Raw genomic sequence first — 56,606 nt, forward strand, 5'->3', positions numbered from 1 at the left:
GCGCTCGGGTCGCTGGAGGGCACCCAGATCGCGCTGCTCGGGATGACGTTCAAGCCGGGTACGGACGACATGCGGGAGTCGCCGAGCACGGTGCTCGCGGCGCGGCTGCTGGCGGAGGGCGCGAAGGTGCGGTGCTGGGACCCGCTGGCCGCGCAGGACCTGGCCGAGCCGTGGGCGTCCACGACGCGGCACGACAGCCCGCTGGAGGCGGTGACGGGCGCGGACGCGGTGATCCTGGCCACGGCCTGGCCGGAGCTGCGTGAGGTTTCGTGGGAGCAGGCGCACGGGCTGATGCGGCGGCCCGTCGTCTTTGACGGACGCAACCTCCTCGACCCGCCCGCCATGCGCACCCTCGGCTTCACCTACATGAGCGTCGGCCGCGCCTGACCCATCCTGCTGGGGGTTCTAGGTGTTCTTCTGCTGGGTGGGGAAGATGCCGTAGAGGGCCCAGCCGGCGCCGAGCACGACGGCGCCGACCGCCGCGATCACCCCGAGGTTGCCGGTGCCCACCAGGGCGAGGATGGCGATGAGCGCGCCGTAGAGGATCGACAGCGCCAGCATGATGGACCGGTACAGGTTCTTGTTCATGCCCACCACGATCCGCCATGATCAAAGCCGGGAGTATCCACCGATCGGCGGACATATGTCGGAAGATGTCTGGGCGCGGTCGTACCCGTTCTGGGACGCCTACTTTGGAATCGTCCTGGTCGTCACCATCGCCCTGGTGAGCGCCGACGGCGAGCAGCCCGGCCACGTGCGAGCCGTGGCCATAACCCTGCTGGTCTTGCTGTCCGTCGCCTACGCCCTGGCCGGGCGCAGGGCGGTGCGCGGCGCCAGGACGAGCAGGCACGGCTACTGGTACGGCGCCGCCATGCTCGTGCTGTTCATCCCCGCCGCCCTCATGGTGCCCGCCACCGCCGTCGCGCTGTCCGCGCTCGCGCCGCAGGCGTTCATGTCCTTCCGCCCGCCCCTGGCCACCTCGCTCGTGGTCACGCTGTTCGCCGGGCCCGCCATCCTGTTCGCGGTGTCCGCCGACGTCAGCCCCGTGCTCGTCGCGTGCGTCAGCGTGGTGATCCTCTCGTCCAGCGCGCTGCTCGGTGTCTTCATCGACCGCCTCGGGGCGCAGAACACCGAGCGGGCCAGGCTGATCGCCGAGCTGGAGCGCACCCGCGCCGAGCTGGCCGAGGTGAGCAGGGAGGCGGGCGTGCTGGCCGAGCGCGAACGGCTGGCCGGGGACATCCACGACACCCTCGCCCAGGGGTTCACCGGCATCACGCTGCTGGTCCAGGCGGCCGAGGCGGAGCTGGGCGAGAGCAGGCACCTGACGCTCGCCGTACGGACCGCTCAGGAGAACCTGGCAGAGACGCGCGCGCTCATCGCGGCGCTCGCGCCGCCGAGCCTGGCCGACGCGTCGCTGGAGGAGGCGCTGCATCGCCTCGCCAAGAACTTCGAGACCCCGGCCAAGGTGCTGGTGGAGGGTACGGCCAGGCCGCTGGCGCCGGCGACGGAGCTGGCCCTGCTGCGCGTCGCCCAGGAGGGCCTGGCCAACGTGCGCAAGCACGCCCGCGCGAGCGCGGCCGAGCTCGCCCTGGTCTACACCCCGCAGTCCGTACGGCTGACGCTGACCGACGACGGGTGCGGCTTCGACCCCGAGGCGGCCAGGGACGGCTTCGGGCTCAGGGGGATGCGCGGCCGCGTGACCAGGGCGGGCGGCACGCTGAGCGTCGCGAGCGAGCCGGGCGCCGGGACCGCGCTGACCGTGGAGCTCCCGTGCTCAGCGTCCTGATCGTGGACGACCACCCCGTGGTCCGCGCTGGGCTGCGCGGCATGCTGGAGGCGGAACCCGGCCTGGAGGTGGCGGGGGAGGCGGGCTCCGGCGACGAGGCGGTGGCCGTCGCCCCCCGGCTGCGCCCCGACGTGATCCTCATGGACCTGCGCATGCCGGGCGGCGACGGGGTGAGCGCGATCAGAAGGCTGCCCGGCCACGCCGTACTCGTGCTGACCACGTTCGAAGGGGACGTGGACGCGGCGGTCGAGGCGGGCGCTGCCGGGTTCGTGCTGAAGAACGCCTCGCGCGAGGACCTGGTGGCGGCGATCCGCGCGGTGGCGTCCGGCTCGCGGATCGGGGTGCGCCCCAGGCGGGCGGGCCCGGTGCTGTCGGCCAGGGAGCTGGAGGTGATCGAGCTGGTGGCGCGCGGGCTGACCAATCCCGAGATCGCCAGGCGGCTGTTCATCGGCGAGGCGACCGTCAAGACGCACCTGCTGCGGATCTTCGCCAAGCTCGGCGTGTCCGACCGGACCTCGGCCGCGATCACCGCGATGGAACTCGGCCTCGTTCACTCCGCGTGATTATCCATTTACTGGGACAAGACCCGTGTTCGGCGGTGAAAATGTGATTTGCCGCGCCGGGCCTGGATGACTCCTGCGTGGCGAGCCGCGGACATCCACCCGGCGGTGAGGAAAGGGCGCCGCACCAGGACCGTGTCACCGACCCGGAATCGGCGACGCGCTCCGCAAGGCAGGAATGTGCTGGTTACTGCGTGCGTACCTGGATCAGGTCCCTGCGTCCCTTCGACGGTCTCGCCGTGAACTCCGAGATCGCCGTGCACTCGCTCATCGACAAGACGATCGACCTTCGTGAGGCCGAGCGGTTCATCAGGCTCTTCCACGCGGAGAACCCGGAGGCTGGAAACCTGCACGACCGGCTGCATCAGGTGGTCAGAGACGTGTCCAGATCGGGCACCTACACCCACACGGCGGCCGAGCTGGAGTTCGGCGCGCGGGTCGCCTGGCGCAACAGCAACAGGTGCATCGGCAGGCTCTACTGGCGGTCGCTGCGGGTGCGCGACCGCAGGAAGGTCTCCAGCGCGGAAGGCGTGGCGCTGGAGTGCGTGACCCATCTGCGGGAGGCGACGGGGGAGGGGAAGATCAGGCCGACGATCACCGTGTTCGCGCCGGACACGCCCAGGCGGATGGGGCCGCGGATCCTGAACGAGCAGCTGATCCGCTACGCCGGGCACCGCAGGGGCGACGGCAGCGTGGTCGGCGACCGGCGCAACGTCGCGCTCACCGACCTGGCGCGGTCGCTGGGCTGGCGCGGCGGCTCAGGCCGGTTCGACGTGCTGCCGCTGGTCATCCAGGCGGGGTCGCGGGTGCCGCTGCTGTGCAACCTGCCGGGGGACGCGGTGCTGGAGGTGCCGATCGTCCATCCGGAGTACCCGTGGTTCGCCAGCTTGGGACTGCGCTGGCATGCCGTACCGGCTATTTCGGATATGTGTTTGGAGATCGGCGGGATCTGCTACCCGTGCGCGCCGTTCAACGGGTGGTACATGGGCACCGAGATCGGCGCGCGCAACCTGGCCGACGCCGACCGCTACGACCAGATCCCGGTGATCGCCGGACGGCTGGGCCTGGACACCAGCAAGGAGCGCACGCTCTGGCGCGACCACGCGCTGGTGGAGCTGAACGTGGCCGTGCTGCACTCCTTCGAGGCGGCGGGGGTGACGATGACCGACCACCACACCGAGGCGCGCCGGTTCATGACCCACCTGGAGCGGGAGGAGAAGGCGGGGCGGACCTGCCCGGCCGACTGGTCGTGGATCGTGCCGCCCATCTCCGGCTCGGCGACGCCGGTCTACCACCGTTACTACGACGAGAGCTCCCTGTCCCCGGCCTATGTACATCATCGCCCGATGGTGTAGAACTTTGTTCTATGTCTGATCTGGTGTTGTCGTCGCTCGACCAGGGCGTGCTGACGCTGACGTTCAACCGGCCCGACCGGCTCAACGCGTGGACCGACGCGATGGGCCGGCGCTACTTCGACCTGCTGGAGGAGGCGGGGGCCGACCCGGACGTGCGGGCCATCGTGGTGACCGGCGCGGGCAAGGGGTTCTGCGCCGGGGCCGACTTCCAGACGTTGAGCGCCATCCAGACGGGTGACTACGACGAGAAGCCAGACCCGCGGCCCAACACCTTCCCGACCACGATCGCCAAGCCCGTCGTGGCCGCGGTCAACGGCGCCTGCGCCGGGCTGGGCGTCGTCCACGCCCTGGTGTGCGACCTGGTGTTCACCGCGCCCGACGCCAAGTGGACGACGGCGTTCTCGCGGCGCGGCCTGGTGGCGGAGTACGGGCTGTCGTGGGTGCTGCCCCGGCTGATGGGCCAGCAGCGCGCCATGGACATCCTGCTGTCGGGCCGCGTCTTCACCGGCGCTGAGGCGCTGGAGATGGGCCTGGTCAACAGGGCAGTGGCCGATCCCGTTGCCGAGGCGCAGGAGTACGCCAGGGAGCTGGCGGCCTACAGCTCCCCGGCGTCGATGGCGGTCATCAAGCGGCAGGTGTGGAACGACTGGGACGTCTCGCTGGAGCAGTCGGTGAAGACCGCCGTCCACGAGATGGCGGCCTCCTTCGGCCGCCCCGACTTCGCCGAAGGGGTGGCGAGCTTCCTGGAGCGGCGGCCGCCTAGCTTCCCTGCGCTGTGACCTTGTGCGCGCCGTCGACGGGCGTCGCGTTGAAGAAGCGCGGCTCCAGCCAGCCGCGCTCGGCGTAGGCATTCCGCACGGACAGTTCCACGTCTGACACGCGGTCCTCGGCCACCAGGGCGATCGCCGAGCCGCCGAAGCCGCCGCCGGTCATGCGGGCGCCGCGCGCGCCGCCGCGCAGCGACGCCTCGACGGCCACGTCGAGCTCGGGGGAGGAGACCTCGTACTGGTCGCGCAGCGACAGGTGCGAGGCGTTCAGCAGCGCGCCGATCTCGGTGATCGCGCCGGCCCGCAGCAGGCCGATCAGCGCCTCCACCCGGTGGTTCTCCGTCACCACGTGCTGCACGCGCTTGCGCTCGTCGCCCTGCAGCTGCGACAGCGCGCCCGCCAGGTCCTCCACGTCGCGCAGAGCGTCGACGCCCAGCTTGCGCGCGGCCGACTCGCAGTCGGCCCTGCGCTTGGCGTACTGGCCGTCGGCCAGCTCGTGGTGCACGCGGGTGTCCACGATGAGGATGCGCAGGCCGTGCGCGGCCAGGTCGAGCGGCACGTTGCGCGACCCCAGCGAGCGGCAGTCGAGGAACAGCGCGTGGCCCTCCTTCGACAGGGCCGAGGCTGCCTGGTCCATGATGCCGCACGGCATGCCGACGAAGTCGTTCTCCGCCTTCTGGCCGAGGAGGGCGATCTCCATGGGCGTCAGGCCCAGGCCGTACAGCTCGTTGAGCGCCGAGCCGACGACGACCTCCAGGGCCGCGCTGGAGCTCAGCCCGGCGCCGCGCGGGACGTCGCCGTCGATGACGAGGTCGGCGCCCCTGGTGTCGCCGAGCATGGCGAAGACGCCGACGACGTAGCGGGTCCAGCCCTGGGCCTGCTCGTGCGCCTCGATGGTGACGGGCGGGCCGTCGGACTGCAGCGAGTGCAGCCTGATGACGCCGTCGGTGCGCGGGGAGACCGCGGCGGACACGCCCCACGGGACGGCGAAGGGCAGCACGAAGCCGTCGTTGTAGTCGGTGTGCTCGCCGATGAGGTTCACCCGGCCGGGCGCACGCCACACCGTCTGTGGTTCGGCCTGAAAGGTGACACGGAAAGCATCAGCAACACTCATAATCCAACACTCCTCAACAACGATTCGTCCGTAGACTAGCGCGGTGCGGGTGATCCTGGTGCATGACGACAACAAGGCGCGCAAGCTCAAGTACAACCTGACCTCGGAGCGGATCCTCACCTTCGGCGGCGCCTACTCCAACCACCTGCGCGCCGTCGCCCGCGCCGGGCGGGAGCGCGGCATCGAGACCATCGGGGTGGTGCGCGGCGAGGAGCACCTGCCGCTGAACCCGTCGCTGGCCTACGCGGCCGCCTGCGGGATGCGGCTGACCTACCTCGACCGCGCCAGCTACCGGCTCAAGCACACCCCCGCCGTGCTCGACCGGCTGCGCGCGGAGTTCGGCGACGTGGCGATCCTCCCGGAGGGAGGTAGCAACGCGGCGGCCGTGCGCGGGTGCGCTGAGCTGCCGGGGGCGCTGGAGTTCGACTACGACGTCATCTGCTGCCCGGTCGGCACCGGGGGCACGCTGGCGGGCATCTCGGCCGGGCTCGCTCCCGGGCGCAGGGCGATCGGCTTCGCCGTACTCAAGGGTGGGGAGTTCTTGCGTGAGGAGGTCACCAGGCTCCAGACGGAGGCGTACGGCAGGGCCTGGTCCAACTGGTCGCTGGAGCTCGACTACCATTTCGGCGGCTACGCCCGGACATCCCCCGCTTTGCAAGCCTTCAACGCGAAATTTCAGGTCGAAGAGGTGTACGTCGCGAAGATGCTCTACGGCGTCTTCGACCTGGTGCGTCGAGGGGCGTTCGCGCCGGGCAGCAGGATCGCCGCCGTCGTCACCGGCGTACCCTTTGCCGGATGAACCGCTCTGACACCCCCGCCACCTGGGACGAACGCGCCACGCTCACCACCTTCCACCAGTACGCCCGCGCCACGGCCGCGTACAAGTGCGAGGGTCTGTCCGACGAGGACGCCAGGAGGGCGCCGCTTCCCACCTCGCCCCTGATGACCGCCATTGGGCTGGTCAACCACCTGCGGTGGAACGAGCACTACTGGTTCGAGGTGTTCTTCCTCGGCGGTCAGGACCGCGCGCCCTGGACGGAGGACGACCCGGACGCCGAGTGGACGGCCGAGCTCCAGGCGCCTGTGGGTCAGGTGCTCGCGGAGTATTTCGACCAGTGCGCCCGGTCGGACCGCGCGGTGGCGGGCATCTCGCTGGACGCCCTTTCCCAGGGCAAGATCAGCACGGGCGAGCAGGTGACGCTGCGCTGGGTGATCGGCCACATGACCGAGGAGACCTCGCGGCACAACGGCCACCTCGACCTCATCAGGGAACTCCTCGACGGCACGAAGGGCGCCTGACGAGAAGGCCCAGGCGCTGAGGGCCTCTCAGGAGTCGAGCTGGTCGAGGATCGGGGTGACGACCGCGTTCAGCTCCCTGACCAGCACGACCATGGCCCGGTGCGCGCTGTCCTCCACCCGGTCGTGCGGCCCCTCGGGCTCCGGCGGCAGGTCGTCGAGCGGGATCGGCACCTGCACCAGCAGCGTGGCCCTGGCGAACGGGCTCCTGGCGAGGTCCTGCTGGGTGGGCTCGACGTACTGCCCGAAGGTCTCCTGCCACCCCTGCCAGCCACGATCCCGCCACCAGGCACGCGACCTGGTGAGCTGTTCCGGCAGCGGGGAGACGAGCTTGACGTGCGCGGTGAGCGTGCCGTCCCAGGTGTTGCGCACACAGATCGCCTCCAGCACCCGGCGATCCCAGCGCACGAACCCGGGCGACAGGGACGGCGGCATGGCCAGCCCCCAGGCGGTGCAGGCGAACCTGACAGGGGCGATGTCCCCCCACTCGATCTCTTCCAGGTGCTTCCTGACATGTACGGCGTAGCGGCTCGAACCATCGCTCGCCCGTTCCCTGTCGAAGTCCTGATCGAGCCAGAACGCTTCCCGCCTGCCCATAGGCCCCCCTCTTCACCGCCGCACCCACGCTACGCCTCACCGCCGACACGCGAGCGGCTGATCCGCTGACTAAGCGGGCGCTTAGAATGATGGGTATGGGTGACCTGTGGGCGGGTGTGGAGGCTGAGGCGGCGCGGCGCCTGCTGCGGGGGGCGGTGGGGTTGTTCGCGGCCAAGGGGTACGGCGGGGCGTCCACGAGGGAGATCGCCGAGAGTGCGGGGATGAGCCCGGCGGCGATGTATGTGCATTTCGCGACCAAGGCGGAATTGCTGTATCGGATCGTGGGCACCGTGCACGAGGCGGCGCACGCGGCTGTCGCTGAGGTCGGCAACACGACCGTGGTTGAGCGGGTCAGGGCCATGGTGTTCGCGCTTGCCGCCTTCCACGCCGCCCATCAGCAGGCCGCGCGGGTTACGCAGAATGAGCTGGCCGCGCTCGACTCCGAGCGCTGGGGTGTCATCCGGGATCTGCGTGATGCCACCGAGGGGCTCTTTCTCCGTCAGGTGGAGCTGGGGGTCAGGGCGGGGGTTTTCGACGTGGCCGACGTGCCGGGGACCACGCGGGCGATCGTGTCCATGTGCGTGGACGTCGCCAGGTGGTACTCGCCCGCCGGGCCGCGCACGCCGGACGAGATCGGGGCGCTGTACGCGCACCTGGCCATGCGCATGCTTGCCGTACACTAAGCGCACGCTTAGTGCAGGAGGTCACCACATGCGCCGCACCCTCTACGGCGAGGACCACGACGCCTTCCGCGCGTCCGTGCGCGAGTTCGTCGGCCGTACCGTCGTCCCGCGACAGGAGGAGTTCGCCGAGCGGCGGCTCATCGGGCGCGAGGTCTGGCTGGAGGCGGGCCGCCAGGGCCTGCTCGGCCTGGAGGTGCCCGAGGAGTACGGCGGCGGCGCGGCCGGAGACTACCGGTTCAACGCCGTCCTCATCGAGGAGCTCGCCGCGCACAGCATGGCGCTGGCCTCCAGCCTCGCGATCCACTTCGACATCTGCGCGCCGTACCTCGTGGAGCTGACCACCGACGAGCAGAAGAAGCGCTGGCTGCCGCGCTTCTGCTCGGGCGAGCTGATCACCGCGATCGGCATGACCGAGCCGAGCGGCGGCTCCGACCTGGCCGCGCTGCGCACCACGGCGGTCAGGGACGGCGACGACTGGATCGTCAACGGCTCCAAGACCTTCATCACCAACGGCTTCCAGGCCGACCTCGTCATCGTGGCCGCGCGGACGGGCCAGGGGAAGAAGGGCATCACGCTGTTCGCGGTCGAGGCGGGCATGCCGGGCTTCCAGCGCGGGCGCAAGCTGGACAAGGTGGGGCAGCCCGAGGCGGACACCTCGGAGCTGTTCTTCGAGAACGTGCGCGTGCCGTCCGCGAACGTCATCGGTGAGATCGACGGCGGGTTCGTCGCGATGATGGAACGGCTCCCGCAGGAACGGCTCGGCTCGGCGGTCACCAACGTCTTCCACGCGGCCGCCGTCCTGGAGGAGACGCTGGCCTACGTCAAGGAGCGCAGGGCGTTCGGGCAGCAGATCGGGTCCTTCCAGTACAACAAGTTCACCCTCGCCGACCTGGTGACGAAGATCGACGTATCCACCGCGTTCGTCGACCAGTGCGTGGCCGCGCACGCGGACGGCGAGCTCACGGCCGTGGACGCGGCGAAGGCGAAGATGTGGACGGCCGAGGTGCAGAACGCCGTCATCGACGCCTGCGTGCAGCTCTACGGCGGGTACGGATACATGCGTGAGTACCGGGTCGCGCGGGCGTGGATGGACGCCAGGGTCACCCGCATCTGGGCGGGTTCCAATGAGATCATGCGCGAGATCGTCGGCCGGGACCTGGGGCTCTGACATGTACTGGCGCAGCGTTCCCACCCGATGGAACGACAACGACACCTACGGGCACGTCAACAACGTCGTGCACTACGCGATGATCGACTCGGTGATCAACACCTGGCTGGTGGAGGAGGCGGGGCTCGACATCCACGGCGGCCCGGTGATCGGGATGTGCGTGGAGTCGCGCTGCTCGTACAAGGCGGAGGCGTCCTTTCCCGACGTCATCAGGATCGGGATGCGCGTCGGCCACCTCGGGCGCTCCAGCGTGCGTTACGACCTGTCGCTGTTCCGCGAGCGCGACGACACGCTGATCGCCGAGGCCCAGTTCACGCACGTGTTCGTCGACCGGTCTTCCCGTCGCCCCTCACCGATCGAGGGCCGCATGCGCACCGCCATGGAGGGGCTTCTCCCATGATCACTCGCGCCGCCGTCCTTGTGGAGTCCGGCCGTCCCGTCCCCTATGCGGACTCCCGCCCCCTGGAGGTGCGCGAGCTCGCCCTCGACCCGCCCGGTCCCGGCGAGCTGCTGGTGAAGGTCGGTGCGGCCGGGCTCTGCCACTCCGACCTCTCGGTGGTGAACGGCTCGCGCCCCAGGCCGCTGCCGATGGCGCTCGGGCACGAGGCGGCCGGTGAGGTCGTGGAGGTGGGGCCCGGGGCGTCCTTCGCGGTGGGCGATCACGTGGTGCTGACGTTCGTGCCCGCCTGCGGCGAATGCCCGCGTTGCCTGGGCGGAAGGCCCGCCCTGTGCGGGCCGGGTGGTGCGGCCAACCGCGAGGGAACCCTGCTCGGCGGTGCGCGGAGGCTCTCAGGCGGGGTGAGTCACCACCTGGGCGTGTCGGGGTTCGCGGACTACGCCGTGGTCTCCGAGCGGTCGGCCGTGCGGGTCGACCCCGGCCTGCCGTACGAGATCGCGGCCCTGTTCGGGTGCGCCGTCCTGACCGGCGCCGGCGCGGTGATGTACGGCGCCGCCGTGGCGGAACGCGACTCCGTGGCGGTGTTCGGCCTCGGCGGCGTCGGCCTGTCCGCCCTGCTGGCGGCCAAGGCGGCCGGGGTGTCGACGCTCGTCGCCGTGGACGTGGTCGAGCACAAGCTGGAGCTGGCCAGGTCGCTCGGCGCCACCCACACGGTCAGGGGCGGCCCGGACGCGCTGGAGGAGGTGCGCGAGCTGACCGGCGGGGGAGCGGACAAGGTCATCGACACCACCGGCGTCGTGCAGGTGCTCCTCCAGGCCTACCAGGCGACGGCGCCCGGCGGCGTCACCGTGACCGTCGGCCTGCCCGACCCTGGGCGCGACCTCGCGCTGCCCGCGCTCAGCCTGGTGGCCGAGGAGAAGACGCTGAAGGGCAGCTACCTGGGTTCGTGCGTCCCCCGCCGCGATGTACCGAAATTTATCGACATGTATGCGAACGGCGAGCTGCCCGTGGACCGGCTGGTCTCCGGCCGCCTCACCCTTGACCAGGTCAACGAGGGCTTCGACCGGCTGCACACCGGCGAGGCCGTACGCCAGGTCATCGTCTTCTGAGGACCCGCGCGAGCGTGCCAGGCAGCAGGAGTGTGTGCGGCGGGTCGAGCAGGTTGGCCACCCGCAGGAAAGCGCGCCCGAGCGCTGGGTCCTCCCTGGCCGCCGCGTGGAACCGCTTCAGGTAGGCGTTGACCAGCCGGATCTTCGGCGTGCGCCGCCCGTCCGTGCCGGGCAGCCGCAGGTCGCCGCCGACCACGATGTCCCACGGGCCGTCGATCAGCCGGGCGATCGTGCGGAAGTAGCCGCGCGCGTCGCCGTCCCAGCCGCGCAGGGCCAGGGCCTCCGTCGCCGCGACCGTCATGCCCTGGCCGTAGATCGGGTTGAACGCGCACACCGCGTCGCCCACGGCCACCAGCCCGACGGGGAAGCGGGCGAGCCGCTCGTAACGGCGGCGGACGCTGGCGGGCACCCGGTAGGTGCGCGCGTCGCCGATCGGCTCCGCCCCGGCGACCAGCTCGTGCACGTCGGGCGCGGGCAACGACCCGGCATAGGCGACGAACCCCTCCAGGTCGGCGGGTGCCGCGTCGCCGTGGTAGCCGCCCAGCGTGACGATCCACCGGTCGCCCTCCATGGCCAGCGCGACCCCGCCGCGCGGCCGGTCCTCGGTGGGCGCGAGGATGACGAACAGGTCGCCGCCGAGGTCGTCGGCGGTGCGCCGGAACTCGCGGGTGGTGTAGCGGAAGTCGATGGCCACCCGCTCCTCGGCGGGCGGCTCGTAGCCACCCGTTTCGAGCCACTCGGGCAGCCGGGAGCCGCGGCCGGTCGCGTCCACGACCAGGTCCGCCCGGACTTTGGCGCCGTCGACCAGCACACCGCCGGGGAACAGCCCGGTCGCGACGGTCTCCGGCCGGAGCGTGACGTTGCCGAGGGCCGCGACGCGCCGCCGTACCTGCCCCTCCAGCAACGGCCTGCTGAGCAGCAGCCCGCCCAGCCCGCTCGGGCCGCGCGCCAGCGGCTGCCCCTCGTTGATCCACCGCGCCCGCTCCTGGATGTCGACCGGCGTGGCGCCCCTGCCGACGAGCTCGTCCGTGAGGCCGGGGAGCAGTTCCTCCATGGCCTCCCTGCCGCGCGCCAGCAGCCCGTGCGCGTGCCGCCCCTGCCCCGCGCCCTTACGGTGACCGTCCTGCTCGGGCAGGGGATCGCGGTCGAGTACGGTCACCCGCTCGAACCGCTCGCGCAGCGCGGCCGCGGCCAGCAGCCCCGCGATGCTCGCTCCTACCACCACGGCATGGCTCATGCGAACATGCTATCGAATTGCTGCCGGAATGGGCTGCCCCCTATGATCCGCTTTCATGCGCTCCGCGATCATCGGTGGCTTTGTCGCCATCCTCCTGGCGGGCTCCGCTGCCCCCGCCATGGCCGCCGTCCCTCTGGATGACACCCTGCTCACCCCGCAGGATCTGGGCTCCGAATACCAGCTCAGCGAGAAGCCCCTCCGGTTCGCGATCGGCGACGGGTCCGTCGGCGACAGGAAGTGTGACCGCGCGATCAAGGCGCTTCGGCCCCTGCTGAAGAGCAAGGCGGCCGTGTTCATCGAGGAGACAGAGGCGCCCACGTCCCGCCTCAGGCAGTTCTCCCTCAGCGGCAAGGTCGCCCCCTGGCAGGCCGTGGGCAAGGCCATGGTCCGCGACTGCGCGGGCGTGAACACCAAGAAGAAGAACGAGAAGACCAGGATCGTCAAGCTGTCGGTCGGCAAGCTCGGCGACTGGTCCTACGGGATCCGCTACAGCCAGACGATCCCCAGCCTGAACGCCAAGCCGCTCATCGTCGCCGACGTCGCGCTCATCAGGGTGGGTGACGCCGTCACGCTGGTCGTGAGCGACGGGGTCCTCTCCACCTTCAACCCCGCCCTCAGCCGCAGGGCGGCGCGCCTGGCCGCCGAGAAGCTGGCGGCCGTCTAGGCGTCGTGGACGAGGAGGGCGAGCTGCACCCGGTTGTCCAGGCCCGCCTTGGTGAGCACCCGCGACAGGTAGCCCTTCACCGTCCCCACGCTCATGTGCAGGTCGGCCGCGATCTCCGCGTTCGTCTTCCCCTGCGCCACGCCCCGCGCGACCTCGCGCTCCCGCTCGCTCAGCCGGGCCAGCAACTGCCGCCCCTCGGCCGCCCGCGCGGTCTCGGCCGCCGGCTCCAGGTGCGCGATCAGGCGGCGGGTCACGCTGGGGGACAGGACCGGCTCGCCGAGCACGACCCGGCGGATCGCGTCGACGATCCCGGCGGGCGGGGTCTCCTTCAGCAGGAACCCGCTGGCCCCTGCGCGCAGCGCGCGGAAGACGTGGTCGTCGGCGTCGAAGGTGGTCAGCACGATGACCTCGGGCGGGTTCCGCAGCCTGCGGAGCGACTGGGTGGCGGTGATGCCGTCCAGCCCCGCCATCCTGATGTCCATCAGCACCACGTCCGGCGCCCACGACCGGACCGCGCCGGGCACCTCGGCGCCGTCCGCGACCGCGCCGACCACCTCCAGGTCGGGCGCGCCCTTGAGCATGAGCGTCAGCCCGGTACGCACCAGAGCGTCGTCGTCGACGATCAGAACCCGGATCACCTCGGCCATGGTAGCCACGCCTCCAGCACGAACCTGCCGCCGACCGGCCCGTGCTCCAGCCGCCCGCCCATCAGCGCCACCCGTTCCCCGAGCCCGACCAGCCCGACACCTTTCTCCGACGCGCTCCCGGAGAGCGGGTTGGAGATCCGCACGGTCAGCCCGTCGCCCGCCGCGCCGTCCAGGTCGACGGCGACCGCCGCGCCTGGCGCGTGTTTGCGCGCATTCGTCAGCCCTTCCTGGACGACCCGGTAGGCGGTCCTGCCCACGTCCGCAGGAATCCCGGCCGGGTCTCCACGCAAGGTCACCTCGCCGAACGCCCGCGCCTCGGCCAGCAGCGCGTCGAGGTCGCCCAGCACCGGAGCCTGCTCCTCGCGCAGAACGGAGATGACTTCCCGCAATTCCTTCATCGCCAGTTGCGCGTTGCTGCGCACCACACCGGCCGCCTCGGCCAGTTCCGAGGGAGGACCTTGGGGGTTGAATTCCAGCGCCCCCGCCTGCAGCGCCAGCATCGACAGCCGGTGCGCCAGCACGTCGTGCATCTCCCTGGCGATCCGCACCCGCTCGGCCTGCCTGGCCTCCTCCGCGCGCTGCCGCTGGGCCGCCTCGGCGCGTACGGCACGCTCCTCCAGGGAGGCCAGGAGCTCGCGCCTGGTGCGGGCGAGCATGCCCCACCCGGTGAGCACGCCGGTGAACAGCACCGCGACCAGCGCCCAGACGCCGTAGGAGGCCAGGCCAGGCGGGCGCCAGGCGAAGCGGACCAGCGTGGCGGCCAGGCTCGCCGTACCGACGAGGACGGCCTGGCGCGGGCGCAGGTAGAGGGCGGCGAAGACGGTCGCGATGCCCGCTGCCGCCGACGCGGCGGCCGACCCGGCGGACAGCGCGACGATCGCCAGACCCACCCAGAACGGCCGGCGGCGGCAGAACCACACCAGCGCGCACGCCAGCAGCCCGCCCGCGACGTCGGCCGCGAGGATCCACCCATGAACGTGCGCGGACAGGTCGCCCGCGACCACCGCGACCGCGGCGGCCAGCGCGAGCAGGGAACTGCTCGCTGCCACCACGCGGGCACGGCGCGAGTCCATGCCCCGATGGTATGGCAACCAAAGTTGTCACGACCCGGACGGATGGCAGGAGAGACGGCCCGTGGCCGCGCGCGAGGCTGGCCGTATGAACAGACTCCCCGCGCTGGTCCTGGCGCTGATCACCCCCGTCGTCGCGGAGCTGATGCTCGGCAACCCGCCGCTCGGCCAGATCTGGCTGATGGTGTTCTGGGTGCCCATCTATGGCGCGGGCACCGTCCTGATCCGCGAGCTGGTCCGCCGCTCGGGCCGGGGGTGGGGCGCGATCCTGCTGCTCGGCGTCGCCTACGGCATCGTGGAGGAGGGACTGGCGCTGCAGGCGCTCAGCAGCCCCACCTTGTACGGCGTGGCCGGATGGGCGCCGCGGGTCCTCGGGCTGAACTCCGCCTACACCGAGCTCAACCTCGTTTACCACGCCGTGTTCAGCGTCGCGCTGCCGATCCTGCTCGTCGAGCTGCTCTTCCCGCGGCAGGGGACGCGTCCGTACCTGGGAAAGGTCGGCCTGGCCTGCGCGGGCGTGGTGTTCGTGCTCGGCGCCGGGGTGTTGCGCGCGATGACGGCGCTGTTCATGGACCCTGGCTACACGATGCCGCTGCCGGTCCTGCTCGGCTGCCTTCTGGCGATCGTTCTGCTCGCCGTGGCAGCCTTCACCGCTAAGGCCGGAAATATCCTGACAAAGCCGTCACCGTCGCCCTGGGTGGTGGGCGTGGTCGCCTTCGTGGCGGCCTTCGGGTACATGGCGCTGCTCTTCCCGTTCGGCGGGGCCGAGCACCCGGCCTTCACCAGCGGCGCCTGGGTGTGGCTGCCCATGGGAGCGGCCGCCGTCCTGGCCGTGGCGGCGGGCCTGCTGGTGCGCCGGTGGGCGGGCGCGCACGGCCTGGCCCTGGTGATCGGCGCGCTGATCGCGCACTCGCTGTTCGGCGTCGTCGCCAACGCCGCCACGCTCCTGGACCGGATCTGGCTGGTGGCGCTCTGCGCGGTCACAGTGGGCGCGACAACCATGCGTCGGAGGGCACTGAACCGCGGGGCAGCCGCGACATCAGCGCCGACCCCAGCCCGGCCATCCTGATCGTGTCGTCGATGAACCCGTCCAGGTCCTCCGGCCACGGCAGCCCCGGATGGGTGATGAGCAGGGAGACGCACCCGTGTACGGCCGACCAGAGCGACAGCGCCAGCGGCACCGGATCCCCGCGCAGCATTCCCGCCTCCACGCACCGGGTGACGGCGTCCACCATGTAGCCGAAGCAGGCGGCGGCAGCGGGCGGCGTGCCCTGGGAGGGTCTCAGCATGAGCACCCGATACTGCGTGGGATGCCCCAGCGCGAACCTGGCGTAGGCGCGGCCGCAGTTGCCCATAGCGCGGAACGGGTCGTCGCCCGTGGTCTCGCGCATGAGCCTGGCCAGCTCGTCCCAGACCCGCAGGCAGACCGCCTCGACCAGGGCCTCCTTGTCGGCGAAGTGCAGGTAGACCGACGGGGTGGACACCCCCGCCCGGCTCGCGACGGCGCGCAGCGTCAGCGCATCCTCGCTGCCCGTCTCCTCCAGCAGGGCCTCGGCGGCGCACAGGATCTCCTCGCGCAGCCGTACCCCCTGGCCTGGATTGGCGCGAACGCGCCGGGTAGTCGCCACGGGCACCAGGTTGACGCCGTCAGCTTAACGATGTCAACCTGGGGCGATGCAGACCTTCAGGGAAGCGACGGCCGTGAGCCCGCTGGGCGAGGCCGTCCTGGACGGGCAGTGGAGCGTCGGCGGCAAGCTGCACGGCGGCTACCTGCTCGCGATCCTCGCCAGGGCGGCCGTGCAGCGCGCCGAGCACCCGCACCTGTCGGCGATCAGCGGGTCCTTCCTGGAGGCGCCGGAGCCGGGCCCTGCCCAGGTCGACGTGGTGATCATGCGGCGCGGCCGTACGGTCACCCAGGCCAGGGCCACCCTGTCCCAGCAGGGCGCGGTCAAGACCGAAGCACTGGTCACGCTCGGCGAGCTGGACGACGGCGACCCCTGGTGGACCTCCTCCGAGCCGGTCGACCTGCCCGAGGAGGAGGCGTGCTTCCTCACTCCGCCGGACGCGCCTGGCGGCTTCCGCGTGCCGCTCATGGAGGTCGTCGAGCAGCGGCTCGACCCGGCGCAGATCGGCTTCGCCTTCGGCCAGCCGTCCAGGAAGGGCGTGTTGTCCGGCTGGCAGCGGCTGGCCGACGGCTCGGACTGGGACCCGCTGTCGCTCCTGGTGGCGCTCGACCCGGTGCCGCCGGTCTCCTACGACCTCGGCCTGCCCGGCTGGGTGCCGACGATCTCGCTGACCGCCTACATCCGCCGCCTGCCCGTGCCCGGCTCGGTGCGGGTCAGCATGAGCGCGGCCGACGTCACCGCCGGGCGGATGGACGAGACCACCTCTATCTGGGACGCCAAGGGGCGTCTGGTCGCCCAGGCGACCCAGCTTGCCGCGGTGCGTCTTCCTCAGCCAACGCCCTGAGCTCCTCGTCGCTGGCGCCCCGGTCCAGCGCGAGCTTCGCGCGTCTGAACCGGGCGCACCGCTCTTCCAGCGCGCGTTCGTCCCACAGCTCCGTCATCCCGCCATCGTGACCAGAGCGGTTGATCACTCGCAGCGGTTTTACCCAGCCAGAACCTCCACCGTGCCGCGCTCGCCGTCCACCCTGACGCGGTCGCCGTCCTTCAGCCGCATGGTCGCGTTGCCCGTGCCGACCACGGCGGGGATGCCGAGCTCGCGCGCCACGATCGAGGCGTGCGACAGCGGCGCGCCCATGTCGGTCACCACGGCCGCAGCCCTGGGGAACATCGGCGTCCACCCGACGTTGGTCAGCGTGGTCACCAGGATCTCGCCCGCCTTGAGCCGGTCGCCGTCCTCAGGCCCGGCGATCACCCTGGCCACGCCCTCCACGATGCCCGGCGCGCCGGGGAAGCCGGTCACGGTGTCGCTGACCGGCGTGCTGACGCCGCGCGCGTCGAAGATGTCGCCGCGCCGGTTCGGGTCGGCCGCCCAGCGCACCGGGTCGAACGCCCCGACGATCAGCGTCGGATACACCGGCAGCGCCGCGTAACGCTCGTAGGTGGCCCGCTTGACCGCGACGTCGGGCATCGGCGCGCCCCTGAGCACGGCCAGGAGGCCGTCGATCGGCAGGAAGAACACCTCGTCGCCGTGCCCGGTCAGCTCACCGGCCCTGACGAGGAAGGCACGCAGCGCCCAGACCGCCCGGATCACCTCGGAACGGGTGGTCTCGCGGCTGCGCACGACGGCGTTCCACTTCTTGACGCGCTCGCGCATCTTGGCTTCCTTGCCGGGATAGCGCTCGGCGAAGCGTTTCCACGCCTGCTCCCGCGCCTCCTCCTGGCGGGCCAGCAACTGCTGGGTGTCGGTCTTGTGCAGCCCTTCGAGCTGGGCGTCGAACCACGCGGGGTCCTCGCCGGGCCGGGGGATGGACACCTCGAACTCGTGGGGGCCGCGATGCCCGTAGAGCTCGGCGAACTCGGCGCGGGTGATCTCGCCGCGCTCCAGCCTGCCGAGCCCGACGATCGGGCCCATGCTGGCCAGCTCGCCGTCGGCGTTGGCGCCGGTCAGCATGGCCTCGGCGTCGACCTCGCCCATCATCTTGTGCAGCTTGTCGCGGGTGAACACCAGGGAGGAGCCGCCCTGCCGTCCAGCCGCCTCCAGAACGCGGCAGGACTCCACGAAGTAGGGGAGCACCTCGTCATCCCACAACGCGGCGAGCGCTTCCGGGTCCGTTGTTTCTTCGATTTTTCGTCTGATGTCCTTGTTTCGCGCCATGGCTGTTTCGAGGAACCCCGGCATCAGCGCGAGGCCGTCGCTGACCCGCTTGCGTATGCCGAAGAAGAGCGGCAGCACCAGCCTGATGATCTCCCAGCGCGATGCCTTGAGCGGCGGGATGTCGAGGTCGGGCGGGATCTTGCCGAAGACCTGTTCGACCGCGCTGAGCCTGCCGCCCATGCCGACCGCCTTGGCGATGGAGATGGTGATGCTCAGGTTCATGTAGAAACGGCCGCCGATGTTGCCGACCAGGTCGAAGCCGGGCAGCGCCGAGGCGGACATCGCCTCGTGGATGAAGATCTGCACGAGCGACCAGGTGGCCGGGGTCATCACGTCGGGGATCGCCTCGCCGAGGTTGCCCGCGGTCCAGAGGTAGTCGCCCTTGAGGCTGTCGTTCCACTCCTCCAGGTGCAGGTTCATGCCGGTGATCGGGCGGGCCTGGAGGATGTAGAAGGCGCCGTCCCTCATGGCCCACTCGATGTCCATCGGCGTGCCGTACAGGTCCTCGATCCGGTCGCCCAGGCCTTTGAGCTGTACGGCTCGCGCCTGGGTGAGCACCGGCTGGGTACGCATCGCCTCGGGCACCGGCTCTTCCTCCGTGCCGTCCGGGGTGCGGACCGTCATCACCGCCTTGTCCGAAATTTCGTATGACGTGACGGTGCTGTCTTTCATGGTGATCGTGTCAGGGGTGACCAGGCCGCCGACCACGGCCTCGCCCAGGCCCCACGAGGCGTTGACCACCGTCTCGTCGCGGGCGCCGTTGATCGGGTTGGCGGTGAACATGATCCCGGCCGCGTCGGCGGCGACCAGCTCCTGGACCACGACCGCCATCGCCACGTCCTCGTCGGCGATGCCGTTCTGCGCCCGGTAGGAGACGGCTCTCTCGTTCCAGAGCGAGGCCCAGCAGCGCCTGACGGCGTCCAGCAGGCCGTCGCCCCTGACGTTGAGATAGGTGTCCTGCTGCCCGGCGAACGACATGCCGGGCAGGTCCTCCGCGGTCGCCGACGAGCGGACCGCGACCGGCACGTCGTCGCCCAGCGCGGCGTAGGCTGCCATGATCTCCTTGGCCAGAGCGTCCGAGATCTCTCCCTCGCGGTAGGCCTCGGTGGTGATGTGGAACCCCGCGGGGACCGGCAGCCCGGCCCTGCTCAGGCGGGCCAGCGAGGACCCCTTGCCCCCGGCCGTCGCCAGGTCGGCGGCTTCGTCGTCGAGTGGGAGAACCCTCACTGCACACGCTCCTTGGTTTTGAGCGACTCGTCGAGCTTGCGTTCTGCGGCGGCTACGGCGTGATCGAGATATTCCAGGCTTGCCTGGAGGACGGCGGGCGTGGCTTTCGTGGCCTCTGTGGCGGTTTCCGCGGTCAGCTCGGCCAGCCGTTCGTCGCTCAGGGCGAGCGGTGGTGGGAGGAGCTGGGGGACGCACAGGAATCCGTAGACCACCGAGATGATCACGGTCAGGTGTTCGGCGGGGGTCAGGTCCTCACGCAGCGCGCCGTTTTGCATCAGGGCGCTGAAGTAGCGGTCGAACCCGGCCTTGAGCTCGGCGCTCGCGTCCTGCGTGCGTTTGACCTTGGCCATCTTGCCCAGGACGTCGGTGTCGCGCAGCAGGCTGGCCTTCATCAGGGGGCGGGCGAGGAGCTCGGCGACCATGCGCTGGATGAGGTCCCGCAGGGTCCCGCCGTTGGGGAGGCTTTGCCGTACGGCACGCAGGAGGTCCAGCCGCTCCCTGCGGAGCAGGGCGGCGAACAGGTCCTCGCGGGTGCGCCAGTGGAGGTAGATGGTGCCTTTGGCCACGTCGGAGGCGCGGGCTACGTCGTCGATGGTCGTCTTGTCGTAGCCCCAGCGGAGGATGAGCTCGCCTGCGGCGTCGAGGATGCGGTGGGCACGCTCACGTTGCCGCGCCTCGTCGAGGGGCGGCCTGCCTTTTCTTTGACTGGATATGTTTATACAGTCATTTAACACCCAATGACCGGACACTTCCACCCCACCCCCCTTAGCCCAGCCCCCACGCCCCGCGCCCCACCCCCACGCGCCGTGCCTCCTTGCCCGGCGCCTCCCCGCCCCGCGCCCCCGCGCTCCGGTGCCCCGCGCTCCCGCGCCTCCCTGCCCGGCGCCTCCCTGTCTGGCGCCCGAAACCCCCTGCCCCGCACCCGGCGCGCCTTGCGCCGCGCGCCCACCTCCATGCCCCACGCCCCATGCCTTGCGCGCGTGCCACGTGTGGGCTCGGGCTGCCCGGTGGCCGCGCAAGACCTCAACGCGGACTCAACATCGGGGCGGTTAGATTCGAGCCATGGTCAACCTAGGCATCATGGAAATCCTCATCATCCTGGTCCTGTTAGCCCTGCTGGCCGGGGCCGTGATCTTCGCCATCGTCTTCGCCACCAGAGCCGCCAACCGCCGACGCCGCTAGCTCCGTGTCCAGCGGCAGTCCAGCGGGGTCGTCGTACCGTCGAAGGCATGACGACCCCAGCCGTCGGCTCCCGCCGCTGGAGCGCGCTCGTCTTCATCGCGCTGGCCCAGCTCATGGTCGCCCTCGACGCCACCATCGTGAACATCGCGCTGCCGTCCGCCCAGGCCGACCTCGGCATCTCCGACGCCGACCGGCAGTGGGTGGTCACCGCCTACACGCTCGCCTTCGGCGGCCTGCTGCTGCTCGGCGGGCGCGTCGCCGACCTGGCCGGGCGCTACAACGTCTTCCTCGTCGGCCTGGTCGGCTTCGCCGTGGCGTCCGCGCTGGGCGGGGCGGCGGGCAGCCTCTGGATGCTCGTCGCCGCCCGCGCCCTGCAGGGGGCGTTCGCCGCCGTGCTGGCTCCTACCGCGTTGTCGCTGCTGGCCGTCACGTTCACCGACGCCCGCGAGCGAGCCAGGGCGTTCTCCGTGTACGGGGCGATCGCGGGCAGCGGGGCTGCGGTGGGTCTCATCCTCGGCGGGCTGCTGGCGCAGAACCTGAGCTGGCGCTGGTGCCTGTACGTCAACGTCCCGATCGCGGTCGTCGCCGTGGTGGGGGCGGCGCTGCTCCTGACCCCTTCCCCGCCGATCAGGGCTTCCCTTGACGTGGTCGGCGCTTTGCTGGCCACCGGGGGACTGGTCGCTCTCGTGTACGCCTGCACGCTGGTGGTCGGCCGCGGAGTGGCCTCGCCCGCCGTACTGGGCTGGGGTTTGGCAGGTCTGGTATTGCTGGGCCTCTTCGTCTGGCGCCAGGCAAGGGCCTCCTCCCCGTTGCTACCGCTGCACATCCTGCGCGACCGCAGCCGAGCCGGGGCATATCTGGCGGTCGCCCTGACCGTGGCCGGGATGTTCGGCGTGTTCCTCTTCCTGACGTACTACTTCCAGGTCGTGCTGCACTACTCGCCCGTGGTGGCCGGGCTGGCGTTCCTCCCCATGTCGGCCGCCGTCATGCTCAGCGCCACCCTGATCGCCGGGCGCCTCCTGCCCAAGGTCCCCCCACGCCTGCTGATGGCCCCAGGGCTGCTGGTGGCCGCCGGGGCGATGGCATGGCTGACCCAGCTGGGCCCGGGCAGCGGGTACGCCTCCCTGGTGTTGCCCGCCGAGATCCTGCTGGGCCTGGGCATGGGCGTGGTCTTCACCCCCGCCTTCAGCCTGGCCACCCAGCACGTTTCCCCACGCGACGCCGGAGTGGCGTCCGCAGTGGTCAACGCCGCGAACCAGGTCGGCGGGTCACTGGGATTGGCGCTCCTCAACACCGTCGCAGCCGACGCCACAGCCAGCCACCCGGGCCCGAACTCCCTGGTGTACGGCTTCGCCGTGGCGTCAGGCTGGGGCGCAACCTTACTCGCAGCGGCAGCCTTGATCGCCACCCTAATGATCTCCGAACCCCCACCAGCCCCCCACCCACAACCCCCAACCCGCTCAACCCCCGACTCACCCACAACCCCGACCCCACCCGCGCACCCTCAACCCGTTCGGGTCCGAGCCCGCCTGCGACCCCGACCCCGAGATCACCCACAACCCCAAGCCCGCTCAGCCCCGAGCCCGCCCACGGCGCCAGCGCCGCTCAGGCCCTGACCTGCCCACGGTCCCTAACTCTCGCGGTCCCTAACCCCACCCGGGACCCCCAACCACCGGGACCCCCAACCACCCGCGAGTGTGGATCAGCCGCGAGCGCGGACCACCCGCGAGCGTGGACCACTCACGAGCGTGGACCACTCACGAGCGTGGACCACTCACGAGCACGGATCACCCACGAGCACGGATCACCCACGAGGGCGGACTACCCGCGAGCCTCGACCCCGCTCAGCCCCTACCGGCCGTCCGGCGACCACGAACTCTCACTCCACCGTGTACATCCAGCCGGGGTGCCACTCGAAAGGCGCGTCCACGAGGTTCTCCAGCGGAACTCCCAGGAGTAAATGCTGCAAAGCCCACCGATTGGCCGAGTGCGCCACCACCAGCACCGTTCGCCCCTGCCACAACCCCCGAAGGTCGTCCAGGAAGGAGGCAGTCTGCGAGACGACATCCCGATAGCTCTGCCCGCCAGGCCATGGATCGTCGATGTGCCTTCGGCGCAAAGGGGCCAGCTCGTCCACCGGGCGCCCGTTGTAGACCCCGTAATCACATTCACGCAGCCGAGGATCCGTACGAATCTCCCTGCCCCCACCGAACGCGATCTCCGCAGTCTCCACCGCCCGCCGCAGGTCAGATGCGTACACCTCGTCAACCCCAGCCCGCCGAGGCCCCATCTCCGCAGCCAGCGCCCGCCCACGCTCGGACAGCTCCCCAGGCAGCCACCCCGTGGCGATGCCCTGCTCGTTGTCGACGGTGATGGAGTGGGTTTCGTAGATCAGCGCGACAGCCATGCCACAAAACTAACGCCCGCCTCCCAGAGGGAGACGGGCGTTCAGCTTTCGGAGTAGCGGGGGCGGGATTTGAACCCGCGACCTTCGGGTTATGAGCCCGACGAGCTACCGACCTGCTCTACCCCGCGTCGCATTGAGAACACTACCGGATCTTTGGAGTGCCTCTCACCGAGATGGCGCTGTTCGCGGTGAGCGTGATCAGCTTGCACTCCAAGGAGGGTGGCGAACATGGAATGATGTCGGGGACACTGCACCATGCGGTAGGACAACTGAATCCAGGGGCGGTAGCTCAGCCGGTCAGAGCATCGGACTCATAATCCGTGGGTCGTGGGTTCAAGTCCCACCCGCCCTACTCTCACGCACCATGTTTGACCTGGGGTTGCTCGCCCTCGGCGTGCCCCGGTCGCTTGTGGTTGGTCGCTTGGTGGTTGCTCTCGCGCCGGAACTCCTGTCGGGACGGCTACATCGGCGGCAACCCGACGATCAACCAAGACGCCTCAGGCAGCGCTGCAGACACACTCTGTTTGCAGATGAGGAAGCCCGACCACGCCTGCGGCAGGTCGCGCGGCCATCTCTGTTTCGACCTCGGGGCCTGGCGCGGCGAACAGGCGTACACGTAGTCGAAACGCTTGAACGGGTCGCGCGCCTCTCGCGGACCCCCTTACGAACCCCATTGGGCCAGTCCTGACGCTCAGGTCAGGCCTGGCGTGCGCTACCGGCTCGGCGGACGGGACGCGCCGGTGCGGTCTGATCTGACCCAGGTCTTCGGCGGGGCCGAGCGACACGGCGACACCCTCCCACTCCACGGACGGTGAAGAACGATGTTCCCCGGCATGGAACGGGATGGAACGCATCGGAGGTGAGGGAGTCGCGTCGAAGAGATGGCGATGCCCGGGATCGGCTCAGGAATGAAGCCGTGAGGGGAGCACGTCAATGCGCGCGATGTTGTCGGGGAAGGTCAGCATCAAGTTCCTGGCCGCCTTAACCGGCCTGCTCATGGTTGTGGCGATGGCGGGGCCGACGGGATCCGTGACGCCCGTGGCCCTGGACATGGCGTCGACGGCGCTGGACAGCTGTGGCACGGCGTCGGCGAGCGCACCGGCCACGAGGACGGCGGCCACCAGCCCGCCGGATCATGAAGAGCTGGTGAGCCCCAGCGCGACGCAGTCGCACACCGTGGCCTGGGACGGAGCACAGGTCGCGATCAAGCCGGGCGCCCTGGACAAACCGGTGAGCATCGGCATCACCGATCTGACGAGTCCCGAGCTGGCCGCGCTGGACTCCGGCATGACCAACGTCACCGGCAAGGCGCGTTCCGGGTTCCGGTTCACCCCGCACCCGCTGCAGTTCCTGACCGATGTCCAGGTGACGCTGCCCTACGACCCGGCTCTGGTGCCCGGCGACTTCGCCGCGTCGGATCTGTTCACCTACTTCTACGACGACGTGGCCCAGTGCTGGCAGGTGCTGCAGCGGGTATCGGTCGACGAGGTCAACCACACCGTGACGTCGCTGACGAACCATTTCACCGACATGGTCAACGCCGCCGTCACGGTGCCGGAGCACCCGGACAACGTGTCGTTCAACCCGACCCAGATCAAGGGCCTGCAGGCCGCCGACCCGGCCTCCAAGGTGAACCTGATCGGCGCGCCGGGCGCCGACAGCACCGGTGACAACCGGCTCAGCTACCCGATCGAGGTGCCGCCGGGCCGTCACGGGGTTCAGCCTCAGCTCAGCGTCGTCTACAGCTCCGAGGGCGGCGACGGCTGGCTGGGTGTGGGCTGGGATCTGCCGGCCTCGGCTCTCACGGTCGACACCCGCTGGGGGGTGCCCCGGTATGACGGCGCGACCGAGACGGAGACGTACCTGCTGAACGGCCAGCAGCTGACGCCCACGGCGCATCGCGGCGAGCCGGTCGCGCGGACGGCGGAGAAGGTCTTCCACAGCCGGGTCGAGGGCGGGTTCGCGCGGATCGTGCGCCATGGCGACGATCCGAAGTCCTACAGCTGGGAGGTGACCGACAAGGCAGGCATGCGGTCGCTGTACGGCGGAGCCGGTGCGACCCTGGCCGACGAGGACGGTCACATCTTCCAGTGGGGGCTGCGCGAGGTCCGTGACCCGCACGGCAACGTGATGCGCTTCAGCTACGCGCGGGTCGACGACACCGGCCTCGACAACGGTGTGGAGAAGGGGCGCAACCTGTACCTGAAGAAGATCACCTACACCGGATTCGGGGACACCGACGGCCGGTACGCGGTGACGTTCACGCGTGACCGGGAGCTGCACGAGCAGCCGCGGGTGGACAAGACCATCGACGCGCGGGGCGGCTTCAAACGGGTGACCGCCGACCTGCTCCGGCGCATCGACGTGACCCTCGACGACGAACTCATCCGCCGGTACGAGCTGGCCTACACCACCGGCGCGTTCCACAAGACGATGCTGCAGTCGATCACCCAGCAGGACGGCACCGGCACGGTGTTCAACAAGCACGAGTTCGGCTATTTCGACGACATCCGTGACGGGCAGGGCAACTATCAGGCCTTCAGCACCGAGCAGTGGACCGTGCCGGGCGACGGACTCAAGTCCAGCGCGGTGAACATCACCCCCGACAACGCCGGCGACGCCAGCGCGCTGAACGCCAACACGAGCACGACCGGCGGCGGGCACCTGTACGTGGGTGTGGGCAGCTCGGAGAGCAAGGCGAACTCGATCGGGCTGAAGGCCGGGTTCAGCCACAGTTCGGACTCCGGGGTGCTGGCACTTGTCGACGTCGACGGCGACGACCTGCCCGACAAGGTGTTCCGCGGCGATGACGGCCAGGTCCGCTACCGCAAGAACCTGTCCGGCCCGAAGGGGCAGCCGCGCTTCGCCGACCAGGCCACGACACTGGACCTGCCCGGGATCATGAGGCAGAGCAGCGACAGCCTGACGCTGGGCGTCGAGGCGTATCCGGGATCGGCCGCGTTGCAGCTGGACTACGTCAACTCCTTCGTCACCACCCGGACCTACTTCAGCGATGTCAACGGTGACCGGATCATGGACCTGGTCGACGGGTCCAAGGTGCTGTTCGGACGCCTGGGCAGCGACGGCAAGCCGCTGTACGGCATCAGCGCCGACACCCCGGTGCCGGTGATCCCGGGGCAGGTGGACACCGGCGGGCTGCTGGGCGACCTCGGCCCGGACCGGGAGCGGCTCATCGACTCCTTCCCGCTGCTGGACACCGTTCGCCGCTGGGTGGCGCCCTACGCGGGCGTGATCCGGGTCGAGGGCCCGGTGAAGCTGCTGCAACCGACCGCGGCGGCGCCCGCCGACGGCGTACGCGTGGCGATCCAGCACGAGGGCGCCGAGCTGTGGTCGGACACCATCGAGCCGCCGGACGGCAACGACCACGTGCCGTCGCAGGTGGACTCCATCACCGTGGCGCGCGGCGACCGGCTGTACTTCCGGGTGCAGTCGCGCTTCGACGGCAGCAAGGACGAAGTGTCCTGGAACCCGGTGATCAGCTATCTGAACGTGCCCGCGACGCAGGACGTGAACCAGCTGCCTGCCTATCGCTACCAGGCGTCGGACGACTTCACCCTGGGCGGCCGGATCGTGACGGTGAAGGCGCCGCTGACCGGCACCCTGCATCTGTCCGGCGACCTGACCAAGAGCGGCGCCACCACCGACGACGTCACCGCCCTGATCACCCGCGACGGCACGCCGGTGTTGCAGCACACGCTGGACTCCGCCTCGGCGGGCACGGCGCCCGTGTCCCTCGACATCGCCGTCCAGAAGGGGCAGACGCTCCAGTGGCGGGTGCGGACGGACTCGCCGATCGACGCCGGGAAGATCTCGTGGCAGCCGCGCGCCGTCTACACAGCCGCCGACGGCGTCACCCAGTTGACCGACGCCCAGGGCAAGCCGCTGATCGAGGTGTTCCCGCCGTACAACCTCGATCTCTACCCGGTGGACGGGCTGTCGGCGCCGCAGGAGCCCTTCACCGTGTCGCAGGACGGCGACCTGTCGGTGACTCCGTCCCTGACGTTCGACTTCGGCGACGAGAAGCCGTCCGGCCGGGTGGCGTTCACCGTGAAGCGGCGTGGCGAGCTGGTCGCCAAGAGCTTCTTCACCCTCGACAAGGGTGTGCTGAGCTCGCCAGGCCCGCTGAGCGTCCATACCGCGCAACAGGTTCCGGACGAGCTGTTCTTCGACTTCAGCACGCTGAACCCGAAGCTGCGCTCCTTCCTGACCGCCCGGTCGGTGCAGGTCAGCCAGAACGGCGGCCAGGCCGTCGACGCGCCCAGCGCGTTCCACGACACCGTCCAGGAAGGCGCCTTCGCGCAGCCGTACCGTGGCTGGGGCGCGGTCGGCTACAACGGCAACCGCGAACGGGCCGGGCAGCCCATCGCGCAGGGCGACCTGGTCATCGACGACGACTACGCCGGGCAGCTGCCCACCAGCGTGGACCCGCAGGGCCAGAAGGACGACTTCGGCAAGGACCCGAAGGTGGATCCGCCGAAGGCGGTGCCGTTCTTCCCCTCGCCGCAGGAGGACCGCTGGGGCGTCGGCGACCACTCCTTCGTCACGCGCACCAGCTCCAGCAGCTCCCGGCTGGGCACCGAATCGATCAACCTGCCGAGCGCGTCGGACTTCGCCGGCGTCGCCGTTCCGCGGCTGTCCCGCTCGCAGCAGCTGTCGCTCACCGGCGGCGTCGGCGGGACAGTCGGCTCGGTCGGTGGCAGCGTGGCCGACGGCACGAGCGAGGGCAAGGTCGACTTCTTCGACATGAACGGCGACCAGTTCCCGGACGTGGTCAGCGGCAACGGCATCCAGTACACCGACCCGACCGGCGGGCTGGGGACCAAGCGCGGTGTTCTGCCCGGCGGCGCGGTACGCAGCAGCGTCAACGAGTCCGGCAACGCCGGTGTCGGCAGCGCCGCGCGCACCATCCCGACGGGATTCGGCCGCAGCGCCTCCAACGGCGACACGCCGGGAAACACGGCCAAGTCAGGCAACGACATGCCGCCGTTCGGCATCGGCGCGAACCTGGGCGGCAGCAGCTCCGACGGGGACTTCGACCTGATCGACATCAACGGCGACGGGCTGCCCGACCGGGTCCACAAGGACGGCATGGTGGAGCTGAACCTCGGCTACCGGTTCGGCGCCGCCGAGCAGTGGCGCGACCCGGCCGGGTTCAACGCCTCCAGCGGCGACAACGAGGGGGTGAACCTGGGGTTCAACACCGACTTCTACGGCTTCGCCGGCGGCGCCGCGTTCGAACGCGACGTCACCAGGACGTCCAGCACGCTGCAGGACGTCAACGGCGACGGCCTCGCGGACCGCGTGTTCGCCGGCAACCCGATCAAGGTGGGGCTCAACACCGGTAACGGCTTCGAGCCGCCGGTGCCGTTCCTCGGCAGCCTGCCCGGCGTCACGCGGGACCAGAACGCGAGCGCCAGCCTCGGCGCGTACTTCGAGTTCGGCGTCTGCTTCGTGTTCGTCTGCGTGGTCATCAACCCGGGCGCCAGCGCCTCCACCGGCGCCAGCCGTACCGAGCAGATGTTGAGAGACGTCAACGGCGACGGATTCGCCGACCAGCTGTCGTCGGTCAAGGACGACCAGCTGGTCGTCGCAGGCAACCGCACCGGCCGGACCAACCTGCTCAAGACCGTGACCCGCCCGCTGGGCGGCCGGATGGACTTCGACTACACCCGTGACGGCAACACCTTCGGCCAGCCGCAGTCGAGGTTCGTGCTGTCGCGCGTCGCCGTGGACGACGGGCTCCCCGGCGACGGCCAGGACGTCCAGCTGATCACCTACGAGTACTCCGGCGGCGTCTACGACCGCCTGGAGCGCGAGTTCGACGGGTACGCCACGGTCGTCGAACGCCACCGCGACGCCGGTGCCGACGACGCGGTGTTCCGCAGCATCACCCACGCCTTCCGCACCGACGGCCCGTACACCCGCGGGCTGCCGACGCGCACGCTGACCACCGACGCCGGCGGCAGGAAGTTCCTGGAGACCGAGAGCGTCTACGTGCTCAAGGACATCGACCACCCGGGCGCGGCGGCCGATCCGCACAGCACCACCGCGACGATCTTCCCGCAGCTCGTACGCACCGACAGCCGCTACTTCGAGGGCCAGGCCAACCCCGCCAAGTCGACCTTCACCACGATGGAATACGACCAGCTGGGCAACGTCACTCGCACCTTCGACGCGGGTGAGGCCGGGGCGGCCGACGACCTCGACTCCCGGGTCGCCTACACCGACTGTCCCGCCACCGGGATCGTGGGCGTGGCCACCGCGATCGACGTGTCCGGCGGCGGCACCCTCCTGCGCCACCGCGAATCCACGGTGGACTGCGCCACCGGCGACGTGACCCGGGTCAGGGCCGAGCTCGCCGGCGGCGAGGCCGCCGTGACCGACATGGGGTACTTCGCCAACGGCAACCTCCGCTCGGTGACCGGTCCCGCGAACAAGAACAACCAGCGCTTCCGCACCGACTACGGCTACGACGCGACCGTCGACACCTTCGTGGAGTCGACCACCGACAGTTTCGGCTACCACTCGAGCACGACCCACGACCTCCGGTTCGGATCCGTGGCCACCAGCACCGACATCAACCACCAGTCCATCGCCAACACCTACGACTCGGTCGGGCGGCTGGTCAGCGTGGCCGGGCCGTACGAACTGCCGGAGCACCGGGTCACCGCGTCGTTCGAGTACCACCCCGGCGCGGCGGTGCCGTACGCCGTCACCCGCCACATCGACCGGCAGGCCGACGGGGTGCACGGCGACACCATCGACACGATCGCGTTCGTCGACGGGCTCGGCCGTACCATCCAGACGAAGATGGACGCGGCCGTCAGTGCCGCGCCGGGCACGGCGCCGGCCAACGTCATGGTGGTCTCCGGCCGGGCGGTGTACGACTTCCTCGGCCGGGCGGTCAAGCAGTTCTTCCCGGTGACCGAGCCGAAGGGCGCGGCCAACACCACGTTCAACCCGGCGTTCGACACCGTCTCGCCGGTCACCACGACCTTCGACGTCCTGGACCGGGTCACCAGGACCGTGCTCCCCGACGGCACCGCCTCCACCCAGGCGTACGGCTTCGGCGCCGACCGCTCGGGCGTCACGCAGTTCGAAACCGTCGCCGCCGACGCCAACGGCAAGTCGATGCGCACCTACTCCGACGTACGGCGGCAGACCACCTCGGTCAAGGAGTTCAACCCGGCCGGCGGCCAGCCGGTGATCCAGACCAGCTACGGCTACGACGCGCTCGGCCAGCACACGTCGATCGTGGACGATCACAACAACACCACCAGGATGACCTACGACAACTTCGGCCGCCAGACGAGCTTGATCAGCCCGGACACGGGGCGCACCGACACCGTCTACGACCTTGCGGGCAACGTGACCAAGAAGATCACTGCGAAGCTGGCGGCGGCGTCGAAGGCGGTCGAGTACGACTACGACTTCAACCGCGTCAGCGCCATCCGCTACCCGATCTTCACCGCCAACAACGTCACCTACACCTACGGGGCGCCCGGCGCTGCCAACAACGCAGCCGACCGGATCACCTCCATCGTGGACGGCGCGGGCACCGTCACACGGGAGTACGGGCCGCTGGGAGAGGTGACCAAGGAGACCAGGACGGTTTCCGAGCAGGGCAGCCACACGGCGAGCTTCACCACCGAGTACCGCTTCGACACGTGGAACCGGGCGCTGTCGATGACCTATCCGGACGGCGAGGTGCTGACCTACCGCTACAACTCCGGCGGGCAGGTCGACTCGGCGACCGGTGTCAAGGCCGGAACCACCTACCCGTACCTGACCCGCCTGGACTACGACAAGTTCGGCGAGCGGGTCCTGCTGGACACCGGTAACGGCACGCGTACCCGCTACACGTTCAACCCCGCCACCCGGCGGCTCGACAACATGAAGGCGAACCTGGGCCAGGGGTACGTCTTCGAGAACCTCAACTACACCTACGACAGCGTCGGCAACGTCACCACCATCCAGAACGACACCGTCGCGCCCAGCAGTCCCGACGTCGGTACGCAGGTGGGCGGGCCGAGCACCGAGACCTACCGGTACGACGACCTGTACCGGCTGGTGCACGCGGAAGGTTCCTACCAGCCGCGGGCGCCGCAGAAGACCGACACCTACCGCGTGGACTTCGCCTACGACAGCACGAGCAACCTGACGAGCAAGAACCAGGTCCACGAACTGGTCGGGAACGGCACCAAGCAGACCGAAGGCAAGCTCACCTACAACTACACCTACGCCTACGCCGCGGCCCAGCCGCACGCGCCCACCACGATCGGGATCTACACGCTCGCCTACGACGCCAACGGCAACCAGATCAGCCGTGCGCAGCAGCCCAAGCCGCGGCGGCAGAACATCTGGGACGAGGAGAACCGGCTGGCGTGCAGCCATGAGAACGTCCAGAGCACGACGCTGCCGCAGACACCGGCCTCCTGCGACAACGCCGGCGGGACGCCCAACGCCGCGCGGTACTTCTACGACGACCAGGGCAACCGGATCATCAAGGACGGCTCCACGTTCCACGTCTATCCCAACCAGAACTACTCCACCGACGGCAACCACGAGTTCAAGCACATCTACGTCGGCGCGACCAAGCTGCTGACCAAGGCGGTGGAGAAGAACGGCAACAAGCCCGAGAACCGCCAGTTCTACTCCCACGACGACCATCTGGGCTCCACCGGATTCGTCACCGACGCCTCTGGCGGCCTGGCAGAGCACCTGATGTACGTCGCGGGCGGCGAGACGTGGGTCGACGAGCACCCGTCCCAGCCGGTGCCGCAGCAGTACAACGGCAAGGAACTGGACCCGGAGACCGGGCTGTACTACTACGGCGCGCGCTACTACGACCCGCGTACCGCCGTGTGGCAGAGCGCCGACCCCGCGCTGCCCGACGTGGCACCCGGATCGAAGGACCTGTCGGCCTACCTGTACGCCCGGGGCAACCCGATCAAGTACACCGACCCGGACGGACGCAGCCCCACCATTCCGGCCCACTTCCACCCCACGCCCGTACACGATCACCAGCCCAGCGGCCAGTGGGAGAGCGTCGTCCAGCAGGATCTCAAGAGCCGGTCCGGCTTCTACGAGAACTTCTGCCGCGACCGCTCGGTGGAGCGGGTGGCGAGTCTGGCGCTGGCCCATGCCCAGGACGAGCCGCTGGCCGCCGAGCACCTGGACCACTACCTGAAGGGCTCAGGCACGACCATCGACGAGGACGCGAACCTGGCCAGGATGCTCGACTCCGACCACTCGGTGGCGTTCTTCGTCTACCGCTCGGTCACCAAGGGGATCGAGGCCAGCGTCGCCAAGGGCGTCGACACCGGCTTGGTCACCGGGCACCTCGGTCTGGCACAGGGCGACATCAGCGTGCCGGAGTACAAGAACGCCTTCGGCGCCATCGACAGGGTGGACTGGGAGTACAACTTCGGCACCCGCAAGGTCCAGGTCTGGTTCCAGGATCGTTACGAGTGGCATCCGGTCTATCAGGACGCGGCCAAGAAGGACATCTATTCGAGGTTCGACGACGACGGGCGACGGCCGACCAACTGCATCCATGCGGCGATGGTGGAGATGAAGGCGCACGGCGCGCATGACTTCACGATGATGGGCGATACCTTCATCAACCTCAGCGATCTCCAGCGAAGTGCGAGCAAGTTCAACATCAACAGCAGGGGCTCCACCCCATGAGGGGTTCGGCGACCATCCAGGTTTTAGCGATCTGCAAGCGAGATCCAGAAGACTGTCCCCGTCAGCGCAAACGCCGCCGCCGATGCGGCGGCTCGAAGGGGAAGACAAACCATGCAGTTAGGCAAGAAGCTCATTGCCATCGCCGCCTGCGCCTTCATGGCGGGCGGGGTGCTGGCCACGGCGTCCCCCGCAGCAGCTGCGGCCACTGCCGGGAAGAGTGAAGCGAGTTACTACTATTACTACGGTGCCATCGCCGTGGCCCGGGACGGCAGCATCGGCCGGTCCTGGAACTACAGAACCGCCGCGTCCGCCAGGAAGCGGGCGTTGAGGTCCTGCGGGCGCTCCAGCTGCAAGGTCCTCACCACGTTCGTCAACGGGTGCGGCGCCGTCGCCTACAACGCCGACACGAACATGTACTGGGGCGGCAGGGGCAGCACGCCTGCCAGGGCGAAGCGGAACGCCATCGCCAACGCGGGCGGCGGCCGCTGGGTGGCCTACCAGTGCACTGATCGATACCGCTAGCCACGAGGTGGGGGCCATCCCTTCGCAGATGGCCCCCGACGTGCTACCTCAAGGTGTAGACGAGGTTCACCAGGCCGCCGGGGAGTTGCCGGACGTCCTGGAGCTCCAGGGTGTGGCGCTTCGCGGTGGAGAAGAGGGGCTTGCCCTCGCCGGCCACGAGCGGGTAGACGATCAGGTGGAGCTCGTCCAGCAGGTCGGCCTCGATGGCGCCCGCCGTCAGGGCCGCGCCGCCCATCAGGTAGATGTCCTTGCCGGGCTGCTGCTTGAGTTCGGCCACGGCGTCGAGGCCGGGCAGGATAGTGGTGTTCGGCCACGCAGTCTCGGTGAGGGTGCTGGAGACCACGTAGTGGGGGAGCCGGGCGGCGACGTCCGACCACTCCCGCTCGGCGGGAGTCGGCTGCCCCTGGTCGAGGGTGGTCCAGTAGTGCTCGTAGCCGGGGTACATCCTCCCGCCGACCACGCACGCGTCGATCCGCGGCGTGAGGCCGTAGTCCTCCGACCAGGCGTCGACCCAGTCGGCGTATCCCTCCGGTCCCTCGATCTTGCCGTCCACCGAGGTCTTCATGGCGGCGATGAGCTTGCGCATGGCTTCTCCTGAAGTGAGTGGGTTCAACGTGACCCACCGACGAACGAGAAAGCGCTAATCGACAGCCGCCGGAGAACTAGTTTTCCGACAGGCGCCGGCGGAGGAAGCGGCGCTCGCTGTCCGTCGTGGCCAGCTCCAGCGCCTCGCGGTACGCGACGGCGGCCTCGTCGTGCCGTCCCTGCCGTCGCAGCAGGTCGGCGCGGGTCGCGGGCAGCAGGTGGTAGCCGGGCAGCGAACCGGCGAGCCGGTCGACGAGCGCGAGCCCGGCAGCAGGACCGTCGGCCATGGCGACGGCGACCGCCCGGTTCAGCTCCACCACGGGCGAGGGCACCAGCTCGGCCAGCTTGCCGTACAGCCCAGCGATCTGGGCCCAGTCGGTGTCCTCTGCCGTCCCGGCCTCGGCGTGACAGGCGACGATGGCGGCCTGGATCTGGTACGGCCCAGCCTGGCGGAGCCGCAGCGCCGCCTCCAGCAGGGCCACCCCCTCGGCGATCTCGGCGCGGTCCCAGCGGCTGCGGTCCTGCTCCTCCAGGGGCACCAGGTCGCCCGAGTCCAGGCGCGCGTCCCGGCGCGCGTCGTGCAGCAACATCAGCGCCAGCAGCCCCGCGACCTCGCCGTCGCCGGGCATGAGCTGGACCAGCAGCCGCGCCAGGCGGATGGCCTCGTCGGTCAGCCTGCGCCGGGTCAGGTCGCTGTACCCCTCGTTGAACAGCAGGTAGAGCACGCCCAGCACGGCGTTGGTGCGCTCGGGGAGCTTGGCCGCGGGCGGCACGCGGAACGGGATCCCGGCGTCGCGGATCTTGCGTTTGGCCCGGACGAGGCGCTGGGCCATCGTCGGCTCAGGCACCAGGAACGCGCGCGCGATCTCCGGCGTGGTCAGCCCGGCCAGCGACCGCAGCGTCAGCGCGACCCGCGCCTCCAGCGCCAGCGCCGGGTGGCAGCAGGTGAAGATCAGCCGCAGCCGGTCGTCGTCCACGTTGCTGACGTCGGGCTCTTCCACAACAGGGGAGGAGCGGGCCGTCACCGCCAGCTCGCGCAGCTTCGCCGCGCCGACGGCCCGCCGGCGCAGCAGGTCGGTGGCGCGGTTGCGCGCGGTCGTGGTCAGCCAGGCGCCCGGCCGGTCGGGGACGCCGTCGCGCGGCCAGCGTTCCAGCGCGATGGCGAAGGCGTCCTGCGCGCACTCCTCCGCCAGGTCCCAGTCGCCGGTCAGGCGGATCAGGGTGGCCACGATCTGCCCCCATTCCCGCTGGAAGGCCTCGGCGAGGGCCTGGTCGGTCACGGGTCCCAGACCGGCCGCACCTCGATCACCCCATGGCTGGAGAACGGGTGCCTGGCGGCCACTTCGAGCGCGGTGTCGAGGTCGGCGCACTCGATGAGCGCGTAGCCGCCGACCTGCTCCTTGGTCTCCACGAACGGCCCGTCGCTGATCAGGACCTCGCCGTCGCGCCTGCGCACGCTCGTGGCGGCGTCCGAGGGGCGCAGCCGTTCGCCGCCGAGCAGCCGCACGCCGTTGGCCTCCATGTACTCCAGCCAGGAGACGTGCTCGGCCTGCCGGCCGATCTCCTGCGGGCCGAGCGGGAGGGACTCGTCGTCGCAGATCAACAGCAGGTACTTCACTGACCCTCCCATGCCGGATTCGAGAGCAACATTACTGCGATCACCGGGTATGACCCATCGGTGTCCTTGATCAAGATGAGCACCATCACCAGGCGCGCGGCGCTGTTCGCCGGACTGGGCTGCATTGGCCTGGGCCAGGCGACGGCCCTGGCGACGACCTGGCCGGCCGCACGGGGTGACGGCGAGGAGATCGTCCGGCTGTACGGCGAGCGGGGCAGGTTCGTCGGGCGCATGTTGCACGTCGGCGACCCGCTCGCCGACGCGGTCGTCGCCGAGCTGCCCGGACTCGGCGAGGACGGACACCGGCTGCTCCAGCGCGGCATCGCGTACGGCCTGGCGTCGCTGACCGACCCGCCGCCCGCGATCGCCGCGTTCCTGCGCTCGGCGGAGACGGTCCCGCCGTGGGTCACCCCGCGCACCTTCACCGGCGGCTCGCGGACCTTCATGTCCATCCCGCTGCCCGCCCACGCCGTGACCCTCTCGCTGGCGGCGCTGACCCACACCTACAGCTCACCGGCGATCGCCGGGGTCCTCGTGGGCACCGGCGAGCTGATCAACTCCACCAAGCGGCGCCTGGTGGAGACCACGGACTGGCTGCTGCGCTGCATGCAGCCCGGCGCCCTGCGGCGCGGGGGCAAGGGGTACGTCGCCACGTTGCAGGTGCGGATGCTCCACGCCCAGGCGCGGGCCAGGACGCTGGCGCGGGGCTGGAACGTCGGCGCGCTTGGACACCCGCTCGGGCAGGTCGACCTGGCCCGCACCTGGCTCGACTTCCTGCCGATCTCCTACGCGGCGCTCGGCAAGCTCGGCTACGACTGCACGGCCGACGAGGTCGCCGACCTCTACCGCACGTGGTGGTACATCGGCCACCTGCTGGGCATCGACCCCGGGTTCTACCTCGGCATCACCGACCACCAGGCGGCGCGGCGGCTCCTCGCCCTCGTCGACGCCACCAACCGGGCGCCGGACGCGAACTCCAAGGCGCTGGTCACCCAGACCGTGGCGGGCGCGGCCGACCTGTTCTCCCTGAACGGCATCCTGCCGACCGTCAGCCGCGAGACCATCCGGGCGTCGTTCCGCCACGTCAACGGCGACCGCATCGCCGACTTCTTCGGGGTCCCGGCCAGCCCGGCGCAGGCGCTCCTGCCGCTGGCGGCGCTCGCCGCGGGGGAGGAGCACCAGCTGGCCCGGTCGTTCCCACCGGCCTGGGAGGCGCGGATCAAGGCGAACGAGGCGCTCGCCGAGACGTTCCTCGCCCTGCTGCCGACCTCGGCCTACGTGACCAACTCCGGCGGCTACCACGACGCCGGCGTCATGACAGGAACGGCTCCCACTGCCGGATCTTCGCAACGCTGACGCCCGGGGTGGTGAAGTAGGGGTCGGCGGCGATGAGCCGGTCCACGGCGTCCCGGTCGGCGACGTCCAGGACGATGACGGCTCCTGAGTCGTCGGCCAGCGGCCCGGCCAGGCGCACGACGCCCTCGCCGTGCAGCTGTTCGAGGAGGCGGCGGTGCGCCGGGCGCGCCGCCAGGCGCTCGTCGTTCGCCGTGAAGGTCAACTCGATGATCCACATGCCTCACACCGTAGCGGCGACCAGCCCGCCGTCGATGACGAGGTCCTGGCCGTTGACGTACGAGGCCTCGGCGGAGGCCAGGAAAGCGACAGCGCCCGCGACGTCCTCCGCTGTGCCGATCCTGGCGGCGGCCGTCGCGGCGATGACGGCTGCCTCGGCCTCGGCGGAGACGTGGTCGTGGAACATCGGGGTCTCGATGTATCCGGGGCTCACGGAGTTGACCCTGATCCGCCGGGCCGCCAGGTCGGCGGCGAGCGTGCGCGCCAGGCTGTGCACGGCCGCCTTGGTGGCCGCGTAGAGCGACGCGCCCGGCATGCCGCGGTGCAGCGTCCACGACGCGTTGATCACGATCGCCGCGCCGTCGGACAGCAGCGGGAGCGCCTTCTGCAGGGTGAAGAACACGCCCTTGACGTTGATGTCCATCACGCGGTCGAACTCCGCCTCGCCGGTCTCGCCGAGCGGGCCGAACGCCGCCACCCCGGCGTTGGCGAACACCACGTCCAGCCTGCCGTACCGCTCGGAAATCGTGGACATCAGCGTGTCGAGGTCGGAAAGGTTGGACACGTCGCCGGGGACGGCGAGGACGCCGTCCAGGGCGTCGAGCCTGGCCTTGTCGCGGCCGGTCACGATCACCTGGGCGCCCTCGGCGAGCAGCCTGCGCGCCACCGCGAGGCCCATGCCGCTCGAACCGCCGGTGACGAGTGCGATCTTGCCGTCAAAACGGGAATCAGTCATGGGTCCAGCGTGCCGACCTGGGCGAGGGGCAACCAGAGCGCACCTAGCGTGGGACCCGCACCACCACTTTAGTGGCGCGGGTTGTAGAGCTCCAGGTACCAGTCGGGGTGGTCGGCCACGGCGAGGGGCGTCATGTCGAAGTACAGCTCGCCCGCCTCGGGGTGGCGCACCGCCTTGACCACGTGGGCCTCGGCCGCGACGTCGTGCCGCGCCCACAGGTCGGCGAACTCGGGGCTGACCGCGCTCAGGTCGCCGACCACCCGGGCGAACTCCGGGTCGCCGGGAGCGCGGGCCGCACCGGCGCGGAAGGCGGCGACGACGCCCGGCGCGACCGACTCCCACGCGAGGTGCACGGCGCGGTAGCGGGCGTTGGTGAAGAAGGAGATCAGGCAGTTGCGGTCGGTGTCGCCGAAGCCGAAGACGTCCTGGGCGGCGTCGTTGGTCGCGAGGATGTTCCAGTACTGGTCGCGCAGCAGCGCGGGCCGCGGCGACCAGGCGTCGAGCACCTGACGCAGCTCGGGCGTGACCGCGCTGTCGCGGGCCGCGCCGCGAAGCGGCGGGTTGAGGTCGGCCAGCAGGTAGAGGTGCTCGCGCTCCGGCTCGGTCAGCCGCAGCGCCCCGCTGATCGCGTCGAGCACCTCGGGCGAGACGTTGATGTCGCGGCCCTGCTCCAGCCAGGTGTACCAGGACACGCCCACCCCGGCCAGCACGGCGACCTCCTCGCGCCGCAACCCGGGGGTGCGGCGCCTGCCCGCCACGGCCATGCCGACGTCCGACGGCGTGAGGCGGGCCCGCCTGGAGCGGAGGAAGGCGCGGAGCTGCTCGCGAGTGGACATCTGGCCACCCAGTCTAGGGGAGGCCGCGGAAGACGCCCGAGGCCCTGCCGATCGCCCCCGTGGCCAGGAGCGGGCCGCCGGGGACCGTGGACAGCGAGGTCAGCTCGCCGCCCGCGGGGACCTTGGTCCAGCGGCCAGAGGCGTCGCGGTGGGCGAGGGCGGAGTCGTAGCCGTTCTCGTCGGTGGAGCCCATGAACCAGTGGCCGCCCCTGCCGTCGGGGACGGGCGGGATGGAGCGGGTCATCCGGCCGGCCGTCGCGGAGGTGTCCTCGACACGCCACCCGGAGCCGGTCTGGGAGAGCAGGAACGACGACATCCCGGCGTCTCCGGTGATCCACACGCCGGACGCGTCGGCGGTGACGGCGGTCAACTGCGAGTCCTCAGGAGTCTGGGGCAGGTCGATCCCGGTCCAGGTCCTGCCGTCGAAGTGGTGCACGCCGGACGTGCCTATGGCCCAGATGTCGGTGGCGGAGCGGGCGCTGACCTGGAAGGCGGTGAAGGGGACCCGCCGCTCGGCCCAGGTGGCGCCGTCGTAGTGCCAGGCCCTGCGGTCGCCGAAGACCCACACGTCCCGGTCCGAGACGACGGCCAGGCTCGTGGTCATGCCGGGCAGCTTCAGCGCGGTCGTCCAGGCGCGGCCGTCCCAGTGCTGTACGGCGTCGCCCGCGAGCGCCCACACGTCCGACGGGCCGGAAGCGGCGACGGGACCGACGCCCCCGCGCTCGACGGGAAAGGCGCTCTTCGTCCAGCGCTCGCCGTTCCAGTGGAAGGCCGTGGGGCGGTGCGGGCCGTCGGCCATCGGGATCCAGGCGCCGATGCCGACGACGTCCCAGCCGAAGGCCCACGCGTCGCGCTCGCCGGTGACGACGACCTGCCCGTAGGTGACCGAGGACTCGCCCGCGACCAGCTTCCAGCGGTCGTTCCCGCTGGCCCAGGGGGCCGTACAAGCGAGCAAGAGAGCGACGATCTTCCAGAACATGGGTCAAAGCGTACGAAAGCCGTCAGAACGCCACATGAGTACGCATACTCATGTCGCATAAGTGACATGGCGGACAAACGGCAGGTCCTGGTGCTGGCGGCAGGGACCTGTCATCACCCACCCTCGTCACCATGTCCCCCATGCACTGGTCCGCACGTGTGGCGGCGGCGGGTGTCCTCGCCGCCGCCCTGCTGAGCCCCTCACCCGCCGCAGCGGCGGCGAAGTCCGCCCCAGGCGCCCGCGTCACCCTCATCACCGGTGACGTCGTGACCCTCAGGGAGGCGGACGGCAGGCGCGCCGTCGAGGTGAAGCCGGGCCCCGGCCGCGACCGCATGGGCTTCCTCACCACCGAGGAGGACGGCGAGCTGACCGTCCTGCCGAAGGACATGGTCCCCTACCTGGCCGCCAAGCGGCTGGACCCGCGCCTGTTCAACGTCACGGGCCTCATCGAGCAGGGCTACGACGACGCCTCGACGGACAAGCTGCCGCTGCTGTACCTCTACGACGGCGTGACGGCCAAGGCGGCGAACCAGCTCGAGAGCATCAACGGGCGCGCCGTCTCCCTGGACAAGCGCACGATCGGCCAGATGACCATGGCCCAGGACGTCGCGAAGATCTGGCTGGACGCCAAGGTCAAGGTCTCCCTGGACCGCAGCGTGCCGCAGGTGGGCGCGCCCGAGGCGTGGCAGGCCGGGTTCGACGGCAAGGGCGTCAAGGTCGCCGTCCTGGACACCGGCATCGACGCCACCCACCCCGACCTCGCCGGCCGGGTCAAGGAGACCAAGGTGTTCACCGGCGACCCGGGCGTGAACGACGCGCACGGGCACGGCACCCACGTGGCCGCCACCATCGCGGGCGGGAACGGCAAGAAGGGCGTCGCCCCCGGCGCAGAGCTGATCATCGGCAAGGTGCTCGGCGACGACGGCACGGGCACGCTGTCCGGCGTCATCGAGGGCATGGAATGGGCGGCAGGAGAGGGCGCCTCGGTGATCAACATGAGCCTCGGCGGCGACGTCTCCGACGGCACCGACCCCCTCAGCCTCGCCGTGGACAACCTCACCAGGAGCACCGGCGCGCTGTTCGTCGTCGCGGCGGGCAACGACGGCAACGCCTACTCCATCGGCAGCCCTGGAGCGGCCACCTCCGCGCTGACCGTCGGCGCCGTGGACGCCAAGGACGCCCTCGCCGCCTTCTCCAGCAGGGGCCCGCGCCTGGACGACGCGCCCAAGCCCGACCTCACCGCGCCCGGCGTCGCCATCGTCGCGGCCAGGGCGGCGGGGACCAGCATGGGCCAGCCGGTCGACGACCTCTACACGGCCGCGTCCGGCACCTCGATGGCCACCCCGCACGTGGCGGGAGCCGCGGCGATCGTCAAGCAGCGCCACCCGGACTGGAAGGCGGCGCAGATCAAGGACGCCCTGGTCGGCTCGGCCAAGACCGTGGCCGGGCAGCTCGTCGACGACGCGGGAGCGGGCAGGCTCGACGTGGCGCGTGCCGTACGGCAGGGCGTGACCGCCACCGGCGTCCTCGACCTGGGCAAGCACGAGAAGTCCAGCACGGACACCACGGCCGGGGGCACGATCACCTACACCAACGGCACGGCGGCGCCGGTCACCCTCGCCCTCAGCAGCACCATGCAGGGCGCCGTGCTCGACCAGCCGAGCGTCACCGTCGCGGCGGGCGGCACCGCCCAGGTGAAGGTCAGCGCCGACCTGGCCAAACTGCCCTACGGCCGGTACGGCGGGCAGATCGTCGCGACGGCCGGCGCCGAGACCGTGCACACCACGCTCGCCCTCACCTGGAAGGGCCCCCAGCACAAGGTCCACTTCACCGCCCTCGACGCGGCCGGCAAGCCGACCGGCACCGACACCCTGACGATGTACGGCGCCTCCCGCCAGGACGACGTCAGGGACTGGATCCCGGAGGAGGGCAAGACCGTGGAGGTGTCCGAGGGCACCTACATGACGCAGGCGCTCAACCTGGCCAGCGGCTGGGGCAGGATGCACCCGCGCGACGGCCTGGTGGTGATCCCCGAGCTCAAGGTCGACCGCGACCTGGACGTCGTCATCGACTACCGCAAGACCAGCCCGGTCACCGTGAAGGTGAGCGAGCCCGCCGAGCAGGTGGGCATCTACACCTACTTCACCCACCGCGAGGTGGGGACGCGCAAGATCTCCCAGGGCGTGATGAACTTCGACGTCGTCGAGGGGCTCAACGTCTCGCCGACCAAGCCGGTCGCCGACGGCACGTTCGAGTTCGCCTCCCGCTGGCAGCTCGTCGCCCCGAAGATCACCGCGCGGCTGGCGGGCCAGACCTTCCCGATGGGCTTCCTCGGCGGCTCGCCCGGCGTGGAGGGCAGGCACCTGTGGCGGCTCACCGAGTCCATGGACCGGGCGCGCGGCAAGGTCGTCGTGAGCACGGACGAGTCGTGGGAGGACGCGGCCCAGGCGGCGGTCAAGGCGGGAGCGGCGGCCGCGATCATCGTGATGACCCCGGACGACGCCCTGGCCCGCGGGTGGAACCCGAGCAACGTGTCGCTGCCCATCCCGGTGCTGCTCATCGCCAACGACCACGGGCAGCGGCTGCTCGACCGGGTCAGGAAGGGCCAGACGCTGATGGACGTCAGCGGGTCCATGTCCTCGCCGTACCTCTACGACGTCATGCAGGTGTCCGAGGGCGCGGTTCCCGAGACGATCGTGCACGAGGTGAGTGACCGCAACACCGCACGGATCGAGACGACCTACGCGGACGCGGGCGGCTTCGGCTGGGCCAAGGAGCAGCGGTTCGGCTGGCGGCCCTGGGCGGGTTACGCCCTGGGCAACCAGATGGAGACCCAGCGCGTCGTCAGGTCGCCGCAGCAGCGCAGGGAGTACGTCAGCGCCAACGGCACCTCCTGGCAGCACCTGGTCAACCACCAGTACGTCTGGGACGAGATGAACCAGCTGAAGGACGGCCTCACCGAGCGCCCGCGCACCTACCAGCCGGGCGAGCGGATCACCGAGACCTGGCACAAGCCCGTCGTACGGCCGGCCGTACCCGACTGGCTGGCTCCGGCCCGCACCGGCGACACCCTCGACATCCGCATCCCCGAGTTCGTGGACGCCGACGGCCACCTGAGCAGGGCCGGGGCCGACAACGACACCACCTCGGCCAGGTTCTTCAGGGACGGCAAGCTCGTCGAGGAGCGCGAGGAGGCCTGGGGCGCGTTCCCCGCCGTGCCGCAGGACGCCGAGTACCGGATCGAGCTGTCCACCAAGCGCGAATCCGAGGAGTGGACCACCGCGACGGCGACCGAGACGGCCTGGACGTTCAGGTCCAAGCAGGGGCAGAAGGAGGTCCCGCTGCTGCAGATCGGCTACGACGTGCGGCCCGGACTGCTCGGCCTGGTCGTACGGGCGAGTGAGGTCCGGCTGGAGCTGTCCTACGACGACGGGAAGACCTGGCGCAGGCAGCCGGTCCTCCCGCTCGGGCACGGCCGGTTCACGGCCGTCGTGCTGCGCCCGCACCCGTCGCTGCGGGTCACCGCGACGGACTCGGCGGGCAACCAGGTCAGGCAGACGGTGATCAGGGCGTACTGAGCCAGTTCTCCCGGGCGGCGTGCCAGGCCAGCTGCATCCTGGTCTGGGCGCCGGCCAGCTCCATCAGGTGGGTGATGCGGCGCTGGACGGTCCGCTGGGAGATCTTGAGCTGGGTGGCGATCGACTTGTCCGTCACCCCGGCGACCAGCAGCGACAGCACGTAGAGGTGGTCGGAGTCGAGCGGGCTGCCCTTCGCGGTGAGCGCGACGGGGGTGGCCCGCTCCCAGAGGCTGTCGAACAGCGCCTTGACCGCGTCGAGCAGGCTGCTCGGCCGGATCAGCGCCGCGGTGAGCTGGGTCAGCCCGGCGGTGTGCTGGACCAGCGGCAACACGCCGAGCTCACCGTCCGCGACGATCATCCGTACCGGCAGGGACGGCAGGGCGCGGGCCTGCTCGCCCAGCGTGATGCCGTCGGCGAGGTTGACCAGCATGCCGGGCTCCTCCAGCAGGGCCCGCTCGTAGATGACGCGGTAGCCCACCCCCCGGCGCAGCGCCGCCAGCTCCTCGGTGTTCTCCTGCGAGGTCATCGCCACGTGCCCGGCGCGGCAGAGGCTGACGACCTCGTGGCGGGCGTTGTCCTGCAGCAGGCGCAGTTGCTCGCGCAGCGCCGTCCTGCTGGTGATCACCTCGACCAACTGGGCCGCCTCGCGGCGCCGCGAGTGCGCCAGATACTCGGCCGTGAGCTGCTCGACGGCCTGCCTGGCCCGGTCCACCTCCTCCTGGCGCCGGTGCAGCCGCGCGGCGAGGGCCACGTCCGGGGCGACGGCAGCGAACCTGTCCTGCTCTCCTGGTACGGCTCGCGCCAGGCCCTTGGCCAGCAGCGACCCCAGCGCCAGCCTGGCCTCCTCGGCGCCGACCCCCAGCTCGCCCGCGACCTCGGACGGTTCTGCCCCTGCGGTCCTGACGAGCAGCCGGTAGGCGGCCTCCTCCTCCGGGCTCAGCCCTGCGGCACTCAGCATCATCCCTGCATGTTAGGGACTCATCCGGAAGTCGTACGCGTCGGGCAGGTCGGCGTCCGCGCCGTGGCAGGCGAACCACAGGGCGTCCAGGCTGTCCTCGCCCTCGCGCAGGTCGGGCACGACGAGGCCGTCGTCCAGGATGCGGGCGGTCCTGGCGCGGTCCCCTGCGGCCAGCGCCGCCTGGGCCTCCAGCAGGCGGACGCGGCCGTGTTCACGGTCGGCGGGGGAGAGGTCGTCGAGCAGGGCCAGGGCGTCGGCGGCGCGGCCCGCGGCGAGCAGGGCGGAGAGGGTTTCCACGGTGAGCGGGCGGAGCTCGGGGGCGAGCGCGTGCGCCTCCAGGAGCAGGACGGCCGCCGCGGGATGGTCGCCGTCGATGCGGTGTGCCTCCGCGAGCGCGCGCAGCACCAGCGGGCCCTTGGCCGCCGACCAGGCCTCCACGGCGCCCGCCCGGTCGCCGATCGCCCACAGGTTGAGGCCCAGGTGGTAGCCGTTCCCCGCCGTCCGCAGCAGGTCCAGCCATCGCGGGCCGATCACGCAGGGGGCCTCGTCCGGCAGCGCGGCCCCTTCCAGCAGGCCGAGCCAGGGCGCCTGGTCCTCGCCGAGCGTGTCGTCGCCGAAAGGTGTGGCGGCGGAGTCGGGCAGCGCGCCCGCCCGCCGTTCCAGGGCGCCCCACCCGGAGCCGGTGTGGATCACCTCCCTGAGCGGGCGGTCGGTGAACTCCCAGTCCGGCGCTGGACCGGGGTCGAGGGAGTCGCCCAGGGTGAGCGGGCTGTAGGTCTCCGTCCACGTCCACGTGGTGTGGCCGGGCAGCGGGACGTGCTCCATCTGGGTGCGGGCCAGCCCCGCCTGGATCTCCAGGTACGGCGAGCCGGGCCCCGACAACCACGTCTGCCACCGCTCGCCGCCCCGCGAGACGCCCCAGCCGAACAGCTTGCGCCCTTTCAACCGCGGCGACGAGGTGTGCAGCAGGCCGTACCCGTCCTCGTCCACGGCCGCTATCCAGGGCGCTGTGGCGTGGAAGAAGTAGTCGGCCGCGTTGGACCACGTGCCCGGGTGGGCGACCCCTGAGAAGGGGATCGTGGTGAGCCGCTGGGTGTAGTCGAAGTGGTCGGCGAGGGAGGCGGGCGCAAGGACGCGGGAGCCGGGGGTCTGCGGCACCGCGATGTTGGACCACCAGTACACCGGCACCGTCTCCGCGCGCGGATTGCGGATCGTCACCGACACCAGCAGCGCGGGGGAGCCAGGCGGCAGCGCCGCGTCGATCTGCACCACGAGCCCGCGCATCCGCTCGTACTCGTACATGCGCAGCACCGGATAGGGCGCCTCCACCCAGCCCGCGTGCAGCGGGTCGCAGGTCAGCGCCCAGTGCCCCGTCGTCCCGAGGTTCCACTCCACGCCGCCCGCGAACCACGCGTCGCGCAGCGCCAGGTTGGCCGGCTGGATGACCGGGTTGCTGTGCAGCAGCTCCCGCCCGGTGGACAGGTCGGCCAGCGACCACAGCCGCCCGCCGAGTCCGGGCAGGAACACCGCGCGCAGCCGCTCGTTCTCCAGCGTGACGGAGGGCACCTCGCGCTCGGCCGGGTCGCGGCCGTAGGAGTCGCGCTTGCCGTACGGCAGGAGCGAGGGCGGGTGCCCGAAGTCGCGGATGGGCACGTCCGGGGGCCGCAGGATGGGAAGGGGGCTGACCGGTCCTGCGTCGGCGATGGTGAGGTGCATCGGGGCCTCTTCGCGTGGAACGTTTTAAGCGATCTAAACGGCGATCACGCACGCTGTCAACGCCCATTTGCAGGTAACGGTCCGAGAACGGATCATTGACGACACCTATGAGCACGCTTACCGTCATGCCAGCACGTTGAAACGTTTTATTGCGCTCGGGGACCCCATGAAGGAGCTTCGATGGCTTTAAGACCCACCTCGCTGGCAGCGTTACCCCTCCTCGTCCTGTCCTTCCTCGTCGCCGTCCCGGCACAGGCGGCCGACCTTTCCGTCTGGGTGCAGAGCGCGGCGGACCGGGCGTTCTCCTCCACCGCCCGCCCGTCGGGCGCACCCACCTCGATCGCGTTGCGCGCGGCCAAGGGCGAGAGCGAGGCGGCGCAGATCCTCGTCAGGTCGACGGCCGCGGCGACCGGCGTGCAGGTCACGGCGGGCGCGCTGAGCGGGCCTGGCGGCGCGACGATCCCCGCCTCGGCGATCACCGTGCGGCGCGAGTACAACCACCCGCACATCTCCAAGATCGGCGTGTACCAGAACCCGCCGGACGGCGGCAGCGCCTACTACGACGCGCTGGTGGAGAACACCCCGCAGTCCCTGGCCGCCAACCTGACGCTGCCGTACCACTACAGCGTCCGCGTCCCGGCGGGCCAGGCGCCCGGCGGCTACACCGGGACGGCCACCGTCAGGAGCGACGGCGGCGACGTGGCGGTCAACGTGGCGCTCACCGTCTACGACGTGACCCTCCCGGCCGCGAACAGGTCCACGTTCAAGATGAACAACTGGTTCACCTCGGCCGGCTGGGACTACAACGGCACCATCAGGTCCATCCCCGCCCAGTACGGCGTGCAGATGTACGACGCGAACTGGTGGAAGGTCATCGGCAACATCGCCGCCAACCACGCCAGGCACCGCAACAACGTGATCTTCGCCGACTTCCAGGCGCTGCTCATCCCCGACACCACCGTGGACGCGTCGGGCACCTACAGCTTCGGCTGGGCCACCTTCGACAGGTTCGTCCAGACCTTCGCCGACGCGGGGGCGATGCAGTACATCTACACCCCGCACCTGCTCGAACCCCAGGCGAACGACGTCATCAAGATGGACATGGTGAAGAAGGTCAACGGCGTGATGCAGCGCGTCCTGGCCGACCCGAACACCGCCGAGACCAACGGCTACCTCGACCAGCTCTTCCCCGCACTCAAGGCGCACCTGGACGCCAAGGGCTGGACGAACCTGTTCTACATGAGCGCCCTGGACGAGCCGTCCACCACCAACCAGGTCAACGCCGCCAAGTGGCTCTACGCCAAGTACCGCCAGTCGTTCCCCAACCCCCTGACCAACGAGGCGCACCTCGCCGTCCTGCCCCAGCTGGAGGCGGACCTGACGACGGCCACGCCGTACACCGGGCTCTACGACGGGAACGTCGGCTACTACCAGCGCCGCCGGCTCAGCGGCGCCGACCTGTGGCTCTACAACTGCATCGTCCCGCAGGACAAGCGGATGAACCGCTTCATCTCCTACAGCCTGGCCTCCACCCGCCTCACGCCCTGGCTGACCTGGAAGATCGGCGGCACCGGCTACCTGCACTGGGGCTGGAACTTCTGGTGGGACTTCAGCGACCTGAACCGCCCCTCCGACACCTTCGACGACTGGCAGACCGGCGACAACTGGCTGGTGCGCCCGAACAAGCCGGCCTACGACATCTACGACAGCGTGCGCAGCGAGACCCAGCTCGACGGCCTTGAAGACGTGGAGCTGCTGAACCTGCTGGCCAGGACCAAGCCCGTCACCGCGCGGGCCATCGCGGACACGCTCGTCACCGACTCCACCTCCTACGAGCTGAACGGCTACGAGGTCGACAACCGGCACCGGCAGATCCTCGACGCGCTCGCCTCGACCGGCCCCGACCAGAGCTTCCCCTACACCGACGACTTCACCTCGGGCGAGACGAGCTGGCGGCACAAGGCCGACAGTCCCGGCACCTGGTCGGTCAGCGGCGGCGAGTACGTGCAGGCGGACTCCTCGGCCAACTGGGGGATCACCGCCGCGCTCGAGGGCCGCGCCTACCGCGACGTCGTCGCGGGCGTCGACGTGCGGATCACCGGGGTGAACGCCAGCGGCGGCAACACCAACTGGGCCGGGCTCATGGTGCGCAACCTCAACGGCACCGACATGGACAGCGGCTACCTGGTCGCCCTGCGCGACAACGGCCAGGTCTTCGTCTACCGCAGCGGCGTCAGCCTCGGCACCGCCACCGTCCCCGGCTACGTGTCCGGCCAGTGGACCCGCCTGCGGGTGGCCGCGCGCGGCTCGGCGATCAGCGTGTACGCCGGGGCGAAGAAGCTGCTGACCGTCAACGACACCGGCTTCCCCGTCGGCGGGATCGCCCTGGTGACCGGCGGCGCCAGCGCCCGCTTCGACAACGTGCGGATCAACCCGGAGACCAACCCGGCAGAGGGCCGGGCGGTGACCACGTCCAGCTCCTACGAGGGCGACGGCTGGTCGGCGGCCGGTGCCGTGGACGGCGTGCGCACCGGCGTGGGCTGGAGCAGCTCCACGGCGGGGATGGGGGCCAACCACACCGAGTCGATCCAGGTCGACCTCGGCAGCGCCCGCCCGGTGGGCCGGGTGGACCTCTACCCGCGCTCCGACGGCGCCAACACCGGTCTGGGCTTCCCGATCGACTTCACGGTCCAGGTCTCGGCCGACGGCTCGGCGTGGACGACGGTCGCCACGAAGACCAGCTTCCCGCGCCCGTCCGGCGCGGAGACCTTCCCCTTCGCGACGACGAACGCGCGCTACGTCAAGGTGACAGGCACCAACCTGCGTCCCGACCCGTTCGGCCACTACCACCTGCAGTTCGCCGAGATCGAGGCGGCGGGCGGCAACCTCGCCGCCGGGCGGGCGGTCACCGCGTCCAGCTCGGTGGAGTACCTCAACGAGGGGTGGCTGCGCGCCAACCTCACCGACGGCGCGCGGTCGGCGCTCTGGCACTCCATGGGCTGGAGCAGCCTTCCCGGTACGGCGAGCCGTACCGAGTGGGCCTCCGTCGACCTCGGCGGGCCGAGCCTGGTCTCCAAGGTCGACCTGTACGCCAGGTCGGACGGCCCGTCCACGGGCAACGGCTTCCCCGTGGACTTCACCGTCCAGGTCTCGGCGGACGGCTCGGCGTGGACGACGGTCGCCACCAGGAGCGGCTACCCGCGTCCCGACGCGTCGGCGCAGAGCTTCTCCTTCGCCCCCGTCACCGCGCGGCACGTGCGGGTCGTCGGGACGCTGCACCGCAGCGACCCGTACCACATGCAGCTCGCGGAGCTGGAGGTGTTCTAGCAGAAGAGGGCGCGGACCCGGCCGGGCGACAGGCCCACCTCGGAGCGCACCGCTCTGGACAGGTGGGCCTGGTCGGCGAAGCCCACGGCCGTGGCCAGCGCGGCCAGGTCGCGGGCGCCCGCCTCCAGCAGGGCGAGCGCCTGGCTGACCCGGAGGCGGGTGCGGAACCGGGTCAGCGGCATCCCGCAGTGGGCGGCGAAGCAGCGGCTCAGGTGCGCGGGGGAGACACCGAGCCCGCGGGCCAGCCGTACCACGCTGGTGGCGTCGGGGTGGGCGGACACGAGCGCCTCCCTGGCGTCCGCGGCGAGGACGGCTGACCTGCGCGTGTGCACCGGACGCTCGGGAGCGGCGCTGACCAGGGCGAGAACGCGCACCAGGTGGTCGGCCAGGTCCAGGACGCCGTTGGACAGGACCCGGTGGGCGAGTTCGAGCCTGCCGTCCACGGGCACCGCGACGGTGGCGGGCGGGACGCCGTCGGTGATCTCGTGCCACAACCGGTCGGCGACCGTGATGACCGTGCAGACGTCGTCGCCCGACGGGTGGGCGACCCGGTGCTCCCTGCCGGGCACGAGCAGGTAGCCGAGCGTGGGGTCGGGGCTGAGCCGGTCGCTGTCGCTGCTGACCCGGAACCTGCCGCGCCTGACCAGGACCACCTCGTGCGCCTCGACGGGACGCGGCGGCGTCCAGCCCGGGGTCGTGGCGATGCAGTCGATCACCCGGACCGAGAAGTCGTCATATTCGTTCAAGACCCGCCCGCCTGCCGGGTGCGACCGTGCCTTCTCATGACGAAAGCGATGATAGCCACCGGCCGTCGGGGCGCGCTGGTGGTGCTGCTGGCCGGGCAGCTGATGACGAGCATGGACAGCAGCCTGATCTCGGTGGCGCTGCCCGCGATCCGGGCGGGCTTCGCCGCGAGCGGCGTGACCGTGCAGCTCATCGCCTCCGGCTACATCCTCACCCTCGGCGTGCTCATCGTGACCGGGGCCAGGCTGGGCGACGTGCTCGGGCAGCGGCGGGCGTTCCTGCTCGGGCTGGTGGGCTTCACCGCGGGGTCCGCGCTGTGCGCTGCCGCGCCGTCCGCGGGGGTGCTCGTGGCCATCCGTACGGCGCAGGCCGTGGCGGCGGCGCTGATGATCCCGCAGGTGTTCGCGCTGATCCAGCTGGAGTTCGACAAGAGGGCGATCGGCCTGTACTCGATGACGCTCGGCCTGGCCGCCACGCTCGGTCAGCTCCTCGGCGGGCTGGTCGTGTCCGCCGCAGGGTGGCGCGCGGTGTTCCTGGTCAACGTGCCCATCGGGGTGGTGACGTTCCTGGCCGGGCTGCGCCTGCTGCCGGAGACCGGGCGCCGGGCGGTCCGGCTCGACCCGGTCGGCATCCTGCTGCTGACCGGCGGGATGCTCGGGCTGATCGCGCCTCTGCTGCTCGGCCGCCAGTACGGCTGGCAGCCCTGGACGTGGGCGGTGCTCGGCGCCGGGATCGTGGTGCTGGGGGCGTTCGCCGCGCACGAGCGGCGGGCCTCGGCGCCGCTGCTGGAGTTCGCCGCCGTACGGCGGGCCTGGGCGGGGCTGGCCGCGTGCTTCGTGCTCGCCGGGGCGTACGCGGCGCTGCTGTTCGCGCTGACCCTGCACCTGCAGGGGGAGCGCGGGATGGATCCGCTGCGGGCGGGGCTGACGTTCCTGCCGTTCACCGTGGCGTTCGGCGCGATGAGCCTGGTCGGGCCGCGGCTGGCGTGGCGGCAACTGCCTTCCGCCGGGATCGCGCTGTTCGCCGCGGCCGTCGTGGGGATCGCGGTGCTGCTGCCCGCGGGGGAGGGGTGGTTGTGGGTGCTGCTCGTGCTCGCCGGGATCGGGCACGGGGCCGGGTACGCGCCGCTCATGGCCAGGCTGACCAGGGTGGTGGGGCCATCCGGAGCGAGCGCGCTGGCGGCGCTGAACTCGACGGGCCCGATGCTGGCCTCGGCGACGGCTGTGGCGCTGCTGGGCGGGTTCTACCTGGAGTGGGGGCTCACCGCCGCGCTCACCGGTATCGGGGTGGTGCTCGCCGCCGGGGTCTGGCTGGGGTTCAAGCCTGGCGATTGAGGTGCTCTTTCAGGGCGTCCAGCGGGCCGTCCCAGTCGCGGGCCAGCGCGGCGAGGAACTGCTGAGCCACCTGCATCGGGGCCGAGCGCAGCCGGTAGCGCACGCGGCGCCGCTCGCCCGGCTCCGCGGTCACCAGACCGGCATCGGACAGCAGCGCCAGGTGCTTGGCGATCGCCTGCCGCGTGATGGGCAGCCGGTTGGCCAGGTCCGTCGCCGTGGCCGGGCCGTCCGCCGCGAGCGCGGCCAGGATGGAGCGCCTGCTCGGGTCGGCCAGCGCGGTGAAGACCTGTTCGGCGACCGCCTCCGCCTCAGGCCGCATCGAGGTGCGCGACCAGTTCGCCGAGTTCGGTGCCCCAGCCCTCGGTGTGCGCGTCGTACGCCTTCTGGTACGTCTCGTCGGCGAGCTGGGCGAAGCCCGTCTCCATCACCCGCAGCCGGGTGCCGGCACCGACCGGCTCCAGGGTGAACTCGACGTAGGTGCGGCGCGGGTCGTCCTCGGGCACGCCGAAGGCCCGCCAGGTGAACCCGAACGCGGTCGGCTCCTCCACGCGCTCCACCCGCATGTCGACCTGGTGCCCGTCGCTCCAGCGCATCCGCGCCGCGCCGCCGGGGCTCAGGTCGATCGTCGCCTCGTGGCCGAACCAGGCGCTGAGGCCCTCGGCCGTGGTGAGCGCCGCCCACACCCGGTCCGGCGAGGCGGCGATCTCCACGGTGCGCTCGATGCGGTCGGGGAATCCCATGGCGTCCACGTTAGTGGGTGAGGGCCGCCCGCCGGCGCAGGCCGTACCAGACGAGCGCCGCGGCAGCGAGCGTGACGGCCACGTTCACCACCAGCGCGAGGTGGATGCCGGTCAGCTCCACGCTCTGGGTCGCCGCGACCGCGCTCAGGATCGGGATGCCGATCGTGACGGCCACCTGCTGGGTCATCGAGGTCAGCCCGGTGGCCAGGCCCTGCTCCTCGTCCGGCAGGCCGGACGTGCCGGTCACCGTGTAGGCCACGATGGCCGTGACGTGCCCGAAGAACCCGATGAACAGCGCCGGGATCAGGATCGCCAGCGCCATCCGGTCGTCGCCGAGGAACACCAGCGGGATGGTCGACAGCCCCTGTACGGCCATGCCGGTCGTGAGGACGGCGCGGGTGCCGAACCGCCCGATGAGCCGCCCGGCGATCACCCCGGCTGCCACCGAGGCCAGGCCGGGCACACCGAAGATCAGCCCGGTGGCCAGCGCGGAGAAGCCCAGCACCTTCTGCAGGTAGAGGGTCATCAGGAAGATCATCGCCGGTTCCATGGTGAAGATCACGAGACCGGCGAGGTTGCCCCACTTCACCGAGGGCCGCTTGAGGATGCGCACCGGGGCGAGCGGGGCGGGGGCGCGCAGCTCGATCGCCCAGAACGCGGCCAGCAGCACCACTCCGGCGACACCCGCGACGAGGTTCCTCTCGATGATCGCGTAGATGAGCGCCAGGAGGCCGCCGGTGACGGTGACCGCACCCGGCAGGTCCAGCCGCACCCGGCCCGGCAGGCTGCTCTCCCGGACCAGGAAGGGCGTGAGCAGCAGGATCACGACGGCGACCGGCACGTTGATGAAGAACGCGGACCGCCAGCCGAGCAGGTCCACCAGGACCCCGCCGACCAGCGCCCCGACCGTGAACCCGCCCGACAGCAACGCCCCGTTGAGCCCCAGCGCCCGCTCGCGCAGCGCCCCTTCGGCGAAGGTGGTGGTGAGCAGCGACAGCGAGGCCGGGACCGCCATGGCGGTGGCCACGCCCTGCAGCGCGCGAGCGGTCAGCAGCATCTCGGGATTGACCGCGAACCCGCCGAGCAGTGAGGCCCCGATGAGCACGACCATGGCGGTGAGAAAGAGCCGCCGCCGCCCGAACAGGTCGGCCATCCGCCCGAACAGCAGCGCGAACCCGGCCGCCGGCAGCGCGTAGGCCGAGGTGACCCAGGCCAGCCCGCCGACCCCCAGCCCCACCCCCGATCCGACGGCGGGCAACGCGACGTTGAGTATCGAGAAGTCGACGGCCAGCATGAACCCGGCCCCGAGCAGGACGAGCACGATCAACCGCTGCCTGGCGTCGAACCGAGGCGCGGCGTCGGCCTCGATGGTTGCAGCACTCATGAAACCCTCCAACAAATAGCAACCGAACGGTTGCCACACTATGGCAACCGTTCGGTTGCGTCAATGGAGGGCGAACTCCTTGGCGATGAGCTCGTAGGAGCGCAGGCGGTTGGCCGCGCCGTACACGCCGGTAGTGATCATGAGCTCGTCCACGCCCAGCCGCTCGCGCAGGGCGGTCAGGCCCGCGTGGACGGTCTCCGCGTCGCCGGTGGTCACGTTGGCGGTCCAGGTCTGGACGAAGTTCTCCTCCATCTCCGTGAAGCGGTGGGCGGCGACCTCCTCGGGGGAGGGGATGGGGCCGGGGTTGCCGGTGCGCAGGCGGAGCATGCCCAGGCCCAGGCCGCGAGCCAGCTGGTGGGCCAGCTCGGGGGAGTCCGAGGCGATCGCGCTGGCGCTGATCATGGCGTAGGGCTTGTCGAGCCACGCCGACGGCTGGAAGGACTCGCGGTAGAGCTCCAGGGCCGGTTCGGTGTTCGCGGCGCTGAAGTGGTGGGCGAAGGCGAACGGCAGGCCGAGCAGCCCGGCCAGTTGCGCGCTGAAGCCGCTGGAGCCCAGCAGCCAGATCGGCGGCCGGTCCTCGTTCTGGGGGATCGCGCGGACGGGGGCCGTGCCGTCCAGGTAGGCGGCGACGGCTGCCACCTCGGCGGGGAAGTCCTCGGCGTTGCCCCTGCGCATCGCCGCCGCCGTCGCGGGGTCGGTGCCGGGCGCGCGGCCCAGGCCCAGGTCGATGCGTCCCGGGTGGAGCGCGTGGAGGGTGGCGAACTGCTCGGCGACGATCAGCGGCGCGTGGTTGGGCAGCATGACGCCGCCGGAGCCGAGCCTGATCGTGGAGGTGTGGGCGGCCAGGTGGGCGATGAGGACCGCGGGGGAGGAGGTGGCCACCGAGGGCATGCCGTGGTGCTCGGCCACCCAGTAGCGGTGATAGCCCCATTCCTCGGCCCGCTGGACCAGCTCGGTGCTGGTGCGCAGGGCCTCGGCCGCGGTGGATCCCGAGCTGACCGGGGCCAGGTCCAGGACTGACAGAGGAAACTTATGCACGTGCATGAAACTAGTGTAAGGAGGGGCGCCCGCGAGGACGCCCCTCGGTGTGCACTACGGCCGGTTCATGCCGAAGGTGTAGGCGCCGGAGCCCGAGTAGGCGTGCAGGCGGTAACGGTAACGTCCCGCGGTCCCGTTGTAGGACACGGACTCGTCAGGACCTGAGCCGTTGCTGGTGGCCACGACGGTCCACGAGGAGCCGTTCCACTTCTGCAGGTACAGGTCGAAGTCGACCCCGTTGGGCCCGTCGAGGCAGCCGGCGTGCGTCCCGGAGACGGTCGTGTCGTAGTAACCGCCGGTCGGCTGGTAGACGTTCTGCCCGGAGGTCAGCGACCCGGTGAACTTCTCCCGGTAGGCGTCGCACCCGGTCGGCGGATTGCCGCCCGCGGTGATGAGGGTCAGGCCGCCGACGCTGAGGATCTCGCCGATCGGCTGGAAGTAGGTCGTGCCGCCGCTGGAGCAGTTGCCCGACCCGCCGGACGTCATGCCCTGCGCCTGGTCGCCGGAGATGAACGCGCCGCCGGAGTCGCCGCCCTCCGCGCAGACGTTGGTCCTGGTCAGCTGGTAGACGCTGCCCTCGGCGTAGTTGACGGTCTGGTTGAGCGCGCCGACCGTGCCGCAGTGCCACTGCGTGGTGGAGCCCGAGCGGCAGACCGAGCCGCCCGGCTGGGTGACCGTCGAGCCGCGGACGGGCAGGATCCCGGCGCTGTAGCCGTTCACCACGCCGGGCGCGGTCCAGTTGGCGTTGGTCGAGATCCACGAGTAGTCGTTGGTCGGGAACGAGGAGATCTGGAAGGTCCCCTGCGCCTGCTGGTTGGAGCCGTTGGTCGCGTTGCCCACGTCGCCGCAGTGCCCGGCGCTGGTGAAGCCGATCTGCGTGCCGCGCCTGGCGGCGAAGCCGACCGAGCAGCGGTAACCCTTGGACGGGATGTAGTAGGCGTCGCCGCCGCGGATGTCGGCGAACAGCTTGGGCCGCTCGGCCGCCTGCTCGAAGCGTACGGCTGCCGCGTCCACGCCGCTGGCCTTGACCCAGTCGGTCGCGGCCGCGGGGTCGGCGGCCTGAACGGTGACCGAGTTGTCCTGCGGGGTGATGCCCCAGCCGAAAACCGTCTCCGGGGCCTGCGCCTTGTCGAGCCCGTCCTTGACGGCTTCGAGCTGCTTGAGCGAGCGGGCCACGACCCGCACCGGCACGCCGCCGCGCGCGATCGCCTTGGCCTGCGCCCGGTCGGTGGTCGCGACGACGAACGTCGCCTCGGCCCCTTCGTACCAGGCGCCCGCGTAACTGTCGCCGGTCTGCTTCTGCAGGCCGGGCGCCGCCGCGTTGCCCTTGGCCTCGTTCGACAGGCGGGCCAGCGCCTGCTCCTCGGTGATGCCCAGGTCGCGCTGCACGGCGGCGACCAGGCCGGGCGGGGGCTTGGCCGCGGAGAGGGTGTCGTTGTCGGCGAACGCGGGGGCGGCTGGGGTGGCCGTCATGACTAATGTGCCGGTCGCGATGGCGACCAGCACTCTGCTGCGAAGCATGTTCACTCCTCGCTGCTGGGGGTGCCGTCAACGTAACGGCCGCCTCTGCAGGATTGGAGCTACCATTTCGCCCCTATCGCCGCGTTATGGTGCCGTACCGAACGCGGGATTGCGGACCAGCCAGTCGTGGTAGACCGGGCTCCGCCGTACCGCGTCGGCGTGGGCCTGCCTGGCCTGGTCGACGACCCACGCGGCGCCCGGCGTGGCCGGCCGTACGCCCAGCAGGTGGCGCCAGCGCAGCGGGGCGCCGGCGATCGGCGTCATCGCCAGCCCGGGGGCCGCCTGGTGGGTGGCCTGGCAGAGGACGGCGGCGCGGCCGACCTGCGCCAGGTGGGTGCAGGTGGCGACGTCCGCCTCGTAGATGGTGTTGGGGGTGAAGCCGGAGCGCGCGCACGAGGCGGCGAAGCAGTCGGCGAAGCAGCCGTCGCCCGGCGTCACCGCCCACTGCTCGTCGGCGAGTTCGGCCAGCTCCAGCTCCTTCTCCTTGGCCAGCGGGTGCGTGGCCGACAGCAGGACGAACACCGGGTCGGTGCCGATGGTGGCCCAGCAGATGGCGTCGTTGGGCGGGCGGCTGTCGCCGCACACCCCGATCAGCACGAGGTCGAGGCGGCCCATCTCGACCATGCCGGCCAGCTCCGACGACGACCACGAGGTGAACGTG

At 70.8% G+C, this 56,606-nt stretch carries 47 protein-coding genes and 2 tRNA genes (2 of these 49 cut by a window edge); 22 read left to right on the top strand and 27 right to left on the bottom strand.

What is annotated here, in order from left to right; translation table 11 throughout:
- Positions 1-387: the 3' end of a UDP-glucose dehydrogenase family protein gene (locus ACIBG8_RS52715; RefSeq protein WP_397350987.1), read on the top strand. It extends 894 nt beyond the left edge of the window; 387 of the gene's 1,281 nt are visible here — the last part of the coding sequence; its start codon lies beyond the left edge, outside the window; it ends in the stop codon at positions 385-387.
- A gap of 18 nt (positions 388-405) precedes the next feature.
- Here ACIBG8_RS52715 and ACIBG8_RS52720 read toward each other — a convergent pair whose 3' ends face one another.
- Positions 406-588, bottom strand: a complete 183-nt coding sequence (locus tag ACIBG8_RS52720; protein WP_397350988.1) for a hypothetical protein — start codon at positions 586-588, stop codon at positions 406-408.
- Between the two features lie 55 nt (positions 589-643).
- Here ACIBG8_RS52720 and ACIBG8_RS52725 point away from each other — a divergent pair, with 55 nt between their 5' ends.
- From ACIBG8_RS52725 to ACIBG8_RS52740, 4 genes are all read left to right on the top strand, one after another.
- Positions 644-1,786, top strand: a complete 1,143-nt coding sequence (locus tag ACIBG8_RS52725; RefSeq protein ID WP_397350989.1) for a sensor histidine kinase — start codon at positions 644-646, stop codon at positions 1,784-1,786.
- The gene (locus ACIBG8_RS52730) at positions 1,771-2,349 is read left to right on the top strand and encodes a response regulator (protein WP_397350991.1); all 579 of its coding nucleotides are present in this window, start codon (positions 1,771-1,773) and stop codon (positions 2,347-2,349) included. Before ACIBG8_RS52725 ends, ACIBG8_RS52730 begins: the two co-directional genes overlap by 16 nt.
- Positions 2,350-2,540: 191 nt before the next feature.
- Positions 2,541-3,701, top strand: a complete 1,161-nt coding sequence (locus ACIBG8_RS52735; protein WP_397350992.1) for a nitric oxide synthase oxygenase — start codon at positions 2,541-2,543, stop codon at positions 3,699-3,701.
- Between the two features lie 11 nt (positions 3,702-3,712).
- Positions 3,713-4,480, top strand: coding sequence for an enoyl-CoA hydratase-related protein (locus ACIBG8_RS52740; protein ID WP_397350993.1), 768 nt, complete (start codon positions 3,713-3,715; stop codon positions 4,478-4,480).
- Here ACIBG8_RS52740 and galK read toward each other — a convergent pair.
- On the bottom strand, positions 4,461-5,582 hold the full coding sequence (gene galK, locus ACIBG8_RS52745) for a galactokinase (RefSeq protein WP_397350994.1): 1,122 nt from the start codon (positions 5,580-5,582) through the stop codon (positions 4,461-4,463). The two genes, ACIBG8_RS52740 and galK, sit on opposite strands and share 20 nt — an antisense overlap.
- Before the next feature lie 43 nt (positions 5,583-5,625).
- Between galK and ACIBG8_RS52750 the strand changes: the two genes are divergently transcribed.
- A complete protein-coding gene (locus ACIBG8_RS52750; RefSeq protein ID WP_397350995.1) occupies positions 5,626-6,381 on the top strand; it encodes a 1-aminocyclopropane-1-carboxylate deaminase/D-cysteine desulfhydrase in 756 nt (251 codons plus the stop codon).
- Positions 6,378-6,881, top strand: a complete 504-nt coding sequence (locus tag ACIBG8_RS52755; protein ID WP_397350996.1) for a DinB family protein — start codon at positions 6,378-6,380, stop codon at positions 6,879-6,881. Before ACIBG8_RS52750 ends, ACIBG8_RS52755 begins: the two co-directional genes overlap by 4 nt.
- 27 nt (positions 6,882-6,908) lie before the next feature.
- Here the strand turns inward: ACIBG8_RS52755 and ACIBG8_RS52760 are convergent, their stop codons facing one another.
- Positions 6,909-7,475 carry a hypothetical protein gene (locus tag ACIBG8_RS52760; protein ID WP_397350997.1) on the bottom strand — a complete coding sequence of 189 codons (567 nt, stop codon included), beginning with the start codon at positions 7,473-7,475 and terminating at the stop codon, positions 6,909-6,911.
- Positions 7,476-7,570: 95 nt separating this feature from the next.
- Here ACIBG8_RS52760 and ACIBG8_RS52765 point away from each other — a divergent pair, with 95 nt between their 5' ends.
- From ACIBG8_RS52765 to ACIBG8_RS52780, 4 genes are read left to right on the top strand one after another with little or no spacing between them, the layout of a single operon-like run.
- A complete protein-coding gene (locus ACIBG8_RS52765; RefSeq protein WP_397350998.1) occupies positions 7,571-8,158 on the top strand; it encodes a TetR/AcrR family transcriptional regulator in 588 nt (195 codons plus the stop codon).
- A gap of 28 nt (positions 8,159-8,186) precedes the next feature.
- Positions 8,187-9,326, top strand: a complete 1,140-nt coding sequence (locus ACIBG8_RS52770; RefSeq protein ID WP_397350999.1) for an acyl-CoA dehydrogenase family protein — start codon at positions 8,187-8,189, stop codon at positions 9,324-9,326.
- 1 nt (position 9,327) lies between these two features.
- Positions 9,328-9,726 carry an acyl-CoA thioesterase gene (locus ACIBG8_RS52775; RefSeq protein ID WP_397351000.1) on the top strand — a complete coding sequence of 133 codons (399 nt, stop codon included), beginning with the start codon at positions 9,328-9,330 and terminating at the stop codon, positions 9,724-9,726.
- Positions 9,723-10,832 (top strand): zinc-dependent alcohol dehydrogenase family protein, encoded by a 1,110-nt coding sequence (locus tag ACIBG8_RS52780; protein WP_397351001.1) that lies wholly within the window; start codon positions 9,723-9,725, stop codon positions 10,830-10,832. The genes ACIBG8_RS52775 and ACIBG8_RS52780 overlap by 4 nt, the downstream gene beginning before the upstream one ends.
- Here the strand turns inward: ACIBG8_RS52780 and ACIBG8_RS52785 are convergent.
- Positions 10,819-12,069, bottom strand: a complete 1,251-nt coding sequence (locus ACIBG8_RS52785) for an FAD-dependent oxidoreductase (RefSeq protein ID WP_397351002.1) — start codon at positions 12,067-12,069, stop codon at positions 10,819-10,821. The two genes, ACIBG8_RS52780 and ACIBG8_RS52785, sit on opposite strands and share 14 nt — an antisense overlap.
- A gap of 55 nt (positions 12,070-12,124) precedes the next feature.
- On the opposite strand from ACIBG8_RS52785, the gene ACIBG8_RS52790 reads away from it, so the two are divergent.
- The gene (locus ACIBG8_RS52790; RefSeq protein WP_397351003.1) at positions 12,125-12,733 is read left to right on the top strand and encodes a hypothetical protein; all 609 of its coding nucleotides are present in this window, start codon (positions 12,125-12,127) and stop codon (positions 12,731-12,733) included.
- Here ACIBG8_RS52790 and ACIBG8_RS52795 read toward each other — a convergent pair.
- Together ACIBG8_RS52795 and ACIBG8_RS52800 are read right to left on the bottom strand one after the other, a co-directional pair.
- Positions 12,730-13,380 (bottom strand): response regulator, encoded by a 651-nt coding sequence (locus tag ACIBG8_RS52795; protein WP_397351004.1) that lies wholly within the window; start codon positions 13,378-13,380, stop codon positions 12,730-12,732. The two genes, ACIBG8_RS52790 and ACIBG8_RS52795, sit on opposite strands and share 4 nt — an antisense overlap.
- Complete coding sequence (locus tag ACIBG8_RS52800; RefSeq protein WP_397351005.1) at positions 13,368-14,453, bottom strand: sensor histidine kinase; 1,086 nt, start codon at positions 14,451-14,453, stop codon at positions 13,368-13,370. The genes ACIBG8_RS52795 and ACIBG8_RS52800 overlap by 13 nt, the downstream gene beginning before the upstream one ends.
- 85 nt (positions 14,454-14,538) lie before the next feature.
- On the opposite strand from ACIBG8_RS52800, the gene ACIBG8_RS52805 reads away from it, so the two are divergent.
- Positions 14,539-15,519: a hypothetical protein gene (locus ACIBG8_RS52805; protein WP_397351006.1), complete on the top strand. Its 981-nt coding sequence runs from the start codon at positions 14,539-14,541 to the stop codon at positions 15,517-15,519.
- On the opposite strand, the gene ACIBG8_RS52810 is transcribed toward ACIBG8_RS52805, so the two are convergent.
- The gene (locus ACIBG8_RS52810) at positions 15,431-16,078 is read right to left on the bottom strand and encodes a TetR/AcrR family transcriptional regulator (protein ID WP_397351007.1); all 648 of its coding nucleotides are present in this window, start codon (positions 16,076-16,078) and stop codon (positions 15,431-15,433) included. The two genes, ACIBG8_RS52805 and ACIBG8_RS52810, sit on opposite strands and share 89 nt — an antisense overlap.
- A 46-nt stretch (positions 16,079-16,124) precedes the next feature.
- Here ACIBG8_RS52810 and ACIBG8_RS52815 point away from each other — a divergent pair, with 46 nt between their 5' ends.
- Entirely contained in the window at positions 16,125-16,919 is a 795-nt protein-coding gene (locus ACIBG8_RS52815; protein ID WP_397351008.1) for a thioesterase family protein, read from the top strand.
- Between the two features lie 138 nt (positions 16,920-17,057).
- Here the strand turns inward: ACIBG8_RS52815 and ACIBG8_RS52820 are convergent, their stop codons facing one another.
- Together ACIBG8_RS52820 and ACIBG8_RS52825 are read right to left on the bottom strand one after the other, a co-directional pair.
- Positions 17,058-19,457, bottom strand: a complete 2,400-nt coding sequence (locus ACIBG8_RS52820) for a PEP/pyruvate-binding domain-containing protein (protein ID WP_397351009.1) — start codon at positions 19,455-19,457, stop codon at positions 17,058-17,060.
- Complete coding sequence (locus ACIBG8_RS52825; RefSeq protein WP_397351010.1) at positions 19,454-20,191, bottom strand: TetR/AcrR family transcriptional regulator; 738 nt, start codon at positions 20,189-20,191, stop codon at positions 19,454-19,456. The genes ACIBG8_RS52820 and ACIBG8_RS52825 overlap by 4 nt, the downstream gene beginning before the upstream one ends.
- A 495-nt stretch (positions 20,192-20,686) precedes the next feature.
- Between ACIBG8_RS52825 and ACIBG8_RS52830 the strand changes: the two genes are divergently transcribed.
- Complete coding sequence (locus tag ACIBG8_RS52830; RefSeq protein ID WP_397351011.1) at positions 20,687-22,255, top strand: MFS transporter; 1,569 nt, start codon at positions 20,687-20,689, stop codon at positions 22,253-22,255.
- Between the two features lie 263 nt (positions 22,256-22,518).
- On the opposite strand, the gene ACIBG8_RS52835 is transcribed toward ACIBG8_RS52830, so the two are convergent.
- Both ACIBG8_RS52835 and ACIBG8_RS52840 read right to left on the bottom strand, forming a co-directional pair.
- Positions 22,519-23,046, bottom strand: coding sequence for a histidine phosphatase family protein (locus ACIBG8_RS52835; protein WP_397351012.1), 528 nt, complete (start codon positions 23,044-23,046; stop codon positions 22,519-22,521).
- A 54-nt stretch (positions 23,047-23,100) separates the two neighbouring features.
- Positions 23,101-23,174, bottom strand: a tRNA-Met gene (locus ACIBG8_RS52840).
- 150 nt (positions 23,175-23,324) lie between these two features.
- On the opposite strand from ACIBG8_RS52840, the gene ACIBG8_RS52845 reads away from it, so the two are divergent.
- The 3 genes from ACIBG8_RS52845 (at position 23,325) to ACIBG8_RS52855 (ending at position 33,279) form a co-directional block, all read left to right on the top strand.
- Positions 23,325-23,398: transfer RNA gene (locus ACIBG8_RS52845), tRNA-Ile, on the top strand.
- 581 nt (positions 23,399-23,979) lie between these two features.
- Positions 23,980-32,757, top strand: a complete 8,778-nt coding sequence (locus ACIBG8_RS52850; protein WP_397351013.1) for a SpvB/TcaC N-terminal domain-containing protein — start codon at positions 23,980-23,982, stop codon at positions 32,755-32,757.
- A gap of 111 nt (positions 32,758-32,868) precedes the next feature.
- Positions 32,869-33,279, top strand: a complete 411-nt coding sequence (locus ACIBG8_RS52855; protein ID WP_397351014.1) for a DUF4189 domain-containing protein — start codon at positions 32,869-32,871, stop codon at positions 33,277-33,279.
- 43 nt (positions 33,280-33,322) lie between these two features.
- Here ACIBG8_RS52855 and ACIBG8_RS52860 read toward each other — a convergent pair whose 3' ends face one another.
- From ACIBG8_RS52860 to ACIBG8_RS52870, 3 genes are all read right to left on the bottom strand, one after another.
- Entirely contained in the window at positions 33,323-33,865 is a 543-nt protein-coding gene (locus ACIBG8_RS52860) for a dihydrofolate reductase family protein (RefSeq protein WP_397351015.1), read from the bottom strand.
- Positions 33,866-33,941: 76 nt separating this feature from the next.
- The gene (locus tag ACIBG8_RS52865) at positions 33,942-35,144 is read right to left on the bottom strand and encodes an RNA polymerase sigma factor (RefSeq protein ID WP_397351017.1); all 1,203 of its coding nucleotides are present in this window, start codon (positions 35,142-35,144) and stop codon (positions 33,942-33,944) included.
- Complete coding sequence (locus ACIBG8_RS52870; protein ID WP_397351018.1) at positions 35,141-35,482, bottom strand: YciI family protein; 342 nt, start codon at positions 35,480-35,482, stop codon at positions 35,141-35,143. The genes ACIBG8_RS52865 and ACIBG8_RS52870 overlap by 4 nt, the downstream gene beginning before the upstream one ends.
- A gap of 60 nt (positions 35,483-35,542) precedes the next feature.
- Between ACIBG8_RS52870 and ACIBG8_RS52875 the strand changes: the two genes are divergently transcribed.
- Positions 35,543-36,838 (top strand): oxygenase MpaB family protein, encoded by a 1,296-nt coding sequence (locus ACIBG8_RS52875; protein ID WP_397351019.1) that lies wholly within the window; start codon positions 35,543-35,545, stop codon positions 36,836-36,838.
- Here the strand turns inward: ACIBG8_RS52875 and ACIBG8_RS52880 are convergent.
- The 4 genes from ACIBG8_RS52880 to ACIBG8_RS52895 form a co-directional block, all read right to left on the bottom strand.
- On the bottom strand, positions 36,795-37,055 hold the full coding sequence (locus ACIBG8_RS52880; protein ID WP_397351020.1) for a YciI family protein: 261 nt from the start codon (positions 37,053-37,055) through the stop codon (positions 36,795-36,797). The two genes, ACIBG8_RS52875 and ACIBG8_RS52880, sit on opposite strands and share 44 nt — an antisense overlap.
- 3 nt (positions 37,056-37,058) lie before the next feature.
- Positions 37,059-37,790, bottom strand: coding sequence for an SDR family NAD(P)-dependent oxidoreductase (locus ACIBG8_RS52885; protein ID WP_397351021.1), 732 nt, complete (start codon positions 37,788-37,790; stop codon positions 37,059-37,061).
- Positions 37,791-37,858: 68 nt separating this feature from the next.
- Positions 37,859-38,626, bottom strand: coding sequence for a helix-turn-helix transcriptional regulator (locus ACIBG8_RS52890; RefSeq protein WP_397351022.1), 768 nt, complete (start codon positions 38,624-38,626; stop codon positions 37,859-37,861).
- A gap of 13 nt (positions 38,627-38,639) precedes the next feature.
- Positions 38,640-39,605, bottom strand: coding sequence for a hypothetical protein (locus ACIBG8_RS52895; protein ID WP_397351023.1), 966 nt, complete (start codon positions 39,603-39,605; stop codon positions 38,640-38,642).
- A 140-nt stretch (positions 39,606-39,745) separates the two neighbouring features.
- On the opposite strand from ACIBG8_RS52895, the gene ACIBG8_RS52900 reads away from it, so the two are divergent.
- Positions 39,746-43,183: a S8 family peptidase gene (locus tag ACIBG8_RS52900; RefSeq protein ID WP_397351024.1), complete on the top strand. Its 3,438-nt coding sequence runs from the start codon at positions 39,746-39,748 to the stop codon at positions 43,181-43,183.
- Here ACIBG8_RS52900 and ACIBG8_RS52905 read toward each other — a convergent pair.
- Positions 43,170-44,144 carry a helix-turn-helix domain-containing protein gene (locus ACIBG8_RS52905; RefSeq protein WP_397351025.1) on the bottom strand — a complete coding sequence of 325 codons (975 nt, stop codon included), beginning with the start codon at positions 44,142-44,144 and terminating at the stop codon, positions 43,170-43,172. The two genes, ACIBG8_RS52900 and ACIBG8_RS52905, sit on opposite strands and share 14 nt — an antisense overlap.
- 9 nt (positions 44,145-44,153) lie before the next feature.
- Positions 44,154-45,857 (bottom strand): DUF5107 domain-containing protein, encoded by a 1,704-nt coding sequence (locus tag ACIBG8_RS52910; RefSeq protein WP_397351026.1) that lies wholly within the window; start codon positions 45,855-45,857, stop codon positions 44,154-44,156.
- Positions 45,858-46,037: 180 nt separating this feature from the next.
- Between ACIBG8_RS52910 and ACIBG8_RS52915 the strand changes: the two genes are divergently transcribed.
- Positions 46,038-49,184, top strand: a complete 3,147-nt coding sequence (locus ACIBG8_RS52915) for a discoidin domain-containing protein (protein ID WP_397351027.1) — start codon at positions 46,038-46,040, stop codon at positions 49,182-49,184.
- On the opposite strand, the gene ACIBG8_RS52920 is transcribed toward ACIBG8_RS52915, so the two are convergent.
- On the bottom strand, positions 49,181-49,930 hold the full coding sequence (locus ACIBG8_RS52920) for a helix-turn-helix domain-containing protein (RefSeq protein ID WP_397351028.1): 750 nt from the start codon (positions 49,928-49,930) through the stop codon (positions 49,181-49,183). The two genes, ACIBG8_RS52915 and ACIBG8_RS52920, sit on opposite strands and share 4 nt — an antisense overlap.
- Positions 49,931-49,966: 36 nt before the next feature.
- Between ACIBG8_RS52920 and ACIBG8_RS52925 the strand changes: the two genes are divergently transcribed.
- Complete coding sequence (locus tag ACIBG8_RS52925; protein WP_397351029.1) at positions 49,967-51,262, top strand: MFS transporter; 1,296 nt, start codon at positions 49,967-49,969, stop codon at positions 51,260-51,262.
- Here ACIBG8_RS52925 and ACIBG8_RS52930 read toward each other — a convergent pair.
- The 6 genes from ACIBG8_RS52930 to ACIBG8_RS52955 all read right to left on the bottom strand — a co-directional run.
- Positions 51,246-51,581, bottom strand: a complete 336-nt coding sequence (locus ACIBG8_RS52930; protein ID WP_397351030.1) for an ArsR/SmtB family transcription factor — start codon at positions 51,579-51,581, stop codon at positions 51,246-51,248. The two genes, ACIBG8_RS52925 and ACIBG8_RS52930, sit on opposite strands and share 17 nt — an antisense overlap.
- Positions 51,571-52,002, bottom strand: a complete 432-nt coding sequence (locus ACIBG8_RS52935; protein ID WP_397351032.1) for an SRPBCC domain-containing protein — start codon at positions 52,000-52,002, stop codon at positions 51,571-51,573. The genes ACIBG8_RS52930 and ACIBG8_RS52935 overlap by 11 nt, the downstream gene beginning before the upstream one ends.
- Positions 52,003-52,012: 10 nt before the next feature.
- Positions 52,013-53,386: an MFS transporter gene (locus ACIBG8_RS52940; RefSeq protein ID WP_397351033.1), complete on the bottom strand. Its 1,374-nt coding sequence runs from the start codon at positions 53,384-53,386 to the stop codon at positions 52,013-52,015.
- Between the two features lie 60 nt (positions 53,387-53,446).
- On the bottom strand, positions 53,447-54,424 hold the full coding sequence (locus ACIBG8_RS52945) for an LLM class flavin-dependent oxidoreductase (RefSeq protein ID WP_397351034.1): 978 nt from the start codon (positions 54,422-54,424) through the stop codon (positions 53,447-53,449).
- A 54-nt stretch (positions 54,425-54,478) separates the two neighbouring features.
- Entirely contained in the window at positions 54,479-55,945 is a 1,467-nt protein-coding gene (locus ACIBG8_RS52950) for a S1 family peptidase (protein WP_397351035.1), read from the bottom strand.
- A gap of 84 nt (positions 55,946-56,029) precedes the next feature.
- Positions 56,030-56,606: the 3' portion of a LysR family transcriptional regulator gene (locus tag ACIBG8_RS52955; RefSeq protein WP_397351036.1), read on the bottom strand. Its footprint extends 356 nt past the window's final position; only the last 577 of its 933 coding nucleotides appear in the window; its start codon lies beyond the right edge, outside the window; its stop codon occupies positions 56,030-56,032.

The organism is Nonomuraea sp. NPDC050556 (assembly GCF_044457355.1).
In the GTDB taxonomy this organism is placed as follows: domain Bacteria; phylum Actinomycetota; class Actinomycetes; order Streptosporangiales; family Streptosporangiaceae; genus Nonomuraea.

Coding starts and splice junctions, on each gene's coding strand:
- ACIBG8_RS52720 (WP_397350988.1), bottom strand. CDS start 588: ATGAACAAGAACCTGTACCGGTCCATCATGCTGGCGCTGTCGATCCTC.
- ACIBG8_RS52790 (WP_397351003.1), top strand. CDS start 12,125: ATGCGCTCCGCGATCATCGGTGGCTTTGTCGCCATCCTCCTGGCGGGC.
- ACIBG8_RS52910 (WP_397351026.1), bottom strand. CDS start 45,857: ATGCACCTCACCATCGCCGACGCAGGACCGGTCAGCCCCCTTCCCATC.
- ACIBG8_RS52890 (WP_397351022.1), bottom strand. CDS start 38,626: ATGTCCACTCGCGAGCAGCTCCGCGCCTTCCTCCGCTCCAGGCGGGCC.
- ACIBG8_RS52830 (WP_397351011.1), top strand. CDS start 20,687: ATGACGACCCCAGCCGTCGGCTCCCGCCGCTGGAGCGCGCTCGTCTTC.
- ACIBG8_RS52880 (WP_397351020.1), bottom strand. CDS start 37,055: ATGTGGATCATCGAGTTGACCTTCACGGCGAACGACGAGCGCCTGGCG.
- ACIBG8_RS52915 (WP_397351027.1), top strand. CDS start 46,038: ATGGCTTTAAGACCCACCTCGCTGGCAGCGTTACCCCTCCTCGTCCTG.
- ACIBG8_RS52725 (WP_397350989.1), top strand. CDS start 644: ATGTCGGAAGATGTCTGGGCGCGGTCGTACCCGTTCTGGGACGCCTAC.
- ACIBG8_RS52940 (WP_397351033.1), bottom strand. CDS start 53,386: ATGAGTGCTGCAACCATCGAGGCCGACGCCGCGCCTCGGTTCGACGCC.
- ACIBG8_RS52860 (WP_397351015.1), bottom strand. CDS start 33,865: ATGCGCAAGCTCATCGCCGCCATGAAGACCTCGGTGGACGGCAAGATC.
- ACIBG8_RS52760 (WP_397350997.1), bottom strand. CDS start 7,475: ATGGGCAGGCGGGAAGCGTTCTGGCTCGATCAGGACTTCGACAGGGAA.
- ACIBG8_RS52770 (WP_397350999.1), top strand. CDS start 8,187: ATGCGCCGCACCCTCTACGGCGAGGACCACGACGCCTTCCGCGCGTCC.
- ACIBG8_RS52795 (WP_397351004.1), bottom strand. CDS start 13,380: ATGGCCGAGGTGATCCGGGTTCTGATCGTCGACGACGACGCTCTGGTG.
- ACIBG8_RS52925 (WP_397351029.1), top strand. CDS start 49,967: ATGACGAAAGCGATGATAGCCACCGGCCGTCGGGGCGCGCTGGTGGTG.
- ACIBG8_RS52765 (WP_397350998.1), top strand. CDS start 7,571: ATGGGTGACCTGTGGGCGGGTGTGGAGGCTGAGGCGGCGCGGCGCCTG.
- ACIBG8_RS52935 (WP_397351032.1), bottom strand. CDS start 52,002: ATGGGATTCCCCGACCGCATCGAGCGCACCGTGGAGATCGCCGCCTCG.
- ACIBG8_RS52930 (WP_397351030.1), bottom strand. CDS start 51,581: ATGCGGCCTGAGGCGGAGGCGGTCGCCGAACAGGTCTTCACCGCGCTG.
- ACIBG8_RS52895 (WP_397351023.1), bottom strand. CDS start 39,605: ATGTTCTGGAAGATCGTCGCTCTCTTGCTCGCTTGTACGGCCCCCTGG.
- ACIBG8_RS52780 (WP_397351001.1), top strand. CDS start 9,723: ATGATCACTCGCGCCGCCGTCCTTGTGGAGTCCGGCCGTCCCGTCCCC.
- ACIBG8_RS52900 (WP_397351024.1), top strand. CDS start 39,746: ATGCACTGGTCCGCACGTGTGGCGGCGGCGGGTGTCCTCGCCGCCGCC.
- ACIBG8_RS52805 (WP_397351006.1), top strand. CDS start 14,539: ATGAACAGACTCCCCGCGCTGGTCCTGGCGCTGATCACCCCCGTCGTC.
- ACIBG8_RS52855 (WP_397351014.1), top strand. CDS start 32,869: ATGCAGTTAGGCAAGAAGCTCATTGCCATCGCCGCCTGCGCCTTCATG.
- ACIBG8_RS52740 (WP_397350993.1), top strand. CDS start 3,713: ATGTCTGATCTGGTGTTGTCGTCGCTCGACCAGGGCGTGCTGACGCTG.
- ACIBG8_RS52800 (WP_397351005.1), bottom strand. CDS start 14,453: ATGGACTCGCGCCGTGCCCGCGTGGTGGCAGCGAGCAGTTCCCTGCTC.
- ACIBG8_RS52775 (WP_397351000.1), top strand. CDS start 9,328: ATGTACTGGCGCAGCGTTCCCACCCGATGGAACGACAACGACACCTAC.
- ACIBG8_RS52815 (WP_397351008.1), top strand. CDS start 16,125: ATGCAGACCTTCAGGGAAGCGACGGCCGTGAGCCCGCTGGGCGAGGCC.
- ACIBG8_RS52850 (WP_397351013.1), top strand. CDS start 23,980: ATGCGCGCGATGTTGTCGGGGAAGGTCAGCATCAAGTTCCTGGCCGCC.
- galK (WP_397350994.1), bottom strand. CDS start 5,582: ATGAGTGTTGCTGATGCTTTCCGTGTCACCTTTCAGGCCGAACCACAG.
- ACIBG8_RS52755 (WP_397350996.1), top strand. CDS start 6,378: ATGAACCGCTCTGACACCCCCGCCACCTGGGACGAACGCGCCACGCTC.
- ACIBG8_RS52905 (WP_397351025.1), bottom strand. CDS start 44,144: ATGATGCTGAGTGCCGCAGGGCTGAGCCCGGAGGAGGAGGCCGCCTAC.
- ACIBG8_RS52785 (WP_397351002.1), bottom strand. CDS start 12,069: ATGAGCCATGCCGTGGTGGTAGGAGCGAGCATCGCGGGGCTGCTGGCC.
- ACIBG8_RS52835 (WP_397351012.1), bottom strand. CDS start 23,046: ATGGCTGTCGCGCTGATCTACGAAACCCACTCCATCACCGTCGACAAC.
- ACIBG8_RS52950 (WP_397351035.1), bottom strand. CDS start 55,945: ATGCTTCGCAGCAGAGTGCTGGTCGCCATCGCGACCGGCACATTAGTC.
- ACIBG8_RS52885 (WP_397351021.1), bottom strand. CDS start 37,790: ATGACTGATTCCCGTTTTGACGGCAAGATCGCACTCGTCACCGGCGGT.